The sequence below is a fragment of the Burkholderia alba genome (assembly GCF_034721475.1).
Lineage (GTDB): Bacteria > Pseudomonadota > Gammaproteobacteria > Burkholderiales > Burkholderiaceae > Burkholderia > Burkholderia alba.
In genome coordinates this window covers 56,578-113,177 of record NZ_JAWJWL010000016.1, presented here as the reverse complement: position 1 = coordinate 113,177, position 56,600 = coordinate 56,578, and the positions used below count along the sequence as shown (strand labels likewise).

The following is a 56,600-nucleotide window of genomic DNA, read 5'->3' as shown; positions in this document are numbered from 1 at the left end:
AGGCGCGTTAAGCGTGGCTTTGGCGGTGGCCGCATTGAGCCTCTCGATAAAGTCGAGGTCCGCTACCTGGTAGTACGCCCCATATTCACGGCCCAGGTAAATGACCTGCGCAAAACTTTGCTGCATGTCGGACCATCTGTGACGATAGATCTCGACCCAATCAAGTCGTTGCTGACGTCGTTGCCCCACAAGCACGGCAGCTTGGGCGATTCCCACGACAACAAGTAGTCCAGTTGCCAATGATGTAAACGTCGCGTTGTCCACACTTCCCCCCGAAAAGTCTCAGGCGGATTCTAACGAATCATCGTTCAACGTTCGACCGCTGACATGCCGCAACGCGGCTGAGCCCCACCCCTCACAACCCAACCAATACCGTCCCGAAATACCTGCCCTCCGCCACCCCCTGAATCGCCCCCAACGCCGCATCGAGCCCGTCGATCACGACATGGGGAAAACGAATATCCCCCGTGCGCAGCCACCCGCCCAGACACACCAGCCACTCCGCCAGCGCATCCGGATCGTCATCGGCGCTATAGCCCCGTATCGTGATCTTCTTCAGCAGCAACTGAAACGAATCCAGTTCGACAGGCGCGACCCTGCCGCTTCCGCTCGCCGCAAGCTGCCCCGACAACGCCCCCAGCACCAGCACCCGCGCATGGTTGCGCGCGGCACCGATCGCGATCTGCAACTGCTCGCCCCCCACGGTATCGATGACGACATCCAGCCCCTCGGGCGCGACTTCCCGCAACTGCTCGGCAAGCGGCCGCTCACCGCGCACCACCACCGCGTCGTAACCCAGCTCGCTGGTCAACCGGTTCGCCTTGGCGATCGAACCCGTGCTCCCGATCACCCGCGCGGCGCCCAGCAGTCGCGCGATCTGCCCCGCCATCGAACCGACCGCGCCCGCCGCGCTGGTAATGAACACCGTGTCCCCCGGCAGAATCCGCACGCCGCGCGTCAGCGCCGCATAGGCCGTCGCGCCATGTCCGAGATGCGCGGTGCGGCTCGGCAGCACGTCACCGACCCGCACGCACGCGTCGGCCGGGATCGCCGCGTACTCGCGCCAGCCGAACGGATGCAGCACCCAATCGCCGCACGCCAACCCACTCCCCGGCGGCGCGGCAACGATCTCGCCCAACGCCTCGTCCGCGAGCGCATCGCCCGGGCGCAGCGCAGGAAGCGGCACGCCCTCGATTTCCGCCGCGCCCTTGGCGATCATCATGCGCAACGATGCCGCCACCCGAAAATAGCGGTTGCGAACCAGCACCTCGCCCGCCGCCGGCGCCGCGAGCGGCACCGAAACGATCTCGAAATGCTCCGGCCGGGGCAGCCCCTCGGGGTGCGCCGCCAATCTCACTGCACGGCTGTGACAAGGCCATTCGGACATCGCTGTTCTCCAGATCAAAATGCGAGTAAATTGCTCATATTCTGAAAAGAGGACACCGCCATGTCTACTCGCATTCCCGCGCCGAAAACGGCGATGCGCAAGGCGCCGCGCCAAGCGCGCTCACGCGCGACGGTCGAGGCGATCACGGTTGCCGGGGCTCGCGTTCTGGGCGAACGGGGCTGGGCGGGCTTCACCACGAACGAGGTCGCCGTGGTCGCGGGCGTAAGCATCGGCTCGCTGTACCAGTACTTCCCGAACAAGCTCTCGCTGATCGATGCGATCCGGCGCCGCCATTTCGACGACGTGCTGGCGGTCGTCCGGTCGGCGGACGCCGGCCCGGCCTCGTTGCCGCAGCGCGCCGGGGAACTGGTGCGCGGCATGGTGGCCGCCCACGACATGCATCCCGCGCTGCATCGCGTCCTGCTGGAGGAAGTGCCGAACGACGATGCATCGAAAGCCGCCCATCACACGTTCGAGGCGGAATACCTGGAACGCTATCGCGCCTTCATCGCCACCCACATGGGCCGTGCCGGCGCCTCCGGCGAGATTGCCGCGCGCGTGCTGTCGGCGGCGATCGAAGGCGTGATCCACGATGCCGCGTGCCGAGGCACGCTGACCTCCCCGGAGCTGGAGCGGGAGCTTGTCGACCTGATCTGCGCGTATCTGCAAGGCGCGGGATCGCGAGACGACGGCCGGCCGCGCCGCTGACCAGCAGCGGCGCCCGCGCCGGATGCCGCGCCCGAACCGCGCGCACGGCGATCGCGCCCGCCGCCAACTCATAGCTTTTCCGACCTAATCAGCCGCGAATAATATATTGGACGCACATCACGCCACACTGCATCCTTCATCCAGCATCATCTAGCCGGCGGAGCGATCGCACGTTTCCCTCGCCCGACCGGCCCCCGTCCCCAAGTTCAATCCGACAACCATGATCCAAACCCGCCCCGGCCCGCCCTCCGCCGCGCCGACCGACGCCCCGGACGACACGATGCGCGTCTGGCCGCTGGTGCTGTTCATGGCGGCGACGTCGCTGGGATATTTCGTCGTGCAGCTCGACGTCTCGATCGTCAACCTGAGCCTGCCCGCGTTGCAGCGCACCTACGGGATCGACGTCGCGATGCTGCAGTGGATCGTGAACGCGTACACGCTGTCGTTCTCGGTCGCGCTGCTGTCCGCCGGCGTCCTGGGCGATCGCTACGGCAACAAGACGTTCCTGATGGTCGGCTACGCGATCTTCGCGATCGGCTCGCTCGCCTGCGCCGTCGCGCCGACCATCTCGCTGATGCTGGCCGCGCGCTTCCTGCAGGGCATCGGCGCGGCGATCATCGTGCCGAACTCGCTCGCCGCGATCAACGGAACGTTCTCGAAAAACGAGCCCATGAGGCTCGCGCTGGTGTCGACGTGGGTCGCGTTCGGCGGCGCCGGGCTGACCTGCGGCCCGATCCTCGGCGGATTGATTACCTCGATCGCGAACTGGCGGTACATCTTCCTGATCAACCTGCCCGTCTGCGCGCTCGGCATCCTGCTCACCACCCGGCATGTCGCCGCCGCGCCGCGCCGCGCCGGCAGGAAGCAGGACTGGATCGGCCAGGGCCTGGTGCTGACGTTCGCGACGGCGCTGCTGATCCTGATCATCGACTACGCGGCGCTGCCGCACGACACCAGGCTGGCGCTGGGCGCGGTGGCCGCGCTCGGGTTCGGCGCGTTCATCGCGATCGAAAGCCGGCTCGCGGACCCGGCGGTGCCGCTCCGGATGTTCCGCGATACCGGCCTCCGGAAGGCGCTGATCTTCGGCGGGCTGATCAACTTCGTCTATTTCGGCGTGGTGTTCTTCGCGAGCCTCTACTTCCGCCGCAATCTGCACATGAGCCCGCTGCGAGCGGGGCTGTCGTTCATCCCGATCACGCTGCCGCTCGTGATCGCCAACCTGCTGGGCAGCCGGATCAGCCGCCGCCACGGCCCGGATCGCGTGATCGCGCTCGGCTTCGCGCTGATGATTCCCGGCCTGCTGTATCTGGCGCTTCCCTCGGTGCAAGGCAGCTACGCGCTGATGCTCCCGGCATTCGTCCTGACCACCTTCGGCATCGGTTTCATTCCGCCGATGACCACCGCGATCGCGATGCGCTCGCTCGGGCCGGAGCGCGGCGGCATGGTCTCGGCCATCGTGAACTTCTGCCGGCAGATCTCCGGCGCGTTCGGCGTCGCGGTATTCGGCATCTTCATCGCATCGGGCGACGATGCCGCGTCGTACCGGCACTTCGGGATCGCCCTCGTGGCGGTCGCGCTGGTGCTGCTCGCGGCCATCGGGTACTTCGCGATCCCGGCGCGCGGCGCGCTTCGAACGGACTGATGCCGGGTCGGCGAGTGCGCGCGGCGCGCCTCGGCCGCGAAGCGCCCCGCTCCGCCTTCGTCAATACGTCGTATCGCCGCTCGGCGCCCGCGCAGCGGCGCCGCTCTTGAACTGCGCCGCCAGCCGCTCCGCGCTGCGCGCGAGCAAGGTCGCATCCACGCCGACCGCGACGAACGTCGCGCCGGCCTCGAGATAGCGGCGCGCGGCCGCTTCGTCGGCGGACAGGATGCCCGGCGCCTTGCCCGCCGCGAGGATCGTCGCCAGCGCGCAGTCGATCGCCGCCTGCACGTCCGGATGGCCGGGATGACCGAGATGGCCGAGATCCGCCGCGAGATCGGCCGGCCCGATGAACACGCCGTCGACGCCGTCGACCCGGGCGATCTCGCCGGCCTGCTCGAGCCCCGCGCGCGTCTCGATCTGCACGAGCACGGCCATGTCGCCGTTCGCGCGCGCCAGATAGCCGTCGACCCGGTTCCAGCGCGACGCCCGCGCCAGCGCGCTCCCCACGCCGCGCACGCCGTGCGGCGGATAGCGGGTGGCGGCCACCGCCGCGCGCGCTTCGGCGGCGTTCTGCACCATCGGCACCAGCAGCGTCTGCGCGCCCAGGTCGAGCACCTGCTTGATGACGACCGGATCGTTCCACGGCACCCGCACGACCGGATGCGACGGATACGCGGCCACCGCCTGCAACTGCGCGAGGATCGTCGGCACGGTGTTGGGCGCGTGCTCGCCGTCGATCAGCAGCCAGTCGAACCCCGCGCCCGCCACCACCTCGGCGCAGTACGGATTCGCCAGGCCGACCCACAGCCCGATCTGCGCTTCGCGGCGCGCGAGCGCCGCCTTGAACGGATTGGTTGGCATCTGCATCGCGCGGCCTCGCCCTTATTCGAAATAGCAGTGAATGGCGCCGAGCGGACCGTAGTCGACGCTGAAGGTGTCGCCGCGCCGCGCCGGGCACGGCCGCGTGAACGAGCCGCCGAGGATGATCTCGCCCGCGCCGAGCGTGACGTCGAAACGCGCGAGCCGGTTCGCGAGCCACGCGACGCCGTTCGCCGGATGATTCAGCACGCCCGCCGCCACGCCGGTCTCCTCGACGACGCCGTTGCGCGACATGATCGCCGCGACCCAGCGCAGATCGACGTCCATCGGACGGATCGGCCGGCCGCCGATCACGACGCCGGCGTTCGCGGCGTTGTCGGCGATCGTGTCGAACACCTTGCGGGGCCGTTTCGTATCGGGATCGATCGACTGGCTGCGCGCATCGATGATCTCGAGCGCGGGCACCACGTAGTCCACCGCGTCGTAGACGTCGAACACGGTGCAGTGGGGTCCCTTCAACGGCTTGCCGAGCACGAACGCCAGCTCCACCTCGACGCGCGGCACGATGAAGCGGTCGGCGGGAATCGTCGCGCCGTCGTCGAAGAACATGTCGTCGAGCAGCGTGCCGTAGTCCGGCTCGTCGATCTGCGACGACGATTGCATCGCCTTCGACGTCAGGCCGATCTTGTGTCCTTTCATCACGCGCCCTTCGCCGATCTTGAAGTCGACCCAGGTGCGCTGGATCGCATAGGCGTCGTCGATCGTGATGTCGGGATAGTCGAGCGAGATCTGGCGGATCTGCTTGCGCTCGCGCTCCGCGTCGTGCAGCTTGCGGGCGAGCAAATCGATGGTGGCGGAATCTAGCATGGGTGGGGTTCGATGAAGGTCACACCGCGCGCTTGTAGCGCGCATGGATGTTGTTGTGCTTGTAGGAGCCGTCCTCGCTGAATTCGGTCAGCTCCATCGACAACGCCAGATAGCGGCGCGCGTAAAGCTCGGCGAAGTGCGCCTTGATCGCATCGAACAGCGCATCGCAGGTCGCCTTCTTCGCCGTGTCGCTGCGCCCCGCGCCGATCTTCAGCGTGACGTGCACGAACGCGTCGTCCTCCGCGCCGTCGGCCACGCGGTAATCGCGCAGCTCGATCGCGCGGGAACGGATGCCGCCCGTCGGAAACACGCCGCCCTGCGCGATCAGCGTGTCGTTGATCGTCTTGAGCAGCACGGGAATCCGGGCGTCGTCCTTGAGGTTGTCGGTGTACTCGACCACGATGTGCGGCATGACGGTTTCTCCTGGTGGCGCTGCGTGCGTATCGACCCGCCGCGCTCAGGGCAGCGGAAAGATCGCGTTGATCTGGCCCGTGCCCGAGCTGGCGAAGTAATCGGTGACGACCTCGACCGGCTTGTCGTAGCGGTCCCAGCCGAGCAGGCCGAGCAGCATCGCCGTATCGTGCATGCCGCCTTCTCCGAAGCAGTGCTGGTTGTACTCCGGCAGCATCTTGCAGAACGTCGCGAAATCGCCCTGCTTCCACAGCTCGACGACCCGCAGGTCGACCTGCCGGAAGAACTCGCGGCTGATCATGTGGATCGACTCCTCGGGGCTGCCGTTGTCGTTGAAGCGGTGCGACAACGAGCCGCTCGCGAGGAAGGCCACGTTCGAATCGCTCGCCTCGATCGCCGCTTTCAGCGCCTCGCCGAACCGGCGGCTCTCGTCGAGCGAGTGCCACATGCACCAGCCGGCGATCGACACCACCTTGAAATGCTGATCGCCGTTCATGTAGCGCATCGGCACCAGCGTGCCGTATTCGAGTTCGAGGCTGTCGATCTCGTGCGCGCGGGTGCCGATGCCGCGCTCGGTCGCCGTCGCGGCGATCAGCCGGCCCAGCTCGGGATTGCCCGGATACGCGTACGCCATGTCGCGGATGAAGTGCGGCAGCTCGTTGCTCGTGTAGATGCCCGAGAAGCGCCGGTTGCAATTGACGTGATAGCCGGCGTTCACCAGCCAATGCACGTCCGACACGACGATCGTGTCGACGCCGAGCGCGCGGCAGCGTTCGCCGATCACCTGGTGGCCGCGGATCGCCGCCTCGCGGCAGCCGTGATGCTTGCCCGGCATCTCGGACAGATACATCGACGGCACGTGCGTGATCTTTGCGGCAAGGGACAGCTTGCCCATCGTAAGTCTCCTGCCGCGCGCCGGCCGTCCGGCGCGGCGCGCGGCTTTGCATTGGTTATCGGCCCGCTTACACGCCCCAGCGGGGGATCGGGTGACTGCCCATCGAAATACAGACGTTCTTGATTTCGGCGAACACCTCGAAACTGTACTCGCCGCCCTCGCGCCCGGTACCGGACTCCTTCACGCCGCCGAACGGCTGGCGCAGGTCGCGGACATTCTGGCTGTTGACGAACACCATGCCCGCCTCGATGCCGCGCGCGAGGCGATGCACCTTGCCGACGTCCTGGGTCCAGATGTACGACGAGAGACCGTAGGCGGTGTCGTTGGCGAGCCTCAGGCCCTCATCCTCGTCGTCGAACGGGATCAGGCATGCGACCGGCCCGAAGATTTCCTCCTGTGCGATCCGCATCCGGTTGTCGACGTCGGCGAACACGGTCGGCCGCACGAAATTGCCCTGTTTCAGGTGATCGGGCAAGCCGGCCGGCTTGTCCGCGCCGCCCGCGACGACGCGCGCGCCCTCCTGCTCGCCGATCCGGATGTAGCCCGTCACCTTGTCCCAGTGCGCGCGCGTGATCATCGCGCCGAGATGGGTGTCGTCGCGCATCGGATCGCCGACCACGAGGTTGTTCGCGCGGCGCGCGAATTCCGCGACGAATCCGTCGTAGATCGAACGCTGGATGAAGATGCGCGAGCCGGCCGTGCACCGCTCGCCGTTGATCGAGAAGATCGTGAAGAGCGCCGCGTCGAGCGCGCGGTCGAGATCGGCGTCGGCGAACACCAGCACCGGCGACTTGCCGCCCAGTTCCATCGAATACTTCTTGAGCCCCGCGCGCTCCATGATCTTCTTGCCGGTGACGGTGCCGCCCGTAAACGACACCGCGCGCACGTCCGGATGGCGCACCAGCGCGTCTCCCGCCGTCGCGCCGTAGCCCTGCACGACATTCAGCACGCCCGGCGGAATCCCGGCCTCGAGCGCGAGCCGGCCCAACTGGTCGGCGGTCAGCGGCGACAGCTCGGACATCTTCAGCACGGCGGTGTTGCCCAGCGCGAGGCACGGCGCGGTCTTCCAGGTGGCCGTCATGAACGGCACGTTCCACGGCGAGATCAGCGCGCACACGCCGACCGGCTGGTACAGCGTGTAGTTCAGCATCTGGTCGTCGACCGGATACGTGCGGCCGTTCATCTGCGTGCACACTTCCGCGAAGAAGTTGAAGTTCTCCGACGCGCGCGGGATCAACTGCTTCTTCGTCTGCGAGATCGGCAGCCCGGTGTCCTGCGTCTCCAGCTCGGCGAGCATCGGCACGTTGCGCTCGATCAGCTCGCCCAGCTTGCGCATCAGCTTCGCCCGCTCCTTCGCGGGCGTGTTCGCCCATTTCGGAAACGCGGCCTTCGCGGCGCGCACCGCCGCGTCGACCTCGGCTTCGCCGCCCGACGCCACCTCGGCGATCACGTCGCCGGTCGCGGGGTTGGTGGTCGTGAAGGTGTCGCGGCTCGCCACCTCGCGGCCGTCGATCCAGTGCTTGATGCTCATCCGTTTCTCCTTGTGCGCCCGGCTCAGCCGGCGCGATAGTAGTCCGCTTCCGCGACGATCGTGTTGACCAGCCGGCCGACGCCTTCGATCTCGGTCACGACCTCGTCGCCCGGCTGCGTGTCGGCCAGCCCCTCGGGCGTGCCGGTCAGGATCAGGTCGCCCGGCGCGAGCGTCATGAAGCCGCTGATGTATTCGATCAGCGCGGGGATGTCGAAGATCATGTCGCGGGTGCTGCCGCGCTGCGTCTCGCGCCCGTTGACCGTCGTGCGCAGCGCGAGGTTCATCGGATCGCCGATCTCGTCGCGGCTCGCGAGCCACGGCCCGAGCGGCGTGCAGGTATCGCGGTTCTTCACGCGCAGGTTGGGACGGTAGTAGTTCTCGAGATAGTCGCGGATCGCGTAGTCGTTCGCGACCGTATAGCCGAGCACGTAGTCGAGCGCGTCCGCGCGCTTCACGCCGCGCGCCGCGCGGCCGATCACGACGGCCAGCTCGCACTCGTAATGCATGTGCGTCGCATCGCCCGGGCGCACCGTGTGCGCGCGATGGCCGACGAACGTATTCGGTCCCTTCAGGAAGATGAGCGGCTCGCTGGGCGCCTTGAACGCCAGCTCCTTCGCGTGATCGGCGTAGTTCAGGCCCAGCGCGAAGGTCGTGCGCGGCGCGACGGGCGGCAGCCAGCCGACCTCCGCCTCGCCCAGCACGCGCCCGGTATCGAGGCGGATCAGCCCGTCGCCGGCCGGTTCGGCCGCATGCAGCGCGCCGTTGTAGATGACTCGCGCCGTTTTCATCGGAGCGCCTCCGCCACCAGCGTATGCCGCAGCACGCCCAGCCCGGGCGCATCGATCTCGACCCGGCTGCCCGCGCGAACGCGCGGCGCGCCGGCCGCCACGCCCAGCAGCAGCACGTCGCCGGCGTCGAACGACATGAACGACGAGATGTCGGCAATCAGCTGCGCGACCGGGCGGATCAGGTTCGCGGTGCTGGCCTCGAAGCGCGGCACGCCGTCGACCCGCACCGTCAACGCCAGCCGATCGGGATCGCCGGCTTGCGCGGGCGCGACGAGCGCCGGGCCGAGCGGGCAGAAGCCGTCGCGGCACTTGAAGCGGACGGCGGGACGGTAATAGTCGGGATGCGGCACCGAGACGTCGCTCGCGAGCGTCAGCCCCTTCACGTGAGCGAGCGCCTGCGCGGGCGACACCCGCGTGGTGCGGCGCGCGAACACCACGCCGATCGACGCGCCGATTTCCAGCGCTTCGACCCCGTGCGGCACGACGACCGCCGCGCCGTCGGCCGCATGCGTGTTGGCGGGTTTGATGTAGAGCACCGGCGCCTGCGGCGGCTTGCCGTAGGGCGCCTGATGGACGGCGTCGCCGAGCGCGGCGAGCGCGCCGCGGTCGTTCAGCAGAACGCCGTATACCGTACCGATGCGCACCGCTTCACGCGGCCCGGCTTCGGCGACACAAGACAGCTCCATGCCAGCTTCCCTTGCCGCGACGCGGCTCGATCCAATTACTTAACATATTAACTATAGGTTTGGAAAAGTACAACCGCGATAACCCTGAGGGAATCTTCCGTTATGCCGCCCTATTAACTCCCCTGTTAATATGAGGACATCATACGTCGTCACTGGACTTTCATGAATCGCACCTTCGATCATCGCAATCTGGCCATGCTGCTGCTCGAGGCCCGCGAAGCGCTGATGGGCCGATTCCGCCCGATCCTGAAGGAATTCGCGCTGACGGAGCAGCAATGGCGGATCATCCGCGTGCTCGACGGCGAGCCGTCGCACGAGCTGGAAGCCGGGCAGATCGCGAAGCGCTGCTGCATCCTGAGCCCGAGCCTCACGGGCGTGCTGGAGAGAATGGAGCGCGACGGGCTGATCCGGCGCACCCGCGCGCAGGAAGATCAGCGTCGGCTGATCGTCAGCCTGACGGCGCAGAGCCTGAAGCTCGTCGCCGAGATCAGTCCGCGCATCGACGCGCAATACCGGGCGCTGGAACAGCGCTTCGGCGTGGAAGCGCTCGGCGAGGTGTACGCCGCGCTCGACAAGTTGATCGAGGCAAGCGGCGCACCGTCGTGACGCAGCAAGCGTCCGGACGCGGCGGGCGGCCACGCGCCGCCCCGCCCGCGCGCCGGCTTATCTGAGCGTGCGGCGCATCTGGTCCATCACGCCGATGCCGCGCGATGTGCGCATGCACTCGTTCACGTAGTCGACGAACGGCAGCGGTTCGAAATCGATTTCGTCGCGCACTCGCGCATTGTCGAACACGTAGTCGAGCTCCGCGAAGCGCGCATACTGCTGCAGCGCGTGCTCGATCAGCCGCTCGCGCGCGCGGTCGCCGCGGCCGAGCACGTCGCGCGCGATCAGCGGGAAATCCGCCGCCGAACACAGCGCGTAGCGCTGCACGCCCTCGATGCCCGCCGCCTCGTCCATCGCCCTCACGATCTGCGTGACGGTCGGCGCTTCGTCGCCCGCCGACACGTGGTACGTGTCGTGCGACAGCGTCGGCTTGACCGCCAGCAGCATCAGCGCCCGCGCGCAATCGTCGACCGCCACCACGTCGAGGCGCGTCATCGGCCGCGCGGTGAAGCGCCGCGCCGCGTGAATGATCCGGAACATCCAGAAGGTGCTCGCCGACGGCTGCGTGCCGAGCACCGTATGCCCGACGACGCTCGACGGCCGCGCGATCACGAGCGGCAGGCCGAGCCCGCGCAACTGCTGCTCCGCTTCGCGCTTGCTGCGCGTATACAGCACGCGATCGACGCCGCGCCGGCCGGTGCCTTCCACCGGACCATCCTCCTCGAACACCGTGCCGCCGCCGCTGCGCCCGGCGACCATCGCCGCGCTGACATGCGTGAAGCGCTGCAGGCGGGCGCTGCCGACGAAGCGCGCCGCGAAGCGCAGCGTGCTGTCGACGTTGGTCGCGGACACCGCCGACTTCTCGGAGAACGTCACCATGCCCGCGCAGTTGATCACCTGCGACGCCCCCAGCAGCCGCGCCTCGTCCGCAGCGGAAAACGCGCCGCCCAGCTCGCCCGCGATCACGTTCGCTTCGCTCAGCCGGTCCGCCCAGTACGGCGCGAGACCGCCGCGCAGCGCGGCGGCGCGCAGCCGCTCGAGCCCGTGCGCCCGGTCCCGCGCCCGCACCAGGCACACCACCCGGTCGAGCAGCCCGGCGTTGACCAGGGCGACGAGCACGGAACCGCCGATGAAACCCGTCGCGCCCGTGAGCACCAGCCGTTCGACGTTCGCCGCTGCCGCGGGCGCACTCGCCGGCGACACGAGACTCGTGCGCCAGTTGAGCGACAGGGCGGTTTTCCAGATCAACACCATAGCCTCCTTCAGAAACGGTAAGTCAGCGCCGTCAGACCGAAGTAATTGGATTTCGCCTGCACGATCGGGCTGTTGCCGTACTGGCCGAGCAGCCGGGTGACGCCGGCCGTCGTCAGCACCGACCAGCGCGGCGAGATCGTGTAGGTCCAGGCGACGGCCATCGACGCGCTGTCGATGCCGCCCTTGGTCGAGTACGGCCGGAACCGGCTCGTCATCGACTGCGCGTCGGTCACGCCGTAGAACGTCTGCGTGTAGCGCCCCGAGCCGGCGTGCACGGTGCCCGTCACGACGATCTGGTGCTTCGCCGTCTTGAAGATCGGCACCGCGAGATCGACGTGGCCGGACAGGCCGCGCGTGGTATGCGTGACGGGCGTGTCGAGCGTGACGCTCAGCACGCTGTCGCCGTAAAGCTTGACGCCCGCCTGCACCGACATGATCACCGAGCCCGGAATGTTGCCCATGCCCTTCAGGTAATCCGAGCCGGACTCGCCGAAGCGGTTCTCGTCCTTGCGCCCCGAGTCGTACGAAACGGCCGCCGACACGAAGGTGCCGTGCGGCAGCGTCAGCCGGTATCCCGCGCCATCCTGCGTGCTGATGAAGAAGCCGCTGCCGAATTCGGCAGAAAAGACCGGGGCGACGACGCCGCGATACTCGTTGCTCCCCTGGTAGCGCGGCGCGACGCCGCCGCCAAGCCCGAACGTGTAGACATTTTCGGCATGAGCGGGAACCATCGACATCAGGCCGGCGAACGGAACGCAGTAGCGGAAGTGTTGGAGACTGGGGCGCACAATTATGAGATAAGAGTCGAGGAGTTCGCAGTCTAGAGGTGTGTGCCCCCCGAAACTGTCCCTAAAGTTGCGGGAATATGTACTGAAATGTGTTCGATTGTTGGCGATTGTCGCGGCGTCTCGCCGCCCGCCGGCCGGACGGATAAAATTTACCTGCCCTGCCCCGATTCGCGTCGAACGGACGGACGGCGGGGGTCACTCGAGGAGACCATGAACGACGTAACGCTCAAATACCGCGTCCTGCTGATCGAGGATGACGATCGGCTCGCGCAGCTGATCCGCGAGTACCTCGACGGCTATGAATTTTCCGTCACCGTGATCCGCCGCGGCGATCTCGCCGTCGCGGCCGTGCGCGAGCATCTGCCCGCGCTGGTGATTCTCGACCTGATGCTGCCGAATCTCGACGGCATGGAAGTGTGCCGCCGCATTCGCGGCTTCTCGAACGTGCCGGTGCTGATCCTCACCGCGCGCGCGGACGTGTACGACCAGATCGCGGGGCTCGAGACCGGCGCCGACGACTACGTGACCAAGCCGATCGAGCCGCGCGTGCTGGTCGCGCGCGCCCGCGCGCTGCTGCGCCGCGTGCAGCCGGCGACCCCCGCCGAGCCGGCCGCGGAGCCGGCCGGCCTGGTGTTCGGCGAGTTGGTGATTTCGCCGCCGAACCGCACCGTCACGTGGCGCGGCGAACCGGTCGACCTGAAGACCGCCGAATTCAACCTGCTGCTGATCCTCGCGCGCTCGGCCGGCACGGTGCTGAGCCGCGACGACATCCTGAAACAGCTGCGCGGCATCGAGTTCGACGGCATCGACCGCTCGGTCGACTCCGGCATTTCGAAACTCCGGCGGCGCTTCGAGGACGCGTCGTCCGAACCTCACAAGATCAAGACCATCTGGGGACGCGGTTACCTGTTCAGCCCCTCCGCCTGGGACGAATGAATGTTCCGCTCCCTCATCAAGCTGTACCTCGTCATCATCGTCTGTGCCGGCGCGGGGGTTTTCTTCGTCAACCATTCGTTCCTGCGCTTCTTCCACGAGCGCATCGTCGCGAGCGAGCGCCGGTCGCTGAGCGCCTATCAGTTCGTGCTGACGGACTACCTCGCGCGGCATCCGGGCAACGCGCGCCGCGCCGCGCTCGAGGAGCTGAACCGGCACGGCAGCGACGGCTTCAACCTGACGCCGTCGAGCGCCGTGCGCGCGGCCCTGAACGACAGCCAGTGGCGCGACCTGCAGAAAGGCCTGATCGTCGTCAGCTACGACAACAAGGACTATTACATGCCGCTCGCCGACGGCTACGTCGTGCACGCGCATCCGAACGAATGGGACGATCTCGACATCCGCATCTACGCGTACCTGGTCATCGCGCTGGCGACCCTCGTCGCGGTCGTGTTCTGGGTGTACTACCACTGGCGCGACCTGCTCCAGCTGCAGGCCGCCGCGCGCTCGTTCGGCTCCGGGCGGCTGTCGACCCGCGTGCGGCTGTCGAAGAAATCGAACATCTACGAGCTGTCGGAACAGTTCAACGACATGGCGCAGCGCATCGAAGCGTCGATCCAGCAGCAGCGCGACATGATGAACAGCATCTCCCACGAACTGAAAACGCCGCTCGCCCGGCTGGAGTTCGGCCTCGCGTTGCTGTCGTCGCCCGATTCCGCCGGACGCATGCGCGAGCGCCAGGACGCGCTGCGGCACGACGTCCGCGAACTGGACGACCTGGTGACCGAATTGCTGACGATCAGCCGCCTCGAACAGGGCGAGGGGCATCTGGTGCTGATGCAGGTGGCGGTCAACGAGCTGGTCGACAGCGTCGTGGCGAGCGTCGCGGACGACGTCGCCGATCTCAAGCTGACGCTCGCCGTGGCGACCCGCGGCGCCCCCGTGTCGCACGTGTGCGATCCGAAGCTGGTCGCCCGCGCGCTGCTGAACCTGATTCGCAACAGCTCGCGCTACGCGGCGACGTCCATCGCGGTGCGCGCGACGCTCGGCGACGCGGGCGCGCTGGTGCTGACGGTCGAGGACGACGGCCCCGGCATTCCGCCGGCCGACCGCGACCGCGTGTTCGAGCCGTTCCATCGCCTCGACTCGAGCCGCGACCGGCAAACGGGCGGCTTCGGCCTCGGGCTGACCATCGTGCGACGCGTGGCGCTGGTCCACGGCGGCGACGTCCGTCTCGACGAGACGCCGCTCGGCGGCGCACGCTTCATCATCACGCTGCCCGCGAGGGAGTGGCCGATCAAAGGCCGCCGGGAATCGCGCGCGTTCGCGGCATGACCGGCCCTCGCGTCGGCGCGGCAACGCGCCGACGCGAGGGGACGCCGGACACGTCGCCGCCCCGGCGGCGCCCGGTTCGCGCTCAATCCGTCGACGGAATCCAGCTTGCGCGCGCGGCATCGCTCGCGCGGAACGCCGGGAATTTCGCGCCCAGTTCGGCCACCGTGCGGATGTCGTTGCGCACGAGGTCGTCGCGCGTGATCAGGGTCGGCTTCACGACGATCCGGCGGCCCGGATCCTGCCCGGCCACGAGCAGCGCCGCCGCGCGCACCGACACGGCGCCGACCACCGCCGGGTTGGTCGCCGCCGTCGCCACCCACGCGCTCCCGGGCGCGCGGATCGCGGCGATGTCGGCGGTCGAGATGTCCGCGCTGTAGATCCGCAGCTTCGCGCCGAGCTTCGCCTCGTTCGCGGCCAGCAGCGCGCCGCGCGCGAATTCGTCGTAAGGCGCGAACACCACGCGGATCTCGGGATGCGCGCGATACGCGGCGGCCGCCTGATTCGCGACCGACTGCGCGATCGGGTTGTCGACCGTGCCCCAGCGCGCCTTTTCCTGCACCCCGGGCCGCGCCTGCCTGAACTCGCGCCACACGGCGTCGCGACGGTCGAGCGGCGCGAAGCCCGCGACGTACACGTAGCCTGCCGCGAACGACGGGCCGTTGTCCTTCACCGCCTGGTCGAGCACCAGCGTCGCGAGATCCCGATCGCTCTGCTCGATCTGCGGCACCTTCGGATGATTCAGGTCGACGTCGAACGCCACCACCTTGATGCCCTTGTCGAGCGCGCGCTGCACGACGTCGCGCAGCGACTCGGGCAGCCCGTGATTGATGACGATCGCCGCGACGCCGAGGCTGATCGCCTGCTGGATCTGCTCGCGCTGCTCGGCGGCGTCCTGCCGCCCTTCGTAGATGCGCAGGTCGACGCCGAGCGCCTTCGCCTGCTTCTGCGCGCCCGCCTCGTAGGCCTGGAAGAAATCGCCCGTCGACAGATAGTTGACGAGCGCGATCTTCACGCCGCCCTTGTCGAACGGCGCGGGCGCGTCCCGCAACGGCCCGGCCGCGACGGCCGCCGCCCCCATCACCGACAACGACACCGCCAGCACGATCCGGCGCACTGCCCGCCCTGACATCCGCATGGTCACTCCCGAGAAAAATTCGATCGCCGCGCCTGTCGGCGGCGTCAGCCGCGCGACTCGGCCCGCGCCGCGCGCTCGCCGCCCACGCGGTAGCGCGCGCCGGGATGCGGGGCCGCGAGGCGCGGCCCCGCGCCGTGCAGCTTCTCGCGCAGCGTGCCTTCCGCGTAGGCCGTCTTGTACAGCCCGCGCCGCTGCAGTTCCGGCACGACCAGGTCGACCACGTCGACGAAGGTTTCGGGCGTCACCGCGTAGGCGAGATTGAAGCCGTCGACGTCGGTCTCGTCGACCCACGACTGCAGATCGTCGGCGATCTCGCGCGGATCGCCGACCGACACCGGCCCGAGTCCGCCGATCCCGCCCCAGCGGGCAATCTCGCGCACGGTCCAGGTCCGGGTCGGGTCCGCGCTCGACAAGGCTTCCACGGCCGACTGGATCGCGTTGCTCTCGACGTGCCTGAGCGGCTCGTCGAGCGCGTATTTCGACAGGTCGATGCCGGTCCAGCCCGACATCAGCGCGAGCGCGCCTTCGTCGCTCGCATAGCGCCGGTACTCGGCGTGCTTCGCGTGCGCGTCGGCCGACGTGCGGCCCGTGATCACCGTGTGCAGGTTGAAGATCAGCACGTCGTGCGGATCGCGGCCGAAGCGCTGCACGCGCGCGCGGATGTCGGCGACGAACGCCTTCAGGATCGTGCGCGACGGCGCCGCCACGAAAATGCATTCCGCGTGCTGCGCCGCGAAATCTTTGCCACGCTTCGACGCGCCCGCCTGGTACAGCACCGGCGTGCGCTGCGGCGACGGCTCGCACAGATGGATGCCCGGCACGTCGAAGTAGGTCCCGCGATGGCCGATCGGGTGCACCTTGCCGGGCTCGGCGAACCGGCGGCGCTCGACGTCGCGCACGACGGCGCCGTCCTCCCACGACCCTTCCCAGAGCTTGTAGCAGACCTCGAGATACTCGTCGGCCAGCGCGTAGCGGGCATCGTGGTCGACCTGTTGCGGCAGCCCGAGATTGCGCGAGGCGCTGTCGAGATACGAGGTGACGACGTTCCACCCCACCCGCCCGTTGGTCAGGTGATCAAGCGTCGACATGCGCCGCGCGAACGGATACGGATGCTCGTACGACAGCGAACAGGTCACGCCGAATCCCAGATGCTGCGTGACGGCCGCCATCGCCGACACGAGCAGCACCGGATCGTTGACAGGCACCTGCGCGCCCTGCCGGATCGCGGCCTCGCCGCTGCCCTGATAGACGTCGTAGATGCCGAGCACGTCGGCGATGAAGAGCCCGTCGAACTTGCCGCGTTCGAGCAGCTGCGCCAGTTCGGTCCAGTAGCTCAACTGCCGGTAGCGCCACGACTGGTCGCGCGGATGCGCCCACAGGCCGGGCGACTGGTGGCCGACGCAGTTCATGTCGAATGCGTTGAAACGGATCGGGCGAGTCATCGTGGGGCGTCTCTCGATGCGGATGCGGATGCGAACGCGGCCTTGTTCACAGCGCGCCGTGACGCGGCGGCAGCGTGTCGTTCAGATGGTAGTTGGCGATCGCGACGTACTTCCAGCGCACCGGATCGTGCAGCGTATGGGTGCGCGCGTTGCGCCAGTGGCGGTCGAGCGCGTGCTCGGCGAGCACGCCCTGCGTCCCCGCCAGCTCGAGCAGCCGCGACGACGCATGCAGCGCGATCTCGGTCGTCGCCGCCCGCGCCTTCGCGACCGCGATCGACGCGGCGGCCACCGTGCGCGCGTTCGCGTCGTCGATTGCCGCGTCCACGCGCCACCCCGCCCGCTCGGTCAGCGCATCGGCTGCGTCGAGTTCCAGCGCGAGCCTGCCGAACAACTCGAGCGTGAGCGGATCGTCGCTCGCGCGCTCGACCTGCGCGTCGACCCACGGCCGCGCCCGCTCGCGTACGAAGCGGCGCGCGTCGGCGAACGCGGCGCGCGCGATGCCAAGATCGACGGCCGCGTGCAGCAGTTGCCCGAGCGGACCGACCGGGGTCGGCTTCGCGTCGAACGCCGCGCTGTACGGCACGACCGCCGCCGCGTCGACGTACACGTTGTCGAGCCGGGTCGTGCCGCTGCCCGTGGTGCGCTGACCGAACCCGCTCCAGTCGTCCTCGACCGTCAGGCCCGGCGCGCGAGCGGACGTGAACGCCACGTGCAGCACGTCGTTCGCGTCCTTCGCGACCACCGGGATCCAGTGCGCGAACAGCGCGCCCGTCGAATAGAACTTCTGGCCGTTGAGCCGGAATCCCGCGCCGTCCGGCGTGATCGCGGTGCGGTAGTCGCGCACCGTCTTCGTGCCGCGCTCGGACAGCGCGTTGCCGAAGCGCTCGCCCAGGAGCGCGCGTTCGAAGAAGAAGCGCTGCTGATCGCGCGTGCCGTTCACGCGCAGCACTTCGAGCATGTAGAAATGATTCTGCGGAATCTGGCCGATCGCGGGGTCGGCCTCCGACACGATCGCGGTCACCGCCGCGAGCGTGGCCGCCGACACCGCCGCGCCGCCGAATTCGCGCGGCACCGCGATGCCCCACAGGCCACTGGCCGAATAGGCATCCAGCTCGCCGTACGGCAAGCGGCGGTCGCGGTCGCGCTCCGCCGCGCCGGCGGCGATGGTGGCCGCGAACGCGTGTGCCGCGTCGAGCGCTTCCTGGTCGGATGCGATGCGGCGCGCCGCCTGCGCGGCCGCGGATTGCACCAGTGCGTTCATCGGTTCAGTTCCACGGATGGCGCGCGGGTTTCGCGCCGTTCAGATAGTAATTGCCGACCAGGTGGTATTTCCAGCGCACCGGATCGTGCAGCGTATGCGTGCGCGCATTGCGCCAGTGGCGGTCGAGCCCGTGCTCGGCGAGCGTCGCCTGGGTGCCGGCCAGCTCGAGCAGCTTTTCGCTCGCGAGCAGCGCGATCTCGGTCGTCAGTACTTTCGCCTCGCCGACCGCGACCGACGCGCGCGCCACGTCGTCCTCGCTGACTTCCGGCTGCGCGGCGATCGCGTCGAGCGTGCGCGCGGCGCGCTCGAGCAGCGCGTCGGCGGCGTGCAGGTGGATGAACAGGCGGCCGGTTTCGCGGATCGTCAGCGGATCGTCGCTCGCGCGTTCGACGCCGCTGTCGATCCACGGCCGCGACCGCTCGCGGACAAAGCGCAGCGTGTCGTCGAGCGCGGCATGCGCGATACCCGCATCGATCGCCGCCTGGATGATCTGCGAGATCGGGCCGTTCAGCGTCGGCAGGTCGGACACGCGATGCGCGGGAAACACGTGCGACGCCGGCACGCGGACCGCCTCGAGCCGCACCGTGCCGCTCGCTGTCGTGCGCTGGCCGAAGCCCGACCAGTCGTCGATCACCGTCAGCCCCGGGGTGCCCTGCGGGATATACGCGAGCCAGCCCTTGCGCTCGTCGTCGAGCCCGAGCACGGGCACGTAATGCGCGAACAGCGCGCCCGTCGAGTAGAACTTGGTGCCGTCGACGCGGTACCCGTCGCCGTCGCGCGTCACCTTCGTCTTGAGATCGAGCACATGCTTCGTGCCCTTCTCGGAAAAGCCGTTGCCGAGACGCTTGCCTTTCAGGATCTCGCCGAAGAAGAAACGCTTCTGCTCGTCGCTGCCCGTCAGCGCGATCACGTCGACCAGCCCGAAGTGGTTCTGCGGCAGCTGTCCGAGCGACGGGTCCGCCGCCGCGATCCGCTTCACGACCTCGGTGAGCGTCACGTACGACACGCCCGCGCCGCCGTATGCCTTCGGCACCGTGATGCCCCATAGCCCCGCTTGCGAGAACCAGTCGATTTCCTCGTGCGGCAGGCGGCGCTCGCGATCGCGCTCGACCGCGCCGGCCGCGAGGCGCCGCGCGATGTCGGCGGCCACGTCGAGCGCTTCCCGATCGCTCCCGATCACGCGGGCCGGGCCGGCCTGGGCGCCATGTTCCGGCGCGGGCGCCGTTTCGAGTATCGCGGACATGCAGGTCTCCATGAGCTGACACAAAGGATCAATCTATCAACCGGCTCCGCCGGCACAAACCGATTGATTCTGGAATGGTTATTCCCGCGCGGAAATTGCCGCGCCCGGGACCGGTCAGCGGATCGCCTTCGCGCCGATGCCGAACGTGAACGCGAGCGCGCACACCAGCAGCAGGCCCTTGATGAAGTCCTGCATGTAGTACGGCGCGTTGAGCATCGTGAGCCCGTTGAGCAGCACGCCGACGAACACCGCGCCGAGCACCGTCCCCGCGACGTTCGGGCGTTTCGCGCCCCACGCCGCGTAGCCGACCAGCGACGCCGCGACCGCGTCGAGCAGCAGCGCATGGCCCGCGCTCGCGTCGCCGCGTCCGACCCGCGCCGCGATCAGCACGCCGCCGAGCGACGCGAGCGTGCCGGATACGACGTAGGCCGCGACCCGGTAGCGCGCGGTCGGCGCACCCGCGAGCCGGGCCGCGGTCTCGTTGCCGCCGATCGCATACAGCACGCGGCCGAAACGCGTCGCCTCCGTCGCCACGCAGGCCACGACGGTGACGACGGCGACCGCGAGCACCGGCAGCGGCACGACGTCGAACAGACGCAGCCGCCCGAGCGCGAGAAACGCGTCGGGAAACACGCCCGTCGCCTCGGTGCCGTCGGGCAGGATCGCGCCGGTGGCGAGCGAGCGGCCGCCCGTCGGAATCAGTTGCAGCCCGGCGAGCAGGAACAGCGTGCCGAGCGTCGCGAGCTGATCGGGCACGCGCAGCCGCGTGATCAGCAGACCGTTGAAGAGACCCGCTCCGACGCCCAGTGCCACGCAAACGCCGACCGCCGCCCAGGCGCCGCCGTGCCAGACGACCAGCACGTAGCTCGCCGCCATCTGCGCGCACGCGGCCACGCTGCCGACCGACAGATCGAAGCCGCCGACCGCGAGCGTCACCGTCACGCCGATACCGAGCAGCGCGACGATCGATACCGCCTGCAGGATGCTGAACAGATTGTCGATCTGCAGGAACGCGGGCTCGCGCAGCGCGAAGACGGCGACCAGCACCGCCAGCACGAGCAGGATGCCGGCCTGTTCGAGCCGCGCGCGCAGCGCGGCCCGCGCATGGCGCGCGGATGCATTCGCGCGCGGCTGCGAAGGCAGCGCTTGCGACGGCGGAGCGGCGGATGAAGGGGCTTTCATGCGGACGGGTTCCTCGAAACGGTGATCAGGGCGCGGCGAGCGCGTGCGGCGCGGCGGGCTCCGGCGCGCCGCGATCGAAGTGCACGACGCGGTCGGCGAGCGCATACGCTTCCTCGAGATCGCTCACGAACACGAGCGTCGCGCGTTCGCCCGCGTCGCGGCGCAACAACGCGATCAGATCGGCGCGCGCGCCCATGTCGATGCCCTGGAACGGCTCGTCGAGCAGCAGCAGCCGCGCGGGCTCCAGGTGCCAGCGCGCGATCACCGCCTTCTGCTGGTTGCCGCCGGACAAGCGGCTCAGGCGGTCGTCGGGGCCGTCGCAGCGAATCCCGAAGCGGGCGATCGCCTCCCGCGCGGCGCGGCGTTCGCGGCGCGGGCGGACGAAGCCGGACGGAAACCAGCGCGACAGGAACGGCAGGCTCAAGGTGCCGGCGAGCGTCGCGAACGGCACGCTGTCCGGAAACAGCGACGCGCGCCAGCGATCCTCGCCCGCGAGAAACACCCGCCCGCGAATCGCGGCGGCGGGCGAGCGCGGGTGCCAGCGCGCGCCGTCGAGCGTCATCGCGCCGGCGGCGAGCGGCGCGGCGCCGAAGATCGCGTGCGCGAAACGGGACTTGCCGCCGCCGACCGGCCCGGCGATCGCGACGATCTCGCCGCGCCGCACGTCCAGATCGAACGGCGTGCTGTGCGCGTACACGCGCACACCGCGCGCGCGGAAACCGTCGCCGGCCGCGCCGACATCGACGCCCGTCTCGTCCGCGATCCGATGCGCGCCGGCGCGGCGCGCCGCGTCCCGCGACAGCGTGCGGCCGATCATCGTGTCGACGGCCGCATCGAGATCGAACGGCGGGGTCAGGGTCGACACAATCCGGCCGTCGCGCAGGATCGCGATGCGGTCCGCGAGGCGTTTCAGATCGCCGGAACGATGCGACACCAGCAGGATCGCGACGCCTTCCGCGCGCAGCGTGTCGAGCAGCGCGAACAGGCGTTCCGCCTCGGGCGCGGACAGGCTGGCGGTCGGTTCGTCGAGGATCAGCAGCGCCGGCCGGCCGGCCAGCGCGCGGGCGATCACGACAAGCTGCTGCGCCGCGAGCGGCAGCGAACCGAGCGGCGCGCGCAGATCGGCCGAAAGACCGACGCGCCGGGCAAGCGGCGCGGCGGCGCGCAATCGCGCCGCCGGTGCGGCAAGCCAGCGCGCGAGCGGATCGCAAAGCGCGTCGAGCAGCAGGTTGTCGGCGATCGACAGCGTCGGCGCGACCGCGTCGGCGACGGACTGGTGAACGGTGGCCACGCCGGCGCGCTTCGCGGCCTGCGGCGACGCGGGCGCATAGGGCTTGCCGCGCAGCGTGAGCGCGCCGGCATCGGCGGACAGCACGCCGCTGACGATCTTGACGAAGGTGGATTTGCCGGCCCCGTTCGCGCCCATCAATGCGACCGCTTCGCCCGCGCGCAGCGACAAATCGACGCGCTCCAGCGCGACGGTCGCGCCGAAGTGCCGGGCAACGGCCGCTGCGGTGAAAACGGTGCCATTCATCGTGAACGCGTTCGGCGTGGATCAGGGCGCGATCGTAGCGAGCGTGGCGCGCGACGCGAACCAAGCGTTCTTCATATCGATAGGCCGGCCGATGCTATGCGCTCGCGCGCCGCCCCACGGCCTCGCGCGCGCGGCCGGCCTGCCTCCGGACGCGCGGCGCGCGCGAGCCGGAACCGATTCCCGCGATGCAGCCGCGCGGCCATCGCGCGCGGCCGGCACGCATCGAACCCGCATGCATGCGCGACGACGCGTCGACCGGTTCGCGACGGTTCATATCGAACCTCGACGATTCGCGCACTTCAACATTGCGCGGCACGACTTGCGTTCCGCAGCATGCTTTCTAGACTGTATGGATCGATCAGACGACTTCATGACAGGAGACGACGACATGCGCCTCACCATCCGGATCAACGGCAGCAGTCCATCCACCCAGCAGTCGTTCGCGGTGCTGTGGCTCGATACCGAAGAACAGTTGTGGTCGAGAGAAGCGCATCAGGGCATCAACCTGCCCACCTGGGGCAAGGTGAAGGACGTCGAAGGCGCGATCGCGCTGTGCGCCGCCGACAGCGGCGAGGCGCTATGCCAGCTGCAGGGTCTGTCCTTCGAAAAAGTCGGGCCGACGGTGGATGCCGGACACGGCGACGTGGTGCTCGGCGACAAGCGCTACGCCGAAGGCGCGTGGCGGCTGCAAGCGGTCGACGCCTGCTCGCTGCAGCCGGAAACGCGCGGCTTCACGGTCGTCCGGTAACGCCCCCCGCCAACGCTTTCCGATGCCGCCGTGCGCGGCGCCTTGTGCAGCCGCCGCGCCGGCATGCCGGGCGCCGCTGCGGCGCACCCGCCGACACGCGCGCCGACGGCCGCCGCCCCGCCCGCTTTCCGATGGACGAATCGATGGACCGGCCCGTCGTCGGCCGCAGCGAAACGACGCGCGTCACGGTAGCGAAACGGCACGACGCGCACCTCCCGCGTGCGGCCGGCCGTGACTTCCCTCATCCCGCGACTCCCGCTACTCCCCGCCGCTCACGAACAGCTCCTGCCGCCTCAGCTGCACGGCATCCCGCAGCGGCGGCGCGCCGAACAGCCGGCTGTACTCGCGGCTGAACTGCGAGGGGCTGTCATACCCGACCCTCAATGCGATCGACCCGACGTCCCCGCTTTGTCTGAGCAGCAATCCGCGCGCCTCGTGCAGGCGCAACTGCTTCTGATACTGCAGCGGGCTGAGGGTGGTGAAGTTCTTGAAATGATGATGCAGCGACGACACGCTCATGTTGACGGCGTGCGCGAGCGTATCGACTCGCAGCGGCTCGGTGTAGTGATCGCGGATCCATTCGATCGCGCGCGCGATCCGGTACGACTGGCTGCCCGTCACGGCCATGTGCCGCAGCCGCGCGCCCTGCTCGCTCGTCATCAGCCGGTACAGCAGCTCCTTCTCGACGAGCGGCGCGAGGATTGGAATATCCGCCGGAGTATCGAGCAAGCGCACGAGCCGCAGCGCCGCGTCGAACAGCGGCATCGACAGCGCCCCGCTCGCGATTCCCTCGCCCGCCGGCACCTCGTCCGGATCGGGCAGCCGCATCTCCGCGACCAGCTCGACGATGCGGCGCGGATCGAGCGCCAGCTTCAGGCATAGATACGGCGCGTCGGCCGACGCCTCCGTCACCCGCGAAAACATCGGCAGATCGACCGACGTGACGAGCGAATGCAGATGGTCGTAGCAGTACGACTGCCCCGCGACCGTCACCTGCTTGGCGCCCTGCGCGGCGAATACGAACGCGGCGCGCGACACGCTGCAGCCGAAATCGACCGGCGCCGAGTAGCGGTGAAACGACAGCGCGGGAATCGCCGTCTGGTAGCCGCCGTCCACCGGCACGAAACGGCTGATCAGCGCGGCAAGCTCGCGGCGAGCCGACTCGCGACGCGACACCGCTTCGATTACGGAAAGTGCCTGTTCCATCGATGAGACCCCCTTGACCCCGGCGAGCATACAGAACGCCCGACCGACCCCCGCGCGCGCGCCACCCAATTTGCAGCATTGTTCAATATTTTTGCAGGATTGTGTATGCGCGGACGCGGACGCTCGCGCACACTGCCCGCTATCACCGGCGCCCAGTCCGAAACTCTCCCCCACGGAGCCCACTCATGACCACCTCGTTCGTGCTGAACGGCAAGCCGCTCACGCTGGATGCCGACCCCACCATGCCGCTGCTCTGGGCGATCCGCGAGGGCGCCGCGCTGCACGGCACCAAATTCGGCTGCGGCATGGCGCAGTGCGGCGCCTGCACGGTCCACCTCGAGGGCCAGGCGGTCCGCTCGTGCGTGCTGCCGCTCGCCGCCGTCGCCGGCAAGCGCATCACCACGATCGAAGGCATCGACAGCAAGCCCGCGAAAGCCGTACAGGCCGCGTGGGTGAAACTGCAGGTGCCGCAGTGCGGCTACTGCCAGTCCGGCCAGATCATGTCGGCCACCGCGCTGCTCGAACAAAACGCCGCGCCGTCCGATGCCGACATCGACGCCGCGATGAACGGCAACCTCTGCCGCTGCGCGACCTATACCCGCATCCGCGCGGCGATCCACGAAGCCGCCGCCACCTTGAAGGCCTGATCATGACCGCCGAATTCGATCTCCCGGACGCGCTGCGTCCGTCGCGCCGAACCTTCCTGAAAGCCGCCGGCGCCGTCGCGGCCGTCGGTCTCACGATCGGCTTCGAATGGTCCGGCGCGGGCCGCCGCGCGCTCGCCGCGACCCTGCCCGACGCCGCGTTCGCGCCCAACGCGTTCCTGCGCGTCGCGCCCGACAACAGCGTCACCGTGATCGCGAAGCACGTCGAGATGGGCCAGGGCGCGTACACCGGCATCGCGACGATCGTCGCCGAGGAACTGGACGCGGACTGGCGGAACGTGCGCGTCGAAAGCGCGCCCGCCGACGCGAAGCGCTACGCGAACCTGCAGTTCGGCACGATCCAGGGCACCGGCGGCAGTTCCGCGATGGCCAATTCGTGGCTGCAGTTGCGCGAGGCCGGCGCGAAAGCGCGGGCCATGCTGGTCTCGGCCGCGGCCGCGCAATGGCGGGTGAATCCCGCCGAGCTGACCACCCGCGACGGCAGCGTGCACCACGCGGCCAGCCGGCGTCAGGCCACCTACGGCTCGCTCGCGTCCGCCGCCGCGACGCTGCCGGTGCCGGCCCAGGTCGCGCTGAAGGCGCCGCAGGATTTTCGTCTGATCGGACACCGGCCGCCGCGCGTCGACGTGCCCGCGAAAACCGACGGCACCGCGCAATTCACGCTCGACGTCACATTTCCCGGCATGCAGGTCGCGCTGCTGCAGCGCCCGCCGCTGTTCGGCGCGACGGTCCGCTCGTTCGACGCCACCGCCGCGAAGGCGGTGCCGGGCGTGGTTGCCGTGGTGCAGGTGCCGCGCGGCGTCGCGGTGGTCGCGACGGGCTTCTGGGCGGCGAAACAGGGCCGCGACGCGCTGAAGGTCGAATGGGACGATACGCACGCGGAAAAACGCAGCTCGGACGCGCTCCTGCGCGAATACCTGCGGCTCGCGGAGCAGCCCGGCGCCAGCGCGCGCCGGGACGGCGACGCAGCGCGCGCGCTGGCGGGCGCCGCGCACCGGCTCTCCGCGACCTACACGTTCCCCTATCTCGCGCACGCGCCGATGGAGCCGCTCGACGCCGTCGTCAAGCTGACCGCCGACAGTTGCGAGATCTGGGCCGGCGACCAGTTCCAGACCATCGACCAGGGCAACGCCGCGCACGTCGCCGGGCTCGAGCCGCAGCAGGTGAAAATCCACACCCTCTATGCGGGCGGCAGCTTCGGCCGGCGCGCGAACGCGTGGTCCGATTACATCGTCGAGGCGGTGTCGATCGCGAAGGCGCTCGGCGCGACCGGCACGCCGGTGAAGCTGCAATGGACCCGCGAGGACGACATTCACGGCGGCCTGTACCGGCCGATGTATGTGCACAAGCTCGACGCCGGGCTCACGGCCGACGGCAAGCTGGTCGGCTGGCGGCATCGGATCGTCGGGCAGTCGATCATGGCCGGCACGCCGTTCGCCGGGCGGGTCAAGGACGGCATCGACCCGACCTCGGTCGAGGGCGCGGCGAACCTGCCGTATGCGATCCCGAACCTGTCGGTCGAACTCGCGACGCCGAGCAGTCCGGTGCCCGTGCTGTGGTGGCGGGTCGTCGGCAGCTCCCACACCGCGTTCGCGGTCGAGGCGTTCATCGACGAAGCCGCGCACGCGGCCGGCAAGGATCCGTACGCGTTCCGCCGCAACCTGCTCCAGCACGAGCCGCGGATGCGCGCGGTGCTCGATCTCGCGGCCGAAAAGGCCGGCTGGGATCCGGCCAAGCCGCTGCCGCCGGGCCGCGGACGCGGCATCGCGGTAGCGGAGGCGTTCAAGACGTTCGTCGCGCAGGTGGCCGAGGTGTCGGTCGACAAGGACGGCGCCGTGAAGGTGGAGCGCGTGGTCTGCGCGGTCGACTGCGGCACGCCGATCAATCCGGACATCATCGCCGCGCAGATGGAGGGCGGCATCGGCTTCGGGCTGGGCGCGGCGCTGCACAGCGCGATCACGCTGAAGGACGGCAAGGTCGAGCAGAACAACTTCGACGGCTACCAGGTGCTGCGCTTCGCCGAGATGCCGCAAGTCGACGTGCACATCGTGCCGTCGGGCGAGGCGCCTACCGGCGTCGGCGAGCCGGGCGTCGCGCCGATCGGCCCCGCCGTGGCGAACGCGATTTTCGCCGCCACCGGCAAGCGCATCCACGCGCTGCCGTTCTCCGCCGCCGCCGCGTCCGCCTAGCCCGCGGCGCCTCACGCGCACCGCGCCCGGTCCGGCGCGGTGCGCGTTCCGATCCGACCGCCCGATCCGGATCGCCGGACGCCGTGCCGTGCCGTTACGTCCCCCCGTTACGTCCGCGTAACACCCGCGGCCTTGCTACGTAACACACCTTCAACTTGTTTCTAAATATTACGCAAACGGCGGACTACCGCGCACCGCGCTATCTCATAAAAACCGTTTGAATTCAATCGCCTACGCGACACCGTCGCGCGACCCGGTCGCCGCCGCCCTCCGACATCTCGGCTGGCCCGACAATTGCAGAGTGTTCCTCGTACCAATCGCAACAACCACGAATGACGAGGATCATCATGGACTGCAAATACCTGTACATCGACAACATAAAAATCAACTTCGTCCGGCGCAACATCGAAATCGACGAGAAGCCGATCAACATGACGCCGCGCGAATTCGACGTCGTCGAATTCCTGCTCGACAACATGAACAAGATCGTGCCGCGCCTGGCGATTCAGGAAGCGGTGTGGGGCCGCGAGCTCGGGGTGTCGTCGCGCACGCTCGACACGCACATCTCGCGGATCCGCTCGAAGCTCGGGCTGGACAACGATAAGAACATGCGCATCATCCCGATCTACTCGGTCGGCTACCGGCTGGTGCTGTTCGGCGCGGCGATGACGCATACCGAAGATCACGACGACACCACCACGACGCGCACCAACGCGCACCGGGAAATGGTTGCCGAATGGCAGTGAGCGGAAGGCCACCGCTCACCTGATACGAGGAGTCCCATCATGTGCCCGCTTACGTTTCGCGCACTTCTCGCGGGCATCGCCCGCTCGGCCGGCCGACCCGCCGGCCGCCAGCCCGCCGGCAGGCGGCACGGACGGCCTCACGCGGCCACGCGTCAGGCGGCCGGTACCCGGCACCACAGGCAGCACCGCGCCCGCGCGGCATATCCGGAACGCGGCGCGCGAACGGGATCGCGCGGCTAGGTCGGGCACGCGCGGCGGGCAGCGGGCCGATGCAGACCCTTCCGCCGCGCGCCGTCACGGCGCGTCGCGCTGCTGCGCCAGCCACGCCTGGAACATCAGCACCGTCCAGAGCGGATGCTGCCAGTTCATCCCGCCCGACTGGTGCTGCCGCCACAGACGATCGACCCTGGCCGCATCGAGGAATCCTTCGTGGCGCAGCCGGGCCGGCGCCAGCAGATCCGCCGCCCAGTCGCGCAGCTCGCCGCGCAGCCAGTCGCCGACCGGCGCGCAGAACCCCTGCTTCGGCCGGTCGATCATCGTCTTCGGCACGTAGCGGTACAGCAGCTTCTTGAGCAGCCACTTGCTCTGCCCGTCCGGAATCCTCAGCGCAGCAGGCAGACGCCATGCGAATTCCACCACGCGGCGATCGAGAAACGGCATGCGCGTTTCGAGGCTCACCGCCATCGCCGCGCGATCGACCTTCGTCAGGATGTCGGTCGGCAGATAGGTGAGCGTATCGACGGCCATCGCCTGCTCGGCGAACGACAGGCCGGCGGGCCACGCGCCGGGCGTGTCGAGCAGCGTCGGCGGCTCGCGCCCCGCCAGCGCGAGACGCTCCGGATAGTGCACCGACGACATCAGCAGCCGGTACAACGCGGCCGGGCTGTCCGCCGTCATCACGTTCGCGAGCTTGTGCAGCCGATCGCCGACGCGCGGCGCCAGCTCGCGCTGCGCCGCCCCGCTCCACGCGCCCTGCGCGAGCGCGGCGATCTGGTCCGCATGATCGGGCCGCAGCGCATGCAGCGCGGCCGCGATCCGCGCGCGCACCGCCATCGGCACGCGCCGCAGCCGCTGCCACAGGCGCGGCGTCAGGAAGTAGCGCGTGTAGCCGCCGAACAGCTCGTCGCCGCCGTCGCCGGACAGGCTCACCTTCACGTGCCGGCGCGTCATCTCCGCGACGAGGAAGGTCGGGATCTGCGAGGCGTCGGCGAACGGCTCGTCGTAGATCTCCGGCAGCCGGGGCACGATCTCGAGCGCATGCGTGGGCGTCACGTACAGCTCGGTGTGGCGCGTGCCGAGATGCCGCGCCACGGCTTTCGCATAGCCGGCTTCGTCGTAACCCGCTTCGTGGAAACCGACCGTGAAGGTCTGCACCGGCTGCGCGGACTGGGTCTGCATCAGCGCGGCGATCACCGACGAATCGACGCCGCCCGACAGGAACGCGCCGAGCGGCACGTCCGCGCACATCTGCCCGGCAATCGCGTCGCGCAGCACCCTGTCGAGCTGCGCGACCGCGTCGTTCGCGTCGCCGTCGAACGGATCGGCGCGCCCGTCGTCGATCGCGCGTTCGAGCGACCAGTAGCGGCGCGGCGCGGCTTCGTGCGCCGCGTGCTCGAGATGCACGCAGGTGCCCGGCGGAAGCTTGCGCACCGGCGCATAGATCGTGTGCGGCGCGGGCACGCTCGACTGGCGCAGGTACAGGCACAGCGCGTTGCGGTCGATCGCGTCGCGGTCGAAGCCCGGAAAGCGGCGCAGCGCCTTCAGCTCCGAGCCGAACACCAGCACGCCGCCGATCCGCCCGTAGTAGAGCGGCTTCTCGCCGAGGCGGTCGCGCGCGAGCGTCAGCACGCGCGACTCGCGATTCCACACCGCCAGCGCGAACATCCCGACGGCCTTGCCCAGCGCGCGCTCGATCCCCCACGCGGCGCACGCGGCCAGCAACACCTCGCTGTCGGAGTGCCCGCGCCATTCGGGCGCCTGGCGCGCGTGCTCCAGCTCGCGGCGCAGCTCGACGAAGTTGTAGATCTCGCCGTTGAACGTCATCACATAGCGCCCGCAGGCCGACGTCATCGGCTGATGCCCGTGCGCCGACAGGTCGACGATCGAGAGCCGCCGGTGGCCGAGCGCGATGCCCGCGTCGGCGTCGAACCATGCGCCCGAATCGTCGGGACCGCGATGCGCGAGGCTGTCCGTCATCCGCGCCAGATTCGCGCGGGCTGTCTCCTGATTGAATGCCGCAGGGCTCAAGAAGCCGCTGATTCCACACATGTAGGATGTCCCGTTTGAGTAGGGAAAGAGGACCGGCCGAACGGGTAAGCCGTCTCCTCTGGCTGCGCAAATATTACGAAGAAAATATTCGTCAATTAATCGTGCTTGTCAGCCCGATTTTTTTACGCCGAAAAATTTTCGTGAGCCCCCGGCGCGACGGCACAAAACGCACGACCGTTTCGTTACCGCCGCGCGTATCCGCCCTTCGCCGAAGCATGGCGCCGGCGGTCAGGCCACGCCGCCATGCCGTGCGGGAACCGTTCCCATCACGCGCGCGCGCCGCGCCGCGAGATACGCGAGCTGCGCGCGATTCTGCGCGTTGAACGCTTTTTCGAGCGCGCGGATCTGTGCGCCGACCTTGTGCAGCGACGTGCGCATCGCCCGGGCGATTTCCTGATCGGACAGCCCGTGCACCAGTTGCTCCAGCACGTCTTCCTCCTCCTGCGCGAGCGAGAACGCCCGGGCGCCGCGGATGCGCGCATCGAGCAGCGGCTGCACCGCGCGATGCACGCCGAGGCTGAGCGCGAGCGCGCCGCCGATCACGCGATCGTCGATCCAGTCGGCATCGTGCGCTTCCGACGTGAGGCTCACGACGACACGCAAGTCGAGACGCGGCGCCGACAGGCAGAACATCACGCCGCTCTGCATCGCATGCACGCGCAGCAGGCTGGCCAGCGCAAGCGCGCGCCGGTCGGCGCCGCGCCGTGCGTCGGCTTCCAGCGCATCGAGCCGCCACGCGACGGGAAACCCGCTGTCCCGCAGCGCGGCGAAACGCGGATCGGCTTCATACAGCCGGTTTTCGACGTAAGGACGCGTGAACGACGCAGGCGTCAGTTCGCGCAGCAGATAGGCGCTCAGCACGCGCCGTCCGATCATGTCGAACGCGCCGTAGCCGAGCGTACCGAAGCCCGCGCGGCGCAGCCGCGACAGCACGTCGGCAAAATCGAACGCGATGCTGTCGGATTGACCCGCGGGTGTGGTGCATCCGGTAAAAATGCCGTGCGCCGCGTCGCGCCGCGGCGCGCCGGCGCGGATGTCGTCAAGGGATGGCACGAGACAGGCCGCGATGTCGGCCTGCGAGAACCATTCGATTCTCGGTGTGCTGTCAGTGGATGTCATGGGGTCGAGCCTGTTCTCATACGTCTGCGTACCAGAACCCCGTCATTCGAATGGTCTTTCACGCACGCTTTCCCGCCCTCGGCGCGCGCCGTTAGTATTACCGGATATTACGCGGAAGACCCTGTTTTTGTACAATGCCCTCGCTCGTCACGGGGCGCGCGTCCGCGCGGCCCGGCATCGAGCGTTCAGGATTCCCGGCTCGGCCCGGCACCGGACCTTCGCCTCGAGGTTGCTCCATGACCGACATTGCATTGCGTGATCCCGAAGCCGCGGCGAGCGCCGCGAGCACCGCCCTGCTGCCCGGCGCGCCGCCGCGCGTGCCGCCGATCGACGTCGTATGGTGCAACGACGCGAAGCGGGCCGGCGCCGAGCCCCGCCATGCGCCGAGGCTCGGCGTCGCGGAAACCCTCGCGCACGCGCAGGGCGCGGCGGAACGCAACCGCATCGTGACGAGCCTGCTGCGCCTCACCGGCTTCTCCACCTTCGCGTACTTCGCACTCGAATTTTCGCGCGACCGCGTGGAAAGCCTCTACCTGCACGAAGCGTTCACGCCCGTCACCTATCGCGGCGACTACGTCACGCAACGGCATCACGACGTCGACCCGCGCACCCTCTGCACGCGCCAGTCCAGCGCGCCGGTGATCTGGGATCTGCAGCATCTGGGAGACGACGCGCCCCGCGACGGCGAGCGCTTCGAAGGTTTCCTGCGCACCATGCGCGACGACGGCCTGTGCAGCGGCATCATGCATTCGATGGCGGTGCCCGGCACGCGCCTGCATGCGTTCATGAGCTTCACGGCGCCGCGCCGCTCGCGCGAGTGGATCGCACCCGCGACGATCGAGCAGGCGCTGTCGATCGGCTTGTCGGTACATCGCTTCGCGTCGCCGCTGCTGGTGGCCGCGTCGCGTGAGCGCGCGGCCGATACGCTGACGCCGTTCGAGCGCGAGCTGCTGCTCGGCATCGCGGAAGGCGCCTCCGACAAGGAGATCGGCCGCCGGCTCGACACCAGCTCGCACAACGTCGACTACCACCTGCGCAAACTGCGCAAGCGCTTCGGCGTCGCGAACCGCATCCAGCTGACCTATCTGACGTCGAAGCTCGAACTGATCTGAGCGGTGTGAAACGCCATCCGCTCGCACCGCGGTCGGTTTCGCCCAGATTGGTTGCAAATTGCAACTTGATGCCCTAAGCTGTCCGCTCGCCCGATCCGCGCATGCCGAATGCGCGGGCCGACGAAGCCGCCATGCGCCGCCCTCCGCGCACGGGTGTCCGCTTTCTTCATCCGCGCCTTCTTCCCCGGTTTTCGCCATGCATCCGATACTCGCCTCCGATCTCGCCGATCTCGACGCCCTGCTCGAAACCGTGCGCGCACACGCCGTCGCCACGCTCGCGGGGCTCGACCGCCGCCCCGCCGCGCTCGCGCCGCCCGCCGCGCATCCCGAACCGCTGCCGGACGCCGGCGCGGGACTCGCCGGCGCGCTGGCCGAATTCGCGGCGCGCTGGGCACCGGGCTTCTCGGGCAGCGCGGGACCGCGCTATCTCGGCTTCGTCACCGGCGGCGCAACGCCCGCGTCGCTCGCCGGCGACTGGCTGACGGGCGTCTACGACCAGAATCCGACCGCCGGCATCGACAGCAGCGCGCCGGACCTGGAGCGCGAAACCGTCGCGCGGCTGCGCCAGCTGTTCGGCCTCGGCGACGCGCAGCAAGGCGTGTTCGTGACGGGCGCCACCATGTCGAACCTGGTCGGCCTCGCGATCGGCCGCGAATGGCTCGGCGAACGCAGGCGGATCAGCGTGGCCGACGACGGCGTGGGTGCGCTCGGGCCGGTGACGGTGCTGTCCGCCACCGCGCATTCGAGCGTGTACAAGGCGCTGTCGGTACTCGGCATCGGGCGCAACGCGGTGCGCCGGATCGCCGCGTTGCCGGACCGCGAGGCGATCGACGTCGCCGCGCTCGAAGCCGCGCTTGCCGCGCTGGACGGCGAGCCCGCGATCGTCGTCGCGAACGCGGGCACCGTCAACACCGTGGATTTCGACGACCTCGCGGCCATCGTCGCGCTGAAGGCCCGCTATCCGTTCTGGCTGCACGTCGACGCCGCGTTCGGCGCGTTCGCGGCGCTCGTGCCCGAGCACGCGCCGCTCGTCGCCGGGCTCGACGCCGCCGACTCGATCTGCATCGACCTGCACAAGTGGCTCAACGTGCCCTACGACGCGGCCGTCCAGTTCACGCGCCGCCGCGACCTGCAGGTCCGGGTATTCCAGAACAGCGCGGCTTACCTGGGGCTGCCGACCGACCATCCCGACTTCGTCCACCTGACGCCGGAGAATTCACGCCGGCTGCGCGCGCTCGCCGCGTGGTTCGCGCTGGCCGCCTACGGCCGCGACGGCCACGCCGAGATCGTCGCGCGCAACGTGCGGCTCGCGCGCGCCCTCGGCGAGCGCATCGCCGCGCAGCCCGGCCTGCGCCTGCTCGCGCCGACCCGCCTGAACGTGGTCTGCTTCACGCTCGCCGGCCAGCCCGACGAGGCACGCGTGCAGGCCTACGTGCGCGCGGTCCGCGATTCGGGCGACGCGTTCGTCACGAGCACCGTGTACCGGGGCGTGTGGGGCCTGCGCGTCGCGTTCTCGAACTGGCGCACGAGCGACGCCGACATCGCGCGGACGTTCGACGCGCTGGTCGCGGCGCTGGATATGCCGCCGCGCTAGCCGCCGGTCGCGCGCCGGCACGTTGTCGTGCTGTCGTGCTGTCGCCCCGGCGGATGTCCCCTTCGGGACATTCCCTTCCCGTGCGCCCGACGCCATGATGAAGCCGCCATCGCCAGACAGCGGACAACGACGGGAGACGAAACCTGACGGAAAAAAGTGCGATCGGCGCGGACCTGCCGCCGGCAGGCCGCTCCGCGCGTCGCGTGTCGTCCGGGCAGCCGTCCCGGCTCGCGCGAAGAACCCGCGCGGCACCGCGTCGATCGTTCCGTTCGAGTCCTTCCCGACACGCGGCTCGCTCACGTGGTTGCAAAATAAGACTGTATAACCTACCATCCATTCAGTTTCATTTTGCAACCAAAAAGGATTCGAGCATGTCGATTGAAACCGGGCCGGCGCTGGACATCGAAGCTTCCGAGAGCGACCCCGGCCGCGTCGGCGCGCGCGCCGACGCGCAGCCCACCGCCCCGCTGTCGCGCGCCGTCACGCTGCTGTGCGCGCTCGCGTGCGGGCTGGCGGTCGCCAACATCTATTTCGCGCAACCGCTGCTCGACGAGATCGCCGGGCGATTCGCTATCGATCACGCCCTCGTCGGCCTGGTCGTGACGGCCACGCAGGCGGGCTATGGAGTGGGCCTCTTGCTCGTCGTGCCGCTCGGCGACCTGCTGCCGCGCCGCCGGCTGATCGTCGCGCAATCGGTCGGTTCGGCGCTCGCGCTGCTGGCCGTCGGCATCGCGCCGAACGTACCGCTGCTGTTCGCCGCGATGGCGGCGATCGGCCTGCTCGCGGTCGTCACGCAGGTGCTGGTCGCGTACAGCGCGACGCTCGCCGCGCCCGCGCAGCGCGGCCACGTGGTCGGCATCGTCACGAGCGGGATCGTGATCGGCATCCTGCTCGCGCGCACCGTGTCCGGCGCGCTGTCCGACCTCGCGGGCTGGCACGCGGTGTATTTCGTCTCGGCCGGATGCACGCTGATCGTCGCGCTGCTGCTGCACCGCGCGCTGCCCGCCGCCGATCTCGCGCGCGCCGCGACGCCGTATCCGCGCCTGATCGCGTCGGTGTTCACGCTGTTCGCCACCGAGCCGGTGCTGCGCATCCGCGCGTTGATCTCGCTGCTGATGTTCGCGGCGGCCATGGTGCTGTGGACGCCCATGGTGCTGCCGCTCAGCGCGCCGCCGCATTCGCTCTCGCATACCGCCGTCGGCTTGTTCGGGCTGGCCGGCGCGGCGGGGGCGCTCGGCGCCGCGCGCGCGGGCGGCTGGTCGGATCGCGGCCGCGAGCGGTACGTGACGGGTGCCGGCCTGACGCTGATGCTCGCGTCGTGGCTACCGATCCACTGGATCGGACACAGCCTGTGGCCGCTCGTGATCGGGGTCGTCGCATTCGACCTGGGTCTGCAGGCGACCCACGTCGCGAGCCAGAGCATGCTGTACGGCGTGCTGCCGCCCGGCGTGCACAGCCGCGTCACGGCCGGCTACATGATTTTCTATTCGATCGGCTGCGCGCTCGGCTCGTTTGGCTCGACGCTCGCGTATGCGTGGGACGGCTGGCGCGGCGTATGCGCGCTCGGCGCATCGATCAGCGCGCTCGCGCTGCTGGCGTGGGCGCTGACCGTCACACACACCCCGCGCCGCTGGACGACGGACGGCACCTGACGGCGCCCCGCCTTTCATCCGCCGTGCCGCCCGTCCGCGCGCAACGCCGCGCGATTGCGCGCGCTCGAACCGCAGATCGCCGGCAGCACGGCATTCCCCTGCGACGTCGCCGATCTCGACGCGCTCGCCGAGACGCTCCGCGCGGTCCGCCGCGATCTCGGCAGCCCGTCCGTGGTGATCCACAACGCGGTATCGGAAACCTTCGCGACGTTTCTCGACGCGGACCCGGCCGCGCTCGAACGGAATTTCCGCGTCAACACCACCGCGCTGCTGCACCTCGCCCGCGCCTGCGCGCCCGACATGATCGGCGGGCCGCGGCGCGCTCGTCGTCACCGGCAACACGATCGGCGGGCCGCGGCGCGCTCGTCGTCACCGGCAACACGGCTGCGCTGCGCGGCAAACCGAACTACGCGCTGTTCGCGCCGACCAAGGCCGCGCAGCGCAGCCTCGCCGAAGCGCTCGCCCGCGATCTCGGCCCGAAGCGCGTTCATGTGGGATACGTGACGATCGACGCGCCGTGGCTCGGCGAGAACGGCCGCACGCGGCCCGCGTGGGTGGAACCGCCGGCCGGCTGGCCGTACGCGCGCGACGAATATTTCGCGCAGCCGGATGCGATCGCGGACGAGGTGTTCCACCTCGCGCATCAGCCTCCGTCGGCGTGGACGTTCGATTGCGTGATCCGCCCGTTCGCCGAACGGTGGTGAGCGGTGGCAAGCGCAACGGCCGGAGATGCGGCCGGTGCGCCGGCCGCCCAGTCGCCGCGCTCAGTCGCCGTACAGGTCGAGCAGCTTGAGCGTGACGCCGTTGGTCCAGCCGAAGCCGTCCTGCAGCGGATACTCGCCGCCGCCTCCGCCGCCCGTGCCCGCGCCTTCGACCACGTACTTCTCGACCAGCTTGCCCTGCGACGCGTATACGCCCTTCACGTCCGTCAGGAAACGCGTGCCGATGTCCTTCGCGAGCGCACGGTCGCCGTAGCGCTGCAGGCCGACCAGCGCGATCCAATGCAGCGGCGCCCAGCCGTTCGGCGCGTCCCATTGCTGGGTGGTGTTGTAGGTCGTCGTCGCGAGGCCGCCCGGCTGCAGCAGCGTCTTGCGCACCTGCTGCGCGGTCTGCCGCGCGCGCTCCGGCCATGCGACGTTAGCGAACAGCGGATACAGCGCGGCGGCGGACAGGTTGTCGCGCGACTTGCCGAGTTTCCAGTCGTAGTCGCCGTAGTAGCCGTTGCGGTTCCACAGGTAACGGTTGATCGCGAACGCGCGCTTGCCGGCGCGCACGGAGAATTCCGCGACGCAGGCGAAGTCGCGCGCCACGCCGCAGCCTTTCACGATGGTGGTTTCGAGATTGAACATCAGGCTGTTCAGGTCGACCGGCACGATCGCGGTCGTGCGGATCGTCGCGAGCGTCTGGTTGTCGCCGAACCAGCGCGAGCTGAAATCCCAGCCGCTTTCCGCCGCCGCGCGCAGATCGCGCCACACCTCGGGCGCCGGCCGGCCGCCGGCCTGCTGCGCGGTCTGCACATCTTCCAGGTACGACTCGTCGCGCGGCGTCGCGCTCGCATCCCAGTAGCGGTTCAGCACCGAGCCGTCCGGCATCACGACCACGTTGCGGGTCGCGTCGCCGCGCCGCGTCGTGCGCTCGCCCTGCATCCAGTACGCATATTCCTTGCGCAGCGCGGGCAGGTACTTCTGGTAGACCCGGTCGCCCTCCGCCTTCGCCGCGAGCGCCACCATGTACGCGAAGAACGGCGGCTGCGAACGGCTCACGTAATAGGTGCGGTTGCCGTTCGGCACGTGGCCGACGGTATCGATCAAATACGCGAAGTTGTCGAGCATGTTGTCGACGAGATCCTCGCGGCCCGCTTCCTGGAGCCCGAGCATCGTGAAATAGGTGTCCCAGTAGTAGCCCTCGCGGAAGCGGCCGCCCGGCACCACGTAGGGCTTCGGCAGCGCGATCAGCGAGCTGTATGCGGGCACGCTCGTGCTCGTGCGCGTCAGCTTCGGCCACAGCCAGTCGATGTGCTCGCGCAGCGTCTGGCCCGCGGGCGGCGTCACGGTCTGGTCGGCGGGCGGGGTGAAATGCTGGTTGACGAACGCGGCCAGCGAGAAGCCCGGCAAGCCCTTCTGCTGCTGGTAAAGCTGCACGATCGTCGCGGGATCGGTGTCCGGCGTCGAATCGACGAAGGTTTTCTGGTCGGGGAAGATCTGCGCGGTCTGCACCGCGACGAACAGGTCGCCGTACAGCTGGCTGGGCGGCGGCAGTATCGTCGACGCGGCGGCCGGCGCGGACGCATCGGCATGCGCGAGCGTGGCGGACAGACCGAGGCAGACGGCGAAACCCGCGGCGCACGTCCAGCGGGCGAGCGATGCGCGCCGCGCCGTGCGCGGCGGATGATACGGATGCGACAAGACCATGCTTCCCCCTTCCGAGATCGGAATGAACGGTTGTACGGTCTCCTGTCGCACGGCCCTGCGCGATCGCGGTGTTCGCGGTGTTGTTGTCGCGGCCTCATCGATGTACCGCTCGATGCGGCCGCCGCGGCAGCTTCGCATGAAATCGAAGCGCCAGGCAAGCGAATCCTCGCCCGCGCCGCGCAAATCGCCGCGCGCCGCGCGCGGCAATCACGCGTCGAACACGGCCGCATCGGTTGCGCCGCGTGGGCATGCCATGCCGGCGATGCCGCGCACTGCCGCCGCTGCGCGTCGGCGCTCGGGGCACATCGCCGGGCACCGCGCCGAAGCGTTCGCCGAACGGCGGCCGCCGCGCCTCGACGTCGCGCGGCCGCGCCCGCACCGGCCGGCGCCTTCGAGACGTGACCATGACGCCATGACTCGCATGAGCATCGCGCGCGTCATGGCCCCTCGCCCCCCGTCTTGGGCTCGATCGGCCCGGCCGTCGGTGCATCGCGATTCGGGCATGACGGATGGCGCGCGCCGATCTCACGCCGTGCGCGCCGCGGCCGTGTTCGTCGCGTTGCCGTTGCCCCGCCCGCGTCCGGAACGCGAGCCGCCGCCTCGACGCGCGCCTCGCCGGCGGCGGCGAAACGGCAGCGAAGCGGCGGCGAAGCGGCGCCCCGAGGGGCTCGACGGACGGCGCGGCCGACGCGCGCGGCACAGCCAGGACGCGAGTACGAAATACGAGCGAAAGCTCGTATTCTGGCCACGCCCCTCCCACTTCGCCCAAGGAACCGTCATGGCCCAGGCCGACTCCCGACGCCCCATCAAGCTCGCCGTCTTCATGCTCGTCAACACGCGGCCCGAGTGGCTCGGCTTCTCCGAATCCGCCCGCCCGCGCGGGCTGCGCGACGCGCTCGACCCGCTCCTCGCGAGGCATGCGGGCCAGGTGTCGCTGCGGGTCTTCGACATCGGGTTCTACGCCGCGCACGCCACCGATCTGTGGATGTGGGAGGCCGCCGACCATCGGGCCTATGAACGGCTCGTCGACGACCTGTGCGATACGCCGTTCCGGGATCGCTTCTTCGAGATCGTCGAGATCCTGCCCGGCCTGGAAAACGCCTCGGCGTTCAACGCCCGTGAAATCGCGTCGTCCACGGACTGAACAACTGTTGCAGGGGCTTACGCGGCGGCATCGATCGATGCAATAATGACGGCTTCCGCGTACCGTCCTCCACGCGCACGTCCCTCATGCCGCTCGCTATCCAAGCCTTCATCGCACCGCTGATCGTCGCTTGCGCGTTGTTCATGGAGAGCGTGGATGCCAACATCATCGTCACCGCGCTGCCCTCGATGGCACGCGATTTCGGTCACAGTCCCGTCACACTCAACATCGCGATCACGAGCTACGTCGTCGGCCTCGGGGTGTTCATCCCGATCTGCGGCTGGCTCGCCGACCGCTTCGGCGCGCGCACCGTGTTCCGCACCGCGATCGGCATCTTCGTCGCCGGCTCGCTGATGTGCGCGGCGTCGAACAACCTCGAGCTGTTCACGTTCGCGCGCTTCGTGCAAGGGGTCGGCGGCGCGATGATGGTGCCGGTCGGCCGCATCATCATCTTCCGTTCGGTGCCGCGCTCCGAATTCGTGCGCGCGATGAACTACCTGAGCGTGCCCGCGCTGTTCGGGCCGGCCGCCGGGCCGCTGCTGGGCGGCTTCATCACGACCTACCTGCACTGGCGGCTGATCTTCTTCATCAACGTCCCGATCGGCATCTGGGGCATCTATCTCGCCAACAAGCACATCGCGAACACCCACGAGCCGCACCCCGGCCCGCTCGACTGGATCGGCTTCGCGCTGTCCGCGCTGGGCGCCGCGCTGCTGCTGATGGGCCTCACGCTGATCGACGGCGAACTCACCTCGCACTACACCGCGTTCGGCATGCTGTCGACGGGCGCGCTGCTGCTCGGCCTGTACGTGCTGTACGCGCGGCGCGCGGCGCGGCCGCTGCTGGACCTGGGCTTCCTGCGCATCCCCACCTACCACGCGAGCGTCGTCGGCGGCTCGCTGTTCCGGATCGGGCTCGGCGCGGTGCCGTTCCTGCTGCCGCTCGCGCTGCAGGAAGGGCTCGGCATGACGGCGTTCCACTCCGGGCTGATCACCTGCGCGTCGGCGTTCGGCGGCGCGATCACGCGGATGCTCGCGACCCGCACGCTGCGGCGCTTCGGCTTCCGCACCGTGCTGATGTACAACGCGGCGTTCGCGGGGCTCGCGATCGCCGCGTACGGCGTGTTCTACCCGGGCATGCCCACCTGGGCGATCTGGATGATCGTGCTGGTCGGCGGCGTGTTCCCCGCGCTGCAGTTCACGAGCCTCAACTCGATGATCTACGCGGACATCTCGGCGCGCGACGTCGGCCGCGCCACCAGCCTCGGCAGCGTGGTGCAGCAGATGTCGCTCGGCCTCGGCGTGACGGTGGCCGGCCTCGTGCTGCATCTGTCGCACTGGGCGCAGGGGCATCCGAAGATCGTCTGGTCGGATTTCTGGCCGGCGTTCCTGGTGGTGGGGCTATGCTCGTTCGCGTCGATTCCGATCACGCGCAGGCTCGCGCCGAATGCGGGCGACGAAGTGGCGCGGGGCAAACGGGGCTGATATCGGGGCGGATGGGAATCGGGGGACAGGCGCGCGGCGCGCCTCGAGAAAAAAACCAGCGGACATCCACCCGGGGCCGGTTGTTAACCGCATGGATGTCCGCTTCGAACGCGCTCCGGGTATCCCGACGGGGGTGAGACACCTGGACTCGCTCCCTGCGTGCCATAGAAATATCGTGCGTCGGGAGCAGAACCTGCCATGTGCGGGCTGGTAAGCGTTGCCAAAACTATAAGGAATCTTGATCACATCTTCTGTCAACGATTGTCAGATGCCCGCGCGGCAAGCTTTTCTCGCGCGCGGTACGCCGCCCGGATTCGCGCTAAAGTGACGCACCGCCCTCTTTTCCCTCCGCCACCGTGACCACGCTTTCCGTCGCCGCCGCCCGTGCGCTCCACCTGTCCGCCCAGGGTCTGCTTTCTCCGCCGCGCCGCAAGGCCGCGAAAGCGGACGTGCTCGACACGATCCGCCGCATGGCGCAATTGCAGATCGACACCATCCACGTGGTCGCGCGCAGCCCGTACCTCGTGCTGTTCAGCCGCCTCGGCCCATACTCGCCGCAATGGCTCGACGAGCACCTCGCCGAGGCGAACCTGTTCGAGTTCTGGTCGCACGAAGCCTGTTTCCTGCCGGTGGAAAGCTATGGACTGATGCGCCACAAGATGCTGAATCCGGCCGGCATGGGCTGGAAATACGCGTCCGAGTGGCACGCGAAACACCGAAAGGATATTGACAGGATTCTCGCGCAGGTCCGCGACACCGGCCCGGTGCGCTCCGCCGATTTCACGCGCAACGGCGGCAAGGGCAACGGCTGGTGGGACTGGAAACCGGAGAAGCGGCATCTGGAAGTGCTGTTTTCGACCGGCGATCTGATGGTGTCGGAACGGCGCAATTTCCAGCGCGTCTACGACGTGCGCGAACGCGTGCTGCCGCACTGGGACGATGCGCGCGACCTGCCGCCGCGCGAAGCGGTGCTGCCGCAGCTGCTGGACAACACCTGCCGCGCCCTCGGGATCGTCCGCGCGGACTGGGTGGCGGATTACTACCGGCTGCCGAAGCGCGCCTACCGCGACGAGCTGTACGCGCTCGCGGACGCGGGCGAGCTGCTGCCGGTGACGGTCGACGGCTGGAAGGATACGGCGTTCGTGCACCGCGACCTCGCGCCGCTGATCGACGCCGCCAGCCAGGACGGCCTGCGCTCGACCGTGACCACCCTGCTGTCGCCGTTCGACCCGGTGGTCTGGGACCGGCGGCGCGCCTCGGCGCTGTTCGACTTCGACTACACGATCGAGTGCTACACGCCCGAACACAAGCGCCGCTACGGCTACTTCTGCCTGCCGATCCTGCATCGCGGCCGCCTGATCGGCCGCGTCGACGCGAAGGCGCATCGCGCGCAGCGCGTGTTCGAGCTGAAGGCGGTGCACATCGAAGCGGGCGTGCGGCTGGGCTCGGGGCTCGCCGCCGATCTCGGCAAGGCGGTGCGCAAGCTGGCCGACTGGCACGAGACGCCCGAGATCCGGGTCGGCGCCGCGCCGCGCGAACTGCGCGCGCCGCTGACCGGCCGCTGACCGGAACGCGCCGCCGCGGCGGCGCGCGAACGAACCGGCGCCGCGCCTAGTCGCGCAGCTTGCGGAAGCGCGGCGTGCCGTCGGCGAGCGCGCCGTTGAAGATCGACTCGGGGCGAACCCACAAGCCGCGCGGATGCGGCCACAGATGTTCGTAGACGACCATCGACTCGTCTCCCTCCGAATAGCGCGCCACGCCGATCGTGCGGTACAGGCCGCCCTTGTAGTGGCGATGCGTGGCGAGTTGTTCGGCTTCCTGCTCGGACATCGGATGCGCTCCAAGAAAATCGGGAGCGCCTATTGTATGCGGGCCGGTCAGCCGGCGCTCGCGTACACGTCGGGGCGATGCAGCTCCATCAGCCGCTCCGGATGCGCGGGCGCCTTGAAGCCCACCGGCCGGTACAGATCGTGCGCGCTCGACGTGACGAGCATCACGCGGCGCAGGCTCCGGACCGTCTCATGTTCGAATACGTGATCGATCAACGCGCGGCCGTAACCGCGCCCGCGACATTCTGCGATCACGAATACGTCGCACAGATAAGCGAACGTCGCATAGTCGGTCACGAGCCGCGCGAAACCCACGAGGCGGCCGTCCAGATACGCGCCGAAACACATCGAACCGTCGATCGCCCGCTCGACGACATCGTGCGGAATCCCCTTCGACCAGTACGCCTCATCGCGCAGGAACGCATGGATGGCGTCGCGATCGAGTGCGTTCCGGTCGGTCGAGAAGCGCAGCGCGGAGGTCGGGGCGGTGGACAAGGGCAATCTCCAGGGAAGGGATTCGTGCGGCGGAAAACACGACGATACCGGGAGCGGCGGACAGCAACAAGCCGCTCGGCGCCGCCCCCGCGTGCCGGCGAACGCCCCCCAAGCGACGCGCCGGATGCGCCGATGCTCAGGCGAACGGCCTCACCCCGATCAGCCAGCCGTGCAGCACGAACGCGAACAGCGCCCACGCGGCCAGCCCGGCGACGATCGCGACGCCGTCGCGCGTGGCCGGGCCGGCCGGATAACGCACGGCCGCCTTCCGGTCGCGCGCTCGCGACACCAGGAAATCGGTCAGCGACCAGACGAAGAACGCACCGAACAGCACCGCCGCATGCAGCGTCGCGTTCGCGAGCAGGTGGGCGACCGCCCACACCATCACGCCCGCGAGCATCGGATGGCCGACCAGCGCCTTGATTCGCGTGCCCGGCACGTAGGCGGCCGCGAACAACACGAAGGCGGCGGCGGTCAGCAGTACCGTGAGATGACGGATGCCGGCGGGCGGCACCCACAGCCATGTCGCGCCGTCGCGGGCAAGGCCGTAGCCCCAGACGATCATCACGAAGCCGACGATCGACACGACCGAGTACACGCCCTTCCAGCGCTGGTCGCCGTAGCGGGCGATCTGCGCGGCGCGCCAGTCGGCGGCGACGATCCGGATCGAATGGATACCCAGGAAGATCAACAAACCGAGGATCAGAACGAGCATAGCTGTCTCCAGAGGGGAAACTTGTTATCGGTCTAGTCGCTACTGCCGCGCATCGTACTTCGCGCCATGCGCCGCCTCGATGCGGCGCCCGGCTCCATCATCTCCTCCGCCGGCGCCGACGCGCCAGGGCGGCCCTACGCCTGTTTAGCGCGGCGCTTCTTCGCGCCCGCGCTCAACGCGGCCCGGTAAGCGTCGCGGCACCCGCGATACAGCTCGCCGAGGTCCTCGAGCACCTCCGCCGGCGCCGTGTAATAACTGCCCATCACGACCGTCCTGCCGCGCGCCGTATAGGTGAACGGCTGCATGCCCGCGCCGGCGAACGCGGGACGGCTGACGTCGTCGACCCGCAGGAACAGCGTGCCGTCGTACAGGAGCGCGAACGGCACGCCGCTCAGGCTGAGCGACACGCAGCCGAACAGCCGGCGGATGTCGACCGGCCCCATGCCGGCCAGTTGCGCGGCCAGCTCTTCCGCGCGCGGCAGCTCGGCCTTCCAGCTCATCGCGCGCCGTGCGCCGCGGCGGGCGCGCCGGCTTCGCAGCGCCGCGCCCAGTCGGCGACATCGGACGCCGCCATGCCGGCCTCGACCGCATGGTCGAGAATCTGGCGCCAGCTCGCCGGATCGATCGGGATGCCGTACGCGCCGCGCGCCGCCCGGCTCGCCTCCTCCGGCTCGCCCGGCATCAGCACCGCCGCGCCGTCCGCCGGCGGCGACGCCTTCGCCCACGCGACGAACGCATCGGCTTCCTGCTCCGCATTCGCCGCGTCGAACGCGGCCGGATCGATCAGCACCGACAGCATGCCGTTGACGATCGCGCTGGTGGTCTGCAGCGTGTCCCGGTAGGTCGTGCGGCCGCCGACCAGCGCGCCGCCGAAGATCTCGCACATCGCGGCGAGCGCATAGCCCTTGTGCAGCCCGAACGGCAGCAGCGCGCCGAACGGCGCCTCGTGCATCACGGCGGGATCGTCGGTGGGCCGGCCGGCGTGATCGATCAGCACGCCGTCGCGCACGCGCCGCTTCTGGTTGTAGGCGACGCGGGTCTTGCCGTAGGCGATCGCGCTCGTCGCGAAATCGAGCACGATCGGCGGCTTGCCGCTGCGCGGGTAAGCGGCGCAAAACGGATTGGTGCCGAAGCGCGGATCGGTGCCGTTGAGCGGCGCGACCAGCAGGTCGCCCGGCACGTTGACGAAGTGGAACGACACGAGCCCCGCCCGCGCGCACTGCTCCGCCCAATGTCCGATGCGGCCGAGATGATGGGTATCGCGCAGCCCGAGCGCGCACAAGCCGAGGCGTTTGGCGCGCTCGATGCCGTGCGTCATCGTTTCGTGCGCGATCACCTGGCCGAAGCCGCGCTCGCCGTCGAGCGTCAGCACCGCGCCGCCGTCGCGCACGATCCGCGCATGCCGGTTCAGCTGCAATTGTCCTTCCCGCCACGATTTCACGTAGCTCGGGATCATCCCGACGCCGTGCGAATCGTGGCCGGCCAGGTTCGCGGCGACCAGATGGCCGGCCACCAGATCCGCTTCCCGCTCGTGGCTGCCCGCCTGCTGCCAGACGGCGCTCACGAAGGCGCGCAACGGGTCGGCGCCCACCGCAACGGGGGGCGCGCTCGAGTCGGCGATCGTCATGGAAGGTACGCTCAAGCGTCGAGGCGCCTAGCGGGCGGCGGCGACGACATCGGCCACCGAGGCAGTCAACTTTTTCGCATAGGACACGTGGAGGAATTCGTTCGGGCCGTGCGCGTTCGATTTCGGGCCGAGCACGCCGCACACCATGAACTGCGCGGCCGGGAAGCCCGCCTGCAGCACGTTCATCAGCGGGATCGTGCCGCCGAGGCCGATGTACCCGCAATCGGCGCCGAAGTGGCGGCGCGATGCGAGATCGAGCGACGACGCCAGCCACGGCGCGAGATCCGGCGCGTTCCAGCCGGTCGCGGCACCCGGGTCCGGCCGGAACGTCACTGTCGCGTTGTAAGGCGGATCGAGTTCGAGCAGCGTCTTCAGTTCCTGCACCGCGGCGGCCGCATCGACGAGCGGCGGCAGCCGCAGCGACAGCTTGAACACCGTGCGCGGCCGCAACACGTTGCCGGCATTCGCGAGCGCGGGCAGCCCTTCCGCGCCGGTGACCGACAGCGACGGACGCCAGGTCGAATTGAGCAGCGCCTCGCGCGGATCGGTGGTGGTCGGCAGCGCCTTCCTGCCGTCCTGGCCGCAGGCCCACGGCAGCCCCTTCCACACCGCGTCGCCGAGGATCGATGCGGTGGCCTCGGTCTCGCGCAGCCGGCTGGCGGGTATCTCGCAGTGGAACGAGCCGGGCAGCAAGGTGCCGCTCGACGCATCCTCGAGCCGCTCGAACAGCTGCCGCATGATGCGGAAGCTCGACGGCGCGATGCCGCCGAACACGCCGGAATGCACGCCCTCCTCCAGCACGTCGACCTGCAGGTTGCCCGACACCGTCCCGCGCAGCGACGTGGTGAGCCACAGCTGGTCGTAATTGCCCGCGCCCGAATCGAGGCAGACGACGAGACTCACCTGGCCGAGCCGCGCGCGCAGCGCGTCGACATAGGGCAGCAGATCGTAGCTGCCCGACTCCTCGCACGTCTCGATCAGGCCGACGCAGCGGGGGCGCTCGATGCCTTGCGCGTCGAGCGCCGCCAGCGCGGTCAAGCTCGCGTAGATCGCGTAGCCGTCGTCCGCGCCGCCGCGTCCGTACAGCTTGCCGTCCTCTAACTTCGGCGTCCACGGGCCGAGATCGGCGCGCCAGCCGTCGAATTCCGGCTGCTTGTCGAGGTGGCCGTACAGCAGGATCGTGTCGGTGCTGCCGGAGCGGGTTGCGGGCGACTCGAAGAAAATCACCGGCGTGCGGCCCGGCAGGCGCACGATCTCGAGCTTCAGGCCCTTGACCGGCTGGCGCTCGGCCCATTGCGCGGCGTCCACCACCACGCGCTCGAGCAGCCCGTGCCGCGCCCAGTCGGGATCGAACGCGGGGCTCTTCGCGGGCACCGCGATGTAATCGGTCAGCGCATGCAGGATCTCGTCGTTCCATTTGCGCTCGATGAAATCGTTGAGCTGGGCGTGGTCGACGGTGGGGGCGATATCGGCGGTGGTCATGGCGGAGTCGGATGGGGACGACGAAAGCATCGATGATAGCGCCGATGAATGCGTTGCCGCAGCCGTAAATCAAACATGTCGTTGTGCACCGCAACCTGCGGCCGGCGCGGCGCGCGCAAGGCAGCCGCATCCGACGCGCCGCGCCTGTCGCGCCATTTCCGTCCGGGCAATTCACTCGCGCATTTTTTCAATGCATTTACGCCGATCCAATCGCCGGCGATTCATTTGAACCCGACATGAAAGCCCGGCGAAAGACGTCCGTTTCTCCTGCCGGATCCATTTCCCGCAAGGCCGCCCGCTCGGCGCCGGCTTGTTTAATCCGTCTCGATGATCGGCATCAATATTTACTAAAAGTATCGCGATAATCCGCCATTAATTCCGGACACATCGGATAACATCGCATCGAATAATTTCCGGGCGATCCGTCACGGAACCGCCATCGGTACGCGACCTGCCCACCAGTCTCGCCCAACTTTCCGGAGGCCAGCATGTCAGATGCCAGTCCGTCTTCCGTTCCCGTCGCTTCCGTCTCCAAGATCGGGGTCGTGCCGGCCACCTTCCTGGTGGCCGGCAACATGATGGGGTCCGGCGTCTTCATGCTGCCCGCCAACCTGGCCGCCACCGGCGGCATCGCGATCTTCGGCTGGCTCATCACCGTGGTCGGCGCCGTGTCGCTCGCGCTCGTGTTCGCGAAGCTGGCCGCGATCGACCCCGTCGCGGGCGGTCCGTACGCTTACGCACGCAAGGCGTTCGGCCCGTACATGGGGTACCAGACCAACCTGATCTACTGGCTCGCGAACGTGCTGGGCAACGTCGGCCTCGCGGTCGCCGGGCTCGGCTACCTCACCCATTTCTTCCCGGCGCTGAAGGATCCGCCGGTGTTCGCGCTCGCGCAGATCTTCATGATCTGGCTGTTCACCTACGCGAACATCCTCGGACCGAAAGTCGTCGGCCGCGTGCAGTCGATCACCACCGTCTGCGCGCTGATCCCGATCCTCGGCATGGCCGTGTTCGGCTGGTTCTGGTTCAGCAAGGACGTCTACCTGTCCGGCTGGAACGTGTCGGGCGCCGGCAGCTTCAGCGCGATCGGCGCGACGCTCAATTTCACGCTGTGGGCGTTCATCGGCGTCGAAAGCGCGTCGGTGTCGGCGGGGGTGGTCGACAACCCGTCGCGCAACGTGCCGATCGCCACCGTCGGCGGCGTCGTGCTCGCCGCCGTGTGCTACGTACTCAGCTCCACCGTCATCATGGGGATGATCCCCAACAAGGCGCTGCTCGCGTCGAGCGCCCCGTTCGCCGACGCCGCGCGCCTCGCGCTCGGCGACACCGCCGCCAACGCGGTCGCGATCTGCGCGGCGCTCGGCTGCCTCGGCTCGCTCGCCGGCTGGACGCTGCTGACGGGCCAGACCGCGAAGGCCGCAGCCGACGACGGCCTGTTCGGCAGCGTGTTCGCGCGCGTCAACTCGAAGAACGTGCCGTCGGCGGGGCTCGCGATCGTCGCCGTCATCATGTCGGTGCAGGTGCTCGCGACGATGTCGCCGACGGCGAGCGAGCAGTTCGGCAAGATCGCGTCGATCGCCGTCATCATGACGCTGCTGCCGTACATCTATTCGTGCATCGCGATCAAGGTGCTCGGCTACGGCAAGATGCCGTCGCATCAATTCACCTTCTATACGATCGTCGGGCTGATCGGCGCGGTCTACGCGCTGTGGGCGATGGTCGGCTCGGACGGCCAGCAGACGCGCTGGTCGCTGATCTTCGTGGTCGCGACGATCGTGTTCTACGAACTGTCGATCGACCGCCAGCGCGAGATCGAGGCCACTCACGTGCATCCGGGCGGCCGCTCGCCGCGCTGGGTCCGCTATTTCGCGGCCGCCGTCACCATCGCGGCGCTGATCGCGACGTTCTGGATCTCGGTGGGTCGCCACGAGGCCCACACGCTCCACGCCCGTTCGCCGGCCGCCGGCACGGGCGCCACCGCAACCCGGCAACAGGGGGAATGACATGGCTTCCTTGACACAACAGGCGTTCCGCCGTCTCGGGATGAAGGCGCTGCTCGCGCAGCACGACGTCGACGCGAGCACCGCCACCGGCCGCGCGGCCGCCGCGCTCGCCACGGAGCTGCGCGAGCGGCTGGTCGACGTGGTGATCGCGACGTCGGCCGACGATGCGTGCGCGGTCGTGCACGCGGACCCGGCGGTCCAGTGCCTGCTGCTCAACTGGGAACTGGGCGGCGACGCGACCCACGCGCACGCGCGCTCGGTGCTGAACGCGCTGCGCGCGCGCAGCGCGACGGTGCCGGTGTTCCTGCTCGCGAGCCGCGCGAGCGCGGCGGGCGTGCCGGTCGACGTGATGCGCCAGGCCGACGATTTCATCTGGATGCTGGAGGACACCACCGCGTTCATCGGCGGTCGGATCGTCGCCGCGATCGAGCGCTACCGGGAAACCGTGCTGCCGCCGATGTTCGGCGCGCTCGCGCGCTTCTCGCGCGTCTACGAATATTCCTGGCACACGCCGGGCCATACCGGCGGCACCGCGTTCCTCAAGTCGGCGGTCGGGCGCGCGTTCTTCGAGTTCTTCGGCGAGCCGCTGTTCCGCTCCGATCTGTCGATCTCGGTCGGCGAACTGGGTTCGCTGCTCGATCACTCCGGGCCGATCGGCGAGAGCGAGCGCTACGCGGCGCGCGTGTTCGGCGCGCACCGCTCGTACCACGTGACGAACGGCTCGTCGACGTCGAACCGCGTGATCCTGATGGCGAGCGTCACGCGCAACCAGGTCGCGCTGTGCGACCGCAACTGCCACAAGTCCGCCGAACACGCGATGACGATGTCCGGCGCGATTCCGACCTACCTCGTTCCGTCGCGCAATCATTACGGGATCATCGGACCGATCCGCCCCGAGCGGCTGACGGCCGCCGCGGTGCGGCTGTCGATCGACGCCAATCCGCTCGTGCGCGGCCGCGAAGGGATCAACCCGGCGCCGGTGCACGCGCTGATCACGAACTCGACCTACGACGGCCTGTGCTACAACGTCGCGCGCATCGAGGATCTGCTCGGCCAGAGCGTCGACCGCCTGCATTTCGACGAAGCGTGGTACGGCTATGCGCGCTTCAATCCGCTCTACCGCGACCGCCACGCGATGCACGGCGATCCGGCGCGGCACGATGCGTCGAAGCCCACCGTGTTCGCGACGCAGTCCACCCACAAGCTGCTCGCCGCGTTGTCGCAGGCGTCGTTCATCCACGTCCGCGACGGCCGCAATCCGATCGAGCACGCGCGCTTCAACGAGGCGTTCATGATGCATGCGTCGACGTCGCCGCAGTACGCGATCATCGCGTCGAACGACGTCAGCGCGGCCATGATGGACGGCCCCGGCGGCGAGGCGCTGACGACCGATTCGATCCGCGAGGCGGTCACCTTCCGCCAGATGCTCGGCCGGCTGCACGCGGAGTTCGAGGAACAGAGCGACTGGTTCTTCAACGGCTGGCAGCCGGACACCGTGATCGATCGCAAGACGGGCCGCCGCGTGCCGTTTCACGAGGCCGACGAGCAGTTGCTCGTCGCCGAGCCGTCGTGCTGGGTACTGCATCCGAACGACGCCTGGCACGGCTTCGGCGATCTCGAGGACGACTACTGCATGCTCGACCCGATCAAGGTGTCGATCGTCACGCCGGGCATCGCGCCGGGCGGCGGCCTGATGCCGGTGGGCATTCCGGCGACGATCGTCACCGCGTATCTCGACCGGCACGGCATCGTCGTCGAGAAAACCACCGACTTCACGATCCTGTTCCTGTTCTCGATCGGCGTGACGAAGGGCAAGTGGGGGACGCTCGTCAACACGCTGCTCGATTTCAAGCGCGACTACGACGCGAATGCGCCGCTCGAACAGGCGCTGCCGGAACTCGTCGCGCGCTATCCGCAGCGCTATGCGAAGCTCGGCCTGCGCGACCTGTGCGATCTGATGTTCAGCGCGATGAGCGACCTGAAGACGACGGAGAGGATGTCGAGCGGCTTCTCGACGCTGCCTCGGCCGGACTTCAGCCCGGCCGAGGCGTACGAGCAGCTGGTGCACAACCAGATCGACATGCTCGAACTCGCGGAAATGGAAAACCGCACCGTGGCGACGGGCGTGGTGCCCTACCCGCCGGGCATTCCGCTGCTGATGCCGGGCGAGAACGCCGGCCCCGCCGACGGCCCGCTGCTCGGCTACCTGAAGGCGCTCGAACAGTTCGACCTGCGCTTCCCCGGCTTCACGCACGATACGCACGGCGTCGAAGTCGAAGATGGCGTGTACCGGATCGCGTGCATCAGGAAGAGCGTCGCGCCCGCCGCGCGCTGACGCGCACTCAGCGCGCGTCGAAGCCCCGCCGGTAAGCGGCGGGGCTCGTCGCCGCGATGCGCCGGAAGTGGCGGCGCAGCGATTCCTCCGAGCCGAAGCCCGACGCCGCCGCGACCTGCGCGAGCGGTAGCGCGGGATGGGCCTCCAGCAGATCCTTCGCGATACCCACGCGCTCGCGGATCAGCCACGCGTACGGCGCGCATCCCGTCGCGTCGAGAAACTGCCGCTGCAGCGTGCGCGCGCTCATCGCCGCGCGTTCGGCGAGCGACGCGAGCGTGTGCGGCTCGGCCGCATGCGCGCGCATCCAGTCGATCAGCTTCGCGAGCCGGTCGTGCCCCTCCGGCGCCACCGGGCGCGGCACGAACTGCGCCTGCCCGCCGTCGCGATGCGGCGGCAGCACGAGCCGCTGCGCGACCCGGTTCGCGATCGCGCTGCCGTGATCGCGCCGCACCAGATGCATCAGCATGTCGAGCCCCGCCGCCGAACCCGCCGACGTGACGATCTGGCCCGCGTCGACATACAGCGCGTCCGGATTCACCCGCAGCGCGGGATAGCGCGCCTGCAGACGCTCGGCGTAGCGCCAGTGGGTCGTGACGGTCAGCCCGTCGAGCACCCCCGCCGCGGCCAGCACGAATACGCCCGAACAGATCGAGCAGAGCCGCGCGCCGCGCCGATGCGCCGCGCGGATCTTCCGCAGCAGCGGCTCCGGGGGCCGTTCGTCCGCGTCGCGCCAGCCGGGAATCACGATCGTGTCCGCGCGATCGAGCATCGCGAGGCGGTACGGCGCGGCGACCGTGATGCCGCCCGCCGCGCGCACCGGACCCGGCTCGCTCGCGCACACCGCGAAGCGGTACCAGTCGACGCCCAGCTCCGGCCTCGGCAGCGCGAACAGTTCGACCGTGCAGCCGAATTCGAAGGTACAGAGCCGGTCGTAGGCCAGCGCGACGACGAGATGGGTAGGCATGGCGCGATGTTACCGGAACTTGTCGATCCCGCCACTGTTGCCGGTGCCGCGCGAACCCGATACTGGCGGCTCGACATGCGTCGATACCGATCCCTCACGCCAGACAGGAGCCTCGCCCGATGTCCCACGTCACCGACACCCCCGCCGCGCCGAGCGACGCCGCGCTCGCCCACTTCGAAGCGTCGCTGCGCTTCGAGACCGACTGCTGGGACGTTCACGACGCATTGCGCTCCGGCGCCCCCGATTTCGTGCTGCTCGACGTGCGCGGCCCCGAGCAGTACGCCGCCGGGCACGTGCCCGGCGCGGTCAGTCTGCCGCACCGCAAAATCGTCGCCGGCAAGCTCGCGGGCCATCCCCCCGAGACGCTGTTCGTCGTGTACTGCGCAGGCCCGCATTGCAACGGCGCGGCGCGCGCGGCGCGGCGCCTCGCCCGACTCGAACGGCCGGTAAAACTGATGATCGGCGGCGTCGCAGGCTGGCTCGACGAGGGTTTCGCGCTCGCGCCGGGCCGCGAACCTGGCAGCGCGCTGACCGGCGGATGACCGGCTGATCATCAACGATTCCGCAACAATCAGTTGTCAGCACGACATCCGGAAAAGCGCGACAATCGGCCACATCGCATGCGTCGTTCGCGCCGCACTGCAACACGGGTGGAGAAGCATCATGCAGATGGAAATCCTGATCCAGATCGCCGGCTCGATCGTCGCGATCGCGCTCTATTTTCTGCCGGCGATCGTCGCCGACCGGCACGGCCGCCGCGACAAGCTGACGATCGCGCTATTCAACGCGCTGTTCGGCTGGACCGTGGTGGGCTGGCTCATGACGCTCTACTGGGCATTCCAGCCGAATCCCGCCACGGATCTGGTCGGCAGCGTGATGCTCAAGCGCCGCAACATCAGCATGCGCACCTTCTCGGCGGGCCTCGTCGAACGCGTGCAGCGGCGCGTCGTCGCGCAGAAGCAGTGGGCGGAGAAGCAAGGCACCTCGCGCTGATCGAGCGGCCGCGCCGGCTCCTCGCGCGCGGCGTCACCCTCCGCCGTCCCCCCCGCAGCGAAAAACACCGGCAGCCGTGCATTCGCGGATGGCCGGTAGCGCCACCTCGGCGCCTTCCACAAGGTCGGCACGCCTTCCGCCAGCAGCACGTCGAGCGCCGCTTCGGCCAGCAGGTGGGCAATCCGTTCGCCCGGACACCGATGCATGCCGCGACCGAATCCGAACGTGGCGCGCGCCTCGCGTTCCAGAAGGAAACGGTCGGGCGCCGGATTGGCGGCCGGATCGCGGTTCGCCGCGGCCAGCAGCACAAGCACCGCGCTGCCCGGCTCGAGCGTCACGTCGCCGACCTGCGTGCGCGCCGCGACGAAACGGCGCGTGTTCTGCACGGGCGGGTCGTACCGCGCCGTCTCCGCGACCAGCGCCTCGACCTGTGCCGGGCCGCGGACACCCTTCTGCTCCGGCATCGCGTCCCGCTGCGTCAGCGACGCAATCCACGCATTGCCGAGCAGGCCGGCCGTCGCTTCGTAGGTCTGCGACAGCAAGCCGACCAGATTGGCGATCAACGCGTCGGCGTCCCGCCAGCCGGTTTCCCGCGCCGCGCGACGCACCGCCCCGACGAGGCGGCTGTCGCCGGCGGCCGACGACGCGACAAGCGCCTTCATCCGCTCGGACAGCGCCCGCGCGGCATCACTCGCGCGGCCCAGTTGCTCGCCGGTGGACAACGGCGACAGGCACGCGACGAAATCCCCCATCCAGTCGGCCACTTCCGCGCACGCGTCGCCGGTGAAGCCGAGCCAGTCGGCAATTGCCGTCACCGGGGTCGCGAACAGCCACGCGTTCAGGGCCGCGCAATCGCCGACGGGCGGCACGCGGCGCGCGGCCAGCGCCCGGGCGCGGCGTTTCAGCGGGAACGGATCGGCGCCGTCGAGCGCCTGCCGCAGCGCGCGCTTCGGCGCATCGTGGCGCGCGGGGCCGTCGTTCATCCGCACGAGCCGCGCAAAGATCTCGCCCGCCGGCCGGCCCGCCAGCGCACACGGCACCGGCTCGGCGACGGGCCGCACCCGGCAGGCGGGATCGGCCAGCACTGCCGCGACGCTCGCCGCACGGGTCGCCAGCCAGAGATTCAGTTCAGGGTGATAAACGAGCGGCGGGCCGGCCGTCAGCGCCGCGTAATACGGATACGGGTCGGGATGGACGACGGCGGCAATGGGATCGGTCGGGTTCATGCAGCCAGTATCGGCTGAGGCGGACGCGGGATGTTTCAGTCCGCGGCGAACGATGCGTGCGGGACGGATCGGCGCGCCGGTGCGCTCAGGCCGGCATCCGGCCGCGGGCCGCAAACGTGCGCGGACGCGTAAACGCCGCCGATATCGCGCGGGGTTCGAGTACCACCGTTTCGTTCTGGAACATCTCCTGCCGGCACTCTCCCCGCTCGTCGAACCACTGGCAGATCAGCCAGTCCCCGTCGTCGAATACCACCGGCCCCGCATACGTCACCGTCATGCGCGGGCCGCCCGTCTTGAGCGTCACGACGTCGCCGATTCGAAACGAGGTGATGTGGATATCACAGTAAGTCGTCATGGCCTTCTCGGAGGATATCTTTTTAGATTTTTCCGGACTGATGATCCGGCTATTTCGCCACCCCACGGAGATTAGCAATCGAATTAATAGCCGGCAAGACACCTTTTAAAACTTTGTGGTCTTTATCCGAAAATTAGATGCATTGTTGCTGCATTTTTTGCCGGCTTCACCTAGCGGTGAAAGGCTGTTCGATCTTTTTCACAGCGTCGGAGCAGCCGCTTCGGTCGAGCAAATCGTCTAAAGAGATTCAGATAATTGCCGTTATTCGGTTTACGGGCTCCGGATAACGGCGCTTTAATCCGCACGTCTTATTATGGAAACGTTTCCATTTCCGTCTTTCATTTCCCTATTTGAAATGACGCGGAAATGGCTCGGATTCCGAGAACCAGCCGTCGAAATCGCCGCTCGCGAATGGCTCGGCCGCGAACGAGAACGTGCCGCGCTCGCGCATTTCATCGATGCCGCGCACCAGCGCGCCGAATGCCGTCCGCGCCAGCGCGCCGCCGACGCTGATCCGCTTCACGCCGAGTCCGGCAAGATTGGCCAGATTGAACGCCGGGTTCTTCGGGCGGATCAGCACGTTCACCGGCTTGCCGACCGCCCGCACCACCGCGTCGACTTCCGCCAGCTCGCTCAGGCCGGGCGCATACAGGACATCCGCCCCCGCGTCGCGATAGGCGACCAGCCGCGCGATCGTATCGTCCAGATCGGGGCGGCCTGCCAGGAAATTCTCGCAGCGCGCGGTCAGCGTGAACGGAAACGGCAGCGCCCGCGCCGCTTCGGCCGCCGCCCGCACCCGCTCGACGGCGGCGGCATGCGTGTAGATCGGCGCATCCGCGCGGCCAGTGCCGTCCTCGATCGACCCGCCGACCACGCCGGCCTGCGCGGCCAGCCGGATCGTCTCGGCGACAGTCTCCGGCGCGTCGCCGAAACCGTTTTCCAGATCGGCGCTGATCGGCAGATCCGTCGCCGCCGCCAGTTCCGCCAGGTGCGCGAGCATCCGCTCGCGGCCGACGCGGTTGTCGGCGATCCCGCGCGAGTACGCGTAGCCCGAACTGCTCGATGCCAAAGCGCGAAAGCCGGCCAGCGCCAGGAGTCGCGCGGAGCCGACATCCCACGGATTCGGAATGATGAACGTGCCGGGCTGCGCGTGCAACGCGCGCAATGCTTCGGCCTTGTGAGCCTGAGTGACGAAGGTGGCCATCGCGCGCTCCATCGGGATCGAGAGTTTCCGCGACGATACCCGCGTTCCGCCCGCCGAAGTGTGATCGCACGCTGAAATATCGCCGCGCCCGCGCGCAGCGTTATTCCGGGAACGGCAGCGCGGGCTGCCCCGGCACGCGCATCTCGAACACGTTGAGCGTCATCGCGACCAGCACGTAGTAACCGAGCAGGCCCGTGAGATTCACCGTGGCCTGCAAGCCGAAGCGCTCGACGGTCCGCTGATAGGTCGCATCCGACACGCGCCGCGTGTCGTACAGCTCGGTCGCGAAGGTATGCACCAACGCGTCGTCGGCATCGGCGAACGCGGGCGGGCGGCCGAGCCGGATCGCCTCCGCGACGCCTTCCGGCACGCCGGCCTCCAGCGCGATCGGCAGATGCAACTGCCACTCCGCCTGCGCACGCCAGCGCGCCGCCGTGACCAGGATCGCGAGTTCGGACAGGCGCGTCGGCAGGCCGGTGCGGTACCGGCATACGGCGCCGAGGCGCTGTGCATGCTGCGCGAGTTCCGGGCTGTGGATCCAGCCGAGAAACGGACCGTTCAGGCTGCCGCGCGGGCCGGACAGGATT

At 69.1% G+C, this 56,600-nt stretch carries 52 protein-coding genes and 1 pseudogene (2 of these 53 only partly in view); 21 read left to right on the top strand and 32 right to left on the bottom strand.

The genetic code is table 11. The features are described 5' to 3' along the window. Together RZR99_RS19260 and RZR99_RS19255 are read right to left on the bottom strand one after the other, a co-directional pair. Positions 1-264, bottom strand: partial view of a hypothetical protein gene (locus tag RZR99_RS19260; RefSeq protein ID WP_323121363.1) — the 5' portion only. The gene continues 567 nt to the left of window position 1, outside the view; only the first 264 of its 831 coding nucleotides appear in the window; it begins with the start codon at positions 262-264; the stop codon falls past the left edge of the window. 91 nt (positions 265-355) lie between these two features. Continuing rightward, positions 356-1,387 carry an MDR family NADP-dependent oxidoreductase gene (locus RZR99_RS19255; RefSeq protein WP_323121362.1) on the bottom strand — a complete coding sequence of 344 codons (1,032 nt, stop codon included), beginning with the start codon at positions 1,385-1,387 and terminating at the stop codon, positions 356-358. A 60-nt stretch (positions 1,388-1,447) separates the two neighbouring features. Between RZR99_RS19255 and RZR99_RS19250 the strand changes: the two genes are divergently transcribed. Beyond that, on the top strand, positions 1,448-2,095 hold the full coding sequence (locus tag RZR99_RS19250) for a TetR/AcrR family transcriptional regulator (protein ID WP_323121361.1): 648 nt from the start codon (positions 1,448-1,450) through the stop codon (positions 2,093-2,095). A 220-nt stretch (positions 2,096-2,315) separates the two neighbouring features. Then, complete coding sequence (locus tag RZR99_RS19245) at positions 2,316-3,737, top strand: MFS transporter (RefSeq protein ID WP_323121360.1); 1,422 nt, start codon at positions 2,316-2,318, stop codon at positions 3,735-3,737. A gap of 60 nt (positions 3,738-3,797) precedes the next feature. Here the strand turns inward: RZR99_RS19245 and hpaI are convergent, their stop codons facing one another. The 7 genes from hpaI to RZR99_RS19210 all read right to left on the bottom strand — a co-directional run bounded on the left by hpaI (position 3,798) and on the right by RZR99_RS19210 (position 9,734). Further along, complete coding sequence (gene hpaI, locus RZR99_RS19240) at positions 3,798-4,604, bottom strand: 4-hydroxy-2-oxoheptanedioate aldolase (RefSeq protein WP_323121359.1); 807 nt, start codon at positions 4,602-4,604, stop codon at positions 3,798-3,800. Between the two features lie 15 nt (positions 4,605-4,619). Further along, complete coding sequence (gene hpaH / locus RZR99_RS19235; RefSeq protein ID WP_323121358.1) at positions 4,620-5,423, bottom strand: 2-oxo-hept-4-ene-1,7-dioate hydratase; 804 nt, start codon at positions 5,421-5,423, stop codon at positions 4,620-4,622. Positions 5,424-5,442: 19 nt separating this feature from the next. Further along, complete coding sequence (locus RZR99_RS19230) at positions 5,443-5,835, bottom strand: 5-carboxymethyl-2-hydroxymuconate Delta-isomerase (protein ID WP_323121357.1); 393 nt, start codon at positions 5,833-5,835, stop codon at positions 5,443-5,445. 45 nt (positions 5,836-5,880) lie between these two features. Beyond that, positions 5,881-6,729, bottom strand: coding sequence for a 3,4-dihydroxyphenylacetate 2,3-dioxygenase (gene hpaD, locus RZR99_RS19225; RefSeq protein WP_323121356.1), 849 nt, complete (start codon positions 6,727-6,729; stop codon positions 5,881-5,883). 67 nt (positions 6,730-6,796) lie between these two features. Next, on the bottom strand, positions 6,797-8,260 hold the full coding sequence (gene hpaE, locus RZR99_RS19220; protein WP_323121355.1) for a 5-carboxymethyl-2-hydroxymuconate semialdehyde dehydrogenase: 1,464 nt from the start codon (positions 8,258-8,260) through the stop codon (positions 6,797-6,799). 23 nt (positions 8,261-8,283) lie between these two features. After that, on the bottom strand, positions 8,284-9,048 hold the full coding sequence (locus RZR99_RS19215) for a fumarylacetoacetate hydrolase family protein (protein ID WP_323121354.1): 765 nt from the start codon (positions 9,046-9,048) through the stop codon (positions 8,284-8,286). Next, positions 9,045-9,734 (bottom strand): fumarylacetoacetate hydrolase family protein, encoded by a 690-nt coding sequence (locus tag RZR99_RS19210; protein ID WP_323121353.1) that lies wholly within the window; start codon positions 9,732-9,734, stop codon positions 9,045-9,047. The genes RZR99_RS19215 and RZR99_RS19210 overlap by 4 nt, the downstream gene beginning before the upstream one ends. 162 nt (positions 9,735-9,896) lie before the next feature. On the opposite strand from RZR99_RS19210, the gene hpaR reads away from it, so the two are divergent. Continuing rightward, complete coding sequence (hpaR, locus tag RZR99_RS19205; RefSeq protein WP_323121352.1) at positions 9,897-10,340, top strand: homoprotocatechuate degradation operon regulator HpaR; 444 nt, start codon at positions 9,897-9,899, stop codon at positions 10,338-10,340. Between the two features lie 57 nt (positions 10,341-10,397). Here hpaR and RZR99_RS19200 read toward each other — a convergent pair whose 3' ends face one another. Together RZR99_RS19200 and RZR99_RS19195 are read right to left on the bottom strand one after the other, a co-directional pair. Continuing rightward, positions 10,398-11,591, bottom strand: coding sequence for an SDR family oxidoreductase (locus tag RZR99_RS19200; protein ID WP_323121413.1), 1,194 nt, complete (start codon positions 11,589-11,591; stop codon positions 10,398-10,400). An 11-nt stretch (positions 11,592-11,602) separates the two neighbouring features. Then, positions 11,603-12,325: a MipA/OmpV family protein gene (locus tag RZR99_RS19195; RefSeq protein WP_323121351.1), complete on the bottom strand. Its 723-nt coding sequence runs from the start codon at positions 12,323-12,325 to the stop codon at positions 11,603-11,605. 267 nt (positions 12,326-12,592) lie between these two features. Here RZR99_RS19195 and RZR99_RS19190 point away from each other — a divergent pair, with 267 nt between their 5' ends. After that, positions 12,593-13,318 (top strand): response regulator, encoded by a 726-nt coding sequence (locus RZR99_RS19190; protein WP_323121350.1) that lies wholly within the window; start codon positions 12,593-12,595, stop codon positions 13,316-13,318. Continuing rightward, positions 13,319-14,650 (top strand): ATP-binding protein, encoded by a 1,332-nt coding sequence (locus RZR99_RS19185; RefSeq protein ID WP_323121349.1) that lies wholly within the window; start codon positions 13,319-13,321, stop codon positions 14,648-14,650. Positions 14,651-14,732: 82 nt separating this feature from the next. Here the strand turns inward: RZR99_RS19185 and RZR99_RS19180 are convergent, their stop codons facing one another. From RZR99_RS19180 to RZR99_RS19155, 6 genes are all read right to left on the bottom strand, one after another. Then, entirely contained in the window at positions 14,733-15,728 is a 996-nt protein-coding gene (locus RZR99_RS19180) for a substrate-binding domain-containing protein (protein ID WP_323121412.1), read from the bottom strand. Positions 15,729-15,829: 101 nt separating this feature from the next. Beyond that, entirely contained in the window at positions 15,830-17,227 is a 1,398-nt protein-coding gene (locus RZR99_RS19175) for an LLM class flavin-dependent oxidoreductase (RefSeq protein ID WP_323121348.1), read from the bottom strand. A 46-nt stretch (positions 17,228-17,273) separates the two neighbouring features. Continuing rightward, positions 17,274-18,488, bottom strand: a complete 1,215-nt coding sequence (locus RZR99_RS19170) for an SfnB family sulfur acquisition oxidoreductase (protein ID WP_323121347.1) — start codon at positions 18,486-18,488, stop codon at positions 17,274-17,276. 4 nt (positions 18,489-18,492) lie between these two features. Continuing rightward, the gene (locus RZR99_RS19165; protein ID WP_323121346.1) at positions 18,493-19,731 is read right to left on the bottom strand and encodes an SfnB family sulfur acquisition oxidoreductase; all 1,239 of its coding nucleotides are present in this window, start codon (positions 19,729-19,731) and stop codon (positions 18,493-18,495) included. Positions 19,732-19,845: 114 nt separating this feature from the next. After that, a complete protein-coding gene (locus RZR99_RS19160; RefSeq protein ID WP_323121345.1) occupies positions 19,846-20,913 on the bottom strand; it encodes an ABC transporter permease in 1,068 nt (355 codons plus the stop codon). A gap of 25 nt (positions 20,914-20,938) precedes the next feature. Then, positions 20,939-22,447, bottom strand: a complete 1,509-nt coding sequence (locus RZR99_RS19155; protein WP_323121344.1) for a sugar ABC transporter ATP-binding protein — start codon at positions 22,445-22,447, stop codon at positions 20,939-20,941. A 388-nt stretch (positions 22,448-22,835) separates the two neighbouring features. Here RZR99_RS19155 and RZR99_RS19150 point away from each other — a divergent pair, with 388 nt between their 5' ends. Continuing rightward, positions 22,836-23,195, top strand: a complete 360-nt coding sequence (locus RZR99_RS19150; RefSeq protein WP_323121343.1) for a DUF3564 family protein — start codon at positions 22,836-22,838, stop codon at positions 23,193-23,195. 258 nt (positions 23,196-23,453) lie between these two features. Here the strand turns inward: RZR99_RS19150 and RZR99_RS19145 are convergent, their stop codons facing one another. Then, complete coding sequence (locus RZR99_RS19145) at positions 23,454-24,401, bottom strand: AraC family transcriptional regulator (protein ID WP_323121342.1); 948 nt, start codon at positions 24,399-24,401, stop codon at positions 23,454-23,456. 185 nt (positions 24,402-24,586) lie between these two features. Here RZR99_RS19145 and RZR99_RS19140 point away from each other — a divergent pair, with 185 nt between their 5' ends. From RZR99_RS19140 to RZR99_RS19130, 3 genes are all read left to right on the top strand, one after another. After that, positions 24,587-25,048, top strand: a complete 462-nt coding sequence (locus RZR99_RS19140; RefSeq protein WP_323121341.1) for a (2Fe-2S)-binding protein — start codon at positions 24,587-24,589, stop codon at positions 25,046-25,048. Between the two features lie 2 nt (positions 25,049-25,050). Continuing rightward, positions 25,051-27,255, top strand: a complete 2,205-nt coding sequence (locus RZR99_RS19135; RefSeq protein WP_323121340.1) for a xanthine dehydrogenase family protein molybdopterin-binding subunit — start codon at positions 25,051-25,053, stop codon at positions 27,253-27,255. A gap of 347 nt (positions 27,256-27,602) precedes the next feature. Further along, on the top strand, positions 27,603-28,001 hold the full coding sequence (locus RZR99_RS19130) for a winged helix-turn-helix domain-containing protein (RefSeq protein ID WP_323121339.1): 399 nt from the start codon (positions 27,603-27,605) through the stop codon (positions 27,999-28,001). Positions 28,002-28,295: 294 nt separating this feature from the next. On the opposite strand, the gene asnB is transcribed toward RZR99_RS19130, so the two are convergent. Both asnB and RZR99_RS19120 read right to left on the bottom strand, forming a co-directional pair. Further along, entirely contained in the window at positions 28,296-30,269 is a 1,974-nt protein-coding gene (asnB, locus tag RZR99_RS19125; protein ID WP_323121338.1) for an asparagine synthase (glutamine-hydrolyzing), read from the bottom strand. A 228-nt stretch (positions 30,270-30,497) separates the two neighbouring features. Beyond that, positions 30,498-31,388, bottom strand: a complete 891-nt coding sequence (locus RZR99_RS19120; protein WP_323121337.1) for an autoinducer binding domain-containing protein — start codon at positions 31,386-31,388, stop codon at positions 30,498-30,500. A gap of 236 nt (positions 31,389-31,624) precedes the next feature. Between RZR99_RS19120 and RZR99_RS19115 the strand changes: the two genes are divergently transcribed. The 5 genes from RZR99_RS19115 (at position 31,625) to RZR99_RS19095 (ending at position 36,450) form a co-directional block, all read left to right on the top strand. Next, a complete protein-coding gene (locus RZR99_RS19115; RefSeq protein ID WP_323121336.1) occupies positions 31,625-32,500 on the top strand; it encodes a helix-turn-helix transcriptional regulator in 876 nt (291 codons plus the stop codon). Between the two features lie 196 nt (positions 32,501-32,696). Next, positions 32,697-34,094, top strand: a complete 1,398-nt coding sequence (locus RZR99_RS19110) for a pyridoxal phosphate-dependent decarboxylase family protein (protein ID WP_323121335.1) — start codon at positions 32,697-32,699, stop codon at positions 34,092-34,094. 371 nt (positions 34,095-34,465) lie between these two features. Then, the gene (locus tag RZR99_RS19105; protein WP_323121334.1) at positions 34,466-35,746 is read left to right on the top strand and encodes an MFS transporter; all 1,281 of its coding nucleotides are present in this window, start codon (positions 34,466-34,468) and stop codon (positions 35,744-35,746) included. A 54-nt stretch (positions 35,747-35,800) separates the two neighbouring features. Next, positions 35,801-36,250 (top strand): SDR family NAD(P)-dependent oxidoreductase, encoded by a 450-nt coding sequence (locus RZR99_RS19100; protein ID WP_323121333.1) that lies wholly within the window; start codon positions 35,801-35,803, stop codon positions 36,248-36,250. Then, positions 36,247-36,450, top strand: coding sequence for a Rossmann-fold NAD(P)-binding domain-containing protein (locus RZR99_RS19095; RefSeq protein ID WP_323121332.1), 204 nt, complete (start codon positions 36,247-36,249; stop codon positions 36,448-36,450). The genes RZR99_RS19100 and RZR99_RS19095 overlap by 4 nt, the downstream gene beginning before the upstream one ends. Positions 36,451-36,510: 60 nt before the next feature. Here RZR99_RS19095 and treA read toward each other — a convergent pair whose 3' ends face one another. Then, positions 36,511-38,157 (bottom strand): alpha,alpha-trehalase TreA, encoded by a 1,647-nt coding sequence (gene treA / locus RZR99_RS19090; RefSeq protein WP_323121331.1) that lies wholly within the window; start codon positions 38,155-38,157, stop codon positions 36,511-36,513. Between treA and RZR99_RS19085 the strand changes: the two genes are divergently transcribed. The 3 genes from RZR99_RS19085 (at position 38,156) to RZR99_RS19075 (ending at position 42,350) form a co-directional block, all read left to right on the top strand. Continuing rightward, the gene (locus RZR99_RS19085) at positions 38,156-39,301 is read left to right on the top strand and encodes a darcynin family protein (protein WP_323121330.1); all 1,146 of its coding nucleotides are present in this window, start codon (positions 38,156-38,158) and stop codon (positions 39,299-39,301) included. The two genes, treA and RZR99_RS19085, sit on opposite strands and share 2 nt — an antisense overlap. 86 nt (positions 39,302-39,387) lie before the next feature. Then, positions 39,388-40,785: an MFS transporter gene (locus RZR99_RS19080; RefSeq protein ID WP_323121329.1), complete on the top strand. Its 1,398-nt coding sequence runs from the start codon at positions 39,388-39,390 to the stop codon at positions 40,783-40,785. A 356-nt stretch (positions 40,786-41,141) separates the two neighbouring features. Next, complete coding sequence (locus tag RZR99_RS19075) at positions 41,142-42,350, top strand: winged helix-turn-helix domain-containing protein (protein WP_323121328.1); 1,209 nt, start codon at positions 41,142-41,144, stop codon at positions 42,348-42,350. Positions 42,351-42,396: 46 nt separating this feature from the next. Here RZR99_RS19075 and RZR99_RS19070 read toward each other — a convergent pair whose 3' ends face one another. The 6 genes from RZR99_RS19070 to RZR99_RS19045 form a co-directional block, all read right to left on the bottom strand. After that, positions 42,397-42,615 carry a DUF1653 domain-containing protein gene (locus RZR99_RS19070; RefSeq protein WP_323121327.1) on the bottom strand — a complete coding sequence of 73 codons (219 nt, stop codon included), beginning with the start codon at positions 42,613-42,615 and terminating at the stop codon, positions 42,397-42,399. A gap of 47 nt (positions 42,616-42,662) precedes the next feature. Further along, positions 42,663-43,109, bottom strand: coding sequence for a GNAT family N-acetyltransferase (locus tag RZR99_RS19065; RefSeq protein WP_323121326.1), 447 nt, complete (start codon positions 43,107-43,109; stop codon positions 42,663-42,665). 136 nt (positions 43,110-43,245) lie between these two features. Then, positions 43,246-43,824 carry an NnrU family protein gene (locus tag RZR99_RS19060; protein WP_323121325.1) on the bottom strand — a complete coding sequence of 193 codons (579 nt, stop codon included), beginning with the start codon at positions 43,822-43,824 and terminating at the stop codon, positions 43,246-43,248. A 134-nt stretch (positions 43,825-43,958) separates the two neighbouring features. Continuing rightward, positions 43,959-44,324, bottom strand: a complete 366-nt coding sequence (locus tag RZR99_RS19055) for a TfoX/Sxy family protein (RefSeq protein WP_323121324.1) — start codon at positions 44,322-44,324, stop codon at positions 43,959-43,961. Further along, entirely contained in the window at positions 44,321-45,451 is a 1,131-nt protein-coding gene (locus RZR99_RS19050; RefSeq protein WP_323121411.1) for a malate/lactate/ureidoglycolate dehydrogenase, read from the bottom strand. The genes RZR99_RS19055 and RZR99_RS19050 overlap by 4 nt, the downstream gene beginning before the upstream one ends. Positions 45,452-45,478: 27 nt before the next feature. Next, positions 45,479-46,933 (bottom strand): M20 family metallopeptidase, encoded by a 1,455-nt coding sequence (locus tag RZR99_RS19045; RefSeq protein ID WP_323121323.1) that lies wholly within the window; start codon positions 46,931-46,933, stop codon positions 45,479-45,481. Between the two features lie 488 nt (positions 46,934-47,421). Here RZR99_RS19045 and adiC point away from each other — a divergent pair, with 488 nt between their 5' ends. Together adiC and RZR99_RS19035 are read left to right on the top strand one after the other, a co-directional pair. Further along, positions 47,422-48,936 carry an arginine/agmatine antiporter gene (gene adiC, locus RZR99_RS19040; protein WP_323121322.1) on the top strand — a complete coding sequence of 505 codons (1,515 nt, stop codon included), beginning with the start codon at positions 47,422-47,424 and terminating at the stop codon, positions 48,934-48,936. Position 48,937: 1 nt separating this feature from the next. Next, entirely contained in the window at positions 48,938-51,271 is a 2,334-nt protein-coding gene (locus RZR99_RS19035; RefSeq protein WP_323121321.1) for an Orn/Lys/Arg family decarboxylase, read from the top strand. Positions 51,272-51,278: 7 nt separating this feature from the next. Here RZR99_RS19035 and ftrA read toward each other — a convergent pair whose 3' ends face one another. Next, positions 51,279-52,235: a transcriptional regulator FtrA gene (ftrA, locus tag RZR99_RS19030; RefSeq protein ID WP_323121320.1), complete on the bottom strand. Its 957-nt coding sequence runs from the start codon at positions 52,233-52,235 to the stop codon at positions 51,279-51,281. 119 nt (positions 52,236-52,354) lie between these two features. Here ftrA and RZR99_RS19025 point away from each other — a divergent pair, with 119 nt between their 5' ends. Further along, entirely contained in the window at positions 52,355-52,777 is a 423-nt protein-coding gene (locus tag RZR99_RS19025; protein WP_323121319.1) for a rhodanese-like domain-containing protein, read from the top strand. 121 nt (positions 52,778-52,898) lie between these two features. Next, positions 52,899-53,228, top strand: a complete 330-nt coding sequence (locus RZR99_RS19020) for a superinfection immunity protein (RefSeq protein ID WP_323121318.1) — start codon at positions 52,899-52,901, stop codon at positions 53,226-53,228. Between the two features lie 53 nt (positions 53,229-53,281). On the opposite strand, the pseudogene RZR99_RS19015 reads toward RZR99_RS19020, so the two are convergent. The 4 genes and pseudogenes from RZR99_RS19015 to RZR99_RS19000 all read right to left on the bottom strand — a co-directional run. Next, positions 53,282-54,454: pseudogene (locus tag RZR99_RS19015) on the bottom strand (cytochrome P450); the annotation flags it as partial. Between the two features lie 85 nt (positions 54,455-54,539). Further along, positions 54,540-54,809 carry a YodC family protein gene (locus tag RZR99_RS19010; protein ID WP_323121317.1) on the bottom strand — a complete coding sequence of 90 codons (270 nt, stop codon included), beginning with the start codon at positions 54,807-54,809 and terminating at the stop codon, positions 54,540-54,542. Between the two features lie 346 nt (positions 54,810-55,155). After that, positions 55,156-56,013: an isocitrate lyase/PEP mutase family protein gene (locus RZR99_RS19005; RefSeq protein ID WP_323121316.1), complete on the bottom strand. Its 858-nt coding sequence runs from the start codon at positions 56,011-56,013 to the stop codon at positions 55,156-55,158. A 100-nt stretch (positions 56,014-56,113) separates the two neighbouring features. Beyond that, positions 56,114-56,600: the 3' portion of a carboxymuconolactone decarboxylase family protein gene (locus tag RZR99_RS19000; RefSeq protein ID WP_323121315.1), read on the bottom strand. Its footprint extends 77 nt past the window's final position; the window shows 487 of its 564 coding nt (coding positions 78-564); its start codon lies off the right edge, out of view; its stop codon occupies positions 56,114-56,116.

Excerpts from the sequence above, each read along its gene's own strand:
- hpaR (WP_323121352.1), top strand. The coding sequence starts at position 9,897 with ATGAATCGCACCTTCGATCATCGCAATCTGGCCATGCTGCTGCTCGAG.
- RZR99_RS19230 (WP_323121357.1), bottom strand. The coding sequence starts at position 5,835 with ATGCCGCACATCGTGGTCGAGTACACCGACAACCTCAAGGACGACGCC.
- RZR99_RS19120 (WP_323121337.1), bottom strand. The coding sequence starts at position 31,388 with ATGACATCCACTGACAGCACACCGAGAATCGAATGGTTCTCGCAGGCC.
- RZR99_RS19020 (WP_323121318.1), top strand. The coding sequence starts at position 52,899 with ATGCAGATGGAAATCCTGATCCAGATCGCCGGCTCGATCGTCGCGATC.
- RZR99_RS19045 (WP_323121323.1), bottom strand. The coding sequence starts at position 46,933 with ATGACCACCGCCGATATCGCCCCCACCGTCGACCACGCCCAGCTCAAC.
- asnB (WP_323121338.1), bottom strand. The coding sequence starts at position 30,269 with ATGTGTGGAATCAGCGGCTTCTTGAGCCCTGCGGCATTCAATCAGGAG.
- RZR99_RS19215 (WP_323121354.1), bottom strand. The coding sequence starts at position 9,048 with ATGAAAACGGCGCGAGTCATCTACAACGGCGCGCTGCATGCGGCCGAA.
- RZR99_RS19055 (WP_323121324.1), bottom strand. The coding sequence starts at position 44,324 with ATGAGCTGGAAGGCCGAGCTGCCGCGCGCGGAAGAGCTGGCCGCGCAA.
- RZR99_RS19160 (WP_323121345.1), bottom strand. The coding sequence starts at position 20,913 with ATGAAAGCCCCTTCATCCGCCGCTCCGCCGTCGCAAGCGCTGCCTTCG.
- hpaE (WP_323121355.1), bottom strand. The coding sequence starts at position 8,260 with ATGAGCATCAAGCACTGGATCGACGGCCGCGAGGTGGCGAGCCGCGAC.
- RZR99_RS19150 (WP_323121343.1), top strand. The coding sequence starts at position 22,836 with ATGCGCCTCACCATCCGGATCAACGGCAGCAGTCCATCCACCCAGCAG.
- RZR99_RS19165 (WP_323121346.1), bottom strand. The coding sequence starts at position 19,731 with ATGTCCGCGATACTCGAAACGGCGCCCGCGCCGGAACATGGCGCCCAG.
- RZR99_RS19130 (WP_323121339.1), top strand. The coding sequence starts at position 27,603 with ATGGACTGCAAATACCTGTACATCGACAACATAAAAATCAACTTCGTC.
- RZR99_RS19005 (WP_323121316.1), bottom strand. The coding sequence starts at position 56,013 with ATGGCCACCTTCGTCACTCAGGCTCACAAGGCCGAAGCATTGCGCGCG.
- RZR99_RS19175 (WP_323121348.1), bottom strand. The coding sequence starts at position 17,227 with ATGACTCGCCCGATCCGTTTCAACGCATTCGACATGAACTGCGTCGGC.
- RZR99_RS19050 (WP_323121411.1), bottom strand. The coding sequence starts at position 45,451 with ATGACGATCGCCGACTCGAGCGCGCCCCCCGTTGCGGTGGGCGCCGAC.
- RZR99_RS19070 (WP_323121327.1), bottom strand. The coding sequence starts at position 42,615 with ATGTCCGAGCAGGAAGCCGAACAACTCGCCACGCATCGCCACTACAAG.
- RZR99_RS19140 (WP_323121341.1), top strand. The coding sequence starts at position 24,587 with ATGACCACCTCGTTCGTGCTGAACGGCAAGCCGCTCACGCTGGATGCC.
- hpaI (WP_323121359.1), bottom strand. The coding sequence starts at position 4,604 with ATGCAGATGCCAACCAATCCGTTCAAGGCGGCGCTCGCGCGCCGCGAA.
- hpaD (WP_323121356.1), bottom strand. The coding sequence starts at position 6,729 with ATGGGCAAGCTGTCCCTTGCCGCAAAGATCACGCACGTGCCGTCGATG.
- RZR99_RS19060 (WP_323121325.1), bottom strand. The coding sequence starts at position 43,824 with ATGCTCGTTCTGATCCTCGGTTTGTTGATCTTCCTGGGTATCCATTCG.
- RZR99_RS19110 (WP_323121335.1), top strand. The coding sequence starts at position 32,697 with ATGCATCCGATACTCGCCTCCGATCTCGCCGATCTCGACGCCCTGCTC.
- RZR99_RS19185 (WP_323121349.1), top strand. The coding sequence starts at position 13,319 with ATGTTCCGCTCCCTCATCAAGCTGTACCTCGTCATCATCGTCTGTGCC.
- ftrA (WP_323121320.1), bottom strand. The coding sequence starts at position 52,235 with ATGCCTACCCATCTCGTCGTCGCGCTGGCCTACGACCGGCTCTGTACC.
- RZR99_RS19210 (WP_323121353.1), bottom strand. The coding sequence starts at position 9,734 with ATGGAGCTGTCTTGTGTCGCCGAAGCCGGGCCGCGTGAAGCGGTGCGC.
- RZR99_RS19085 (WP_323121330.1), top strand. The coding sequence starts at position 38,156 with ATGCTTCCCCCTTCCGAGATCGGAATGAACGGTTGTACGGTCTCCTGT.
- RZR99_RS19155 (WP_323121344.1), bottom strand. The coding sequence starts at position 22,447 with ATGAATGGCACCGTTTTCACCGCAGCGGCCGTTGCCCGGCACTTCGGC.
- treA (WP_323121331.1), bottom strand. The coding sequence starts at position 38,157 with ATGGTCTTGTCGCATCCGTATCATCCGCCGCGCACGGCGCGGCGCGCA.
- RZR99_RS19145 (WP_323121342.1), bottom strand. The coding sequence starts at position 24,401 with ATGGAACAGGCACTTTCCGTAATCGAAGCGGTGTCGCGTCGCGAGTCG.
- RZR99_RS19170 (WP_323121347.1), bottom strand. The coding sequence starts at position 18,488 with ATGAACGCACTGGTGCAATCCGCGGCCGCGCAGGCGGCGCGCCGCATC.
- RZR99_RS19245 (WP_323121360.1), top strand. The coding sequence starts at position 2,316 with ATGATCCAAACCCGCCCCGGCCCGCCCTCCGCCGCGCCGACCGACGCC.
- hpaH (WP_323121358.1), bottom strand. The coding sequence starts at position 5,423 with ATGCTAGATTCCGCCACCATCGATTTGCTCGCCCGCAAGCTGCACGAC.
- RZR99_RS19190 (WP_323121350.1), top strand. The coding sequence starts at position 12,593 with ATGAACGACGTAACGCTCAAATACCGCGTCCTGCTGATCGAGGATGAC.
- RZR99_RS19025 (WP_323121319.1), top strand. The coding sequence starts at position 52,355 with ATGTCCCACGTCACCGACACCCCCGCCGCGCCGAGCGACGCCGCGCTC.
- RZR99_RS19250 (WP_323121361.1), top strand. The coding sequence starts at position 1,448 with ATGTCTACTCGCATTCCCGCGCCGAAAACGGCGATGCGCAAGGCGCCG.
- RZR99_RS19080 (WP_323121329.1), top strand. The coding sequence starts at position 39,388 with ATGCCGCTCGCTATCCAAGCCTTCATCGCACCGCTGATCGTCGCTTGC.
- RZR99_RS19255 (WP_323121362.1), bottom strand. The coding sequence starts at position 1,387 with ATGTCCGAATGGCCTTGTCACAGCCGTGCAGTGAGATTGGCGGCGCAC.
- RZR99_RS19010 (WP_323121317.1), bottom strand. The coding sequence starts at position 54,809 with ATGACGACTTACTGTGATATCCACATCACCTCGTTTCGAATCGGCGAC.
- RZR99_RS19180 (WP_323121412.1), bottom strand. The coding sequence starts at position 15,728 with ATGGGGGCGGCGGCCGTCGCGGCCGGGCCGTTGCGGGACGCGCCCGCG.
- RZR99_RS19035 (WP_323121321.1), top strand. The coding sequence starts at position 48,938 with ATGGCTTCCTTGACACAACAGGCGTTCCGCCGTCTCGGGATGAAGGCG.
- RZR99_RS19195 (WP_323121351.1), bottom strand. The coding sequence starts at position 12,325 with ATGGTTCCCGCTCATGCCGAAAATGTCTACACGTTCGGGCTTGGCGGC.
- adiC (WP_323121322.1), top strand. The coding sequence starts at position 47,422 with ATGTCAGATGCCAGTCCGTCTTCCGTTCCCGTCGCTTCCGTCTCCAAG.
- RZR99_RS19105 (WP_323121334.1), top strand. The coding sequence starts at position 34,466 with ATGTCGATTGAAACCGGGCCGGCGCTGGACATCGAAGCTTCCGAGAGC.
- RZR99_RS19135 (WP_323121340.1), top strand. The coding sequence starts at position 25,051 with ATGACCGCCGAATTCGATCTCCCGGACGCGCTGCGTCCGTCGCGCCGA.
- RZR99_RS19115 (WP_323121336.1), top strand. The coding sequence starts at position 31,625 with ATGACCGACATTGCATTGCGTGATCCCGAAGCCGCGGCGAGCGCCGCG.